At 32.3% G+C, this 57,671-nt stretch carries 46 protein-coding genes, 13 tRNA genes and 1 rRNA gene (1 of these 60 running past the window's edge); 9 read left to right on the top strand and 51 right to left on the bottom strand.

All coding sequences use genetic code 11. The features are described from left to right. From CCE28_RS16910 to whiA, 10 genes are all read right to left on the bottom strand, one after another. Nucleotides 1-657, bottom strand: the 5' portion of a protein-coding gene (locus CCE28_RS16910; RefSeq protein WP_176461889.1) for an efflux RND transporter periplasmic adaptor subunit. The gene continues 579 nt to the left of window position 1, outside the view; 657 of the gene's 1,236 nt are visible here — the first part of the coding sequence; it begins with the start codon at nucleotides 655-657; its stop codon lies beyond the left edge, outside the window. A 459-nt stretch (nucleotides 658-1,116) separates the two neighbouring features. Beyond that, nucleotides 1,117-1,503, bottom strand: a complete 387-nt coding sequence (locus CCE28_RS16905) for an FxsA family protein (protein WP_095134904.1) — start codon at nucleotides 1,501-1,503, stop codon at nucleotides 1,117-1,119. A 2-nt stretch (nucleotides 1,504-1,505) separates the two neighbouring features. Next, entirely contained in the window at nucleotides 1,506-1,931 is a 426-nt protein-coding gene (locus CCE28_RS16900; protein ID WP_095134903.1) for an acyl-CoA thioesterase, read from the bottom strand. 155 nt (nucleotides 1,932-2,086) lie between these two features. Then, nucleotides 2,087-3,835 (bottom strand): pyruvate kinase, encoded by a 1,749-nt coding sequence (pyk, locus tag CCE28_RS16895; RefSeq protein ID WP_095134902.1) that lies wholly within the window; start codon nucleotides 3,833-3,835, stop codon nucleotides 2,087-2,089. Nucleotides 3,836-3,872: 37 nt separating this feature from the next. After that, nucleotides 3,873-4,832, bottom strand: coding sequence for a 6-phosphofructokinase (gene pfkA / locus CCE28_RS16890; protein WP_095134901.1), 960 nt, complete (start codon nucleotides 4,830-4,832; stop codon nucleotides 3,873-3,875). Nucleotides 4,833-5,002: 170 nt separating this feature from the next. After that, the gene (locus CCE28_RS16885) at nucleotides 5,003-5,185 is read right to left on the bottom strand and encodes a hypothetical protein (protein ID WP_095134900.1); all 183 of its coding nucleotides are present in this window, start codon (nucleotides 5,183-5,185) and stop codon (nucleotides 5,003-5,005) included. A 163-nt stretch (nucleotides 5,186-5,348) separates the two neighbouring features. Next, nucleotides 5,349-8,801 carry a DNA polymerase III subunit alpha gene (locus CCE28_RS16880; protein WP_095134899.1) on the bottom strand — a complete coding sequence of 1,151 codons (3,453 nt, stop codon included), beginning with the start codon at nucleotides 8,799-8,801 and terminating at the stop codon, nucleotides 5,349-5,351. A gap of 312 nt (nucleotides 8,802-9,113) precedes the next feature. Then, a complete protein-coding gene (locus CCE28_RS16875) occupies nucleotides 9,114-10,166 on the bottom strand; it encodes an HD-GYP domain-containing protein (RefSeq protein WP_095134898.1) in 1,053 nt (350 codons plus the stop codon). A 237-nt stretch (nucleotides 10,167-10,403) separates the two neighbouring features. After that, on the bottom strand, nucleotides 10,404-10,667 hold the full coding sequence (locus tag CCE28_RS16870) for an HPr family phosphocarrier protein (protein ID WP_095134897.1): 264 nt from the start codon (nucleotides 10,665-10,667) through the stop codon (nucleotides 10,404-10,406). Next, nucleotides 10,664-11,626, bottom strand: coding sequence for a DNA-binding protein WhiA (gene whiA / locus CCE28_RS16865; RefSeq protein ID WP_095134896.1), 963 nt, complete (start codon nucleotides 11,624-11,626; stop codon nucleotides 10,664-10,666). The genes CCE28_RS16870 and whiA overlap by 4 nt, the downstream gene beginning before the upstream one ends. Before the next feature lie 157 nt (nucleotides 11,627-11,783). On the opposite strand from whiA, the gene CCE28_RS16860 reads away from it, so the two are divergent. Then, nucleotides 11,784-11,948, top strand: a complete 165-nt coding sequence (locus CCE28_RS16860; RefSeq protein WP_176461888.1) for a DUF1540 domain-containing protein — start codon at nucleotides 11,784-11,786, stop codon at nucleotides 11,946-11,948. 94 nt (nucleotides 11,949-12,042) lie between these two features. On the opposite strand, the gene CCE28_RS16855 is transcribed toward CCE28_RS16860, so the two are convergent. The 6 genes from CCE28_RS16855 to CCE28_RS16830 all read right to left on the bottom strand — a co-directional run bounded on the left by CCE28_RS16855 (nucleotide 12,043) and on the right by CCE28_RS16830 (nucleotide 17,786). Next, nucleotides 12,043-12,465, bottom strand: a complete 423-nt coding sequence (locus CCE28_RS16855) for an NUDIX domain-containing protein (RefSeq protein ID WP_095134894.1) — start codon at nucleotides 12,463-12,465, stop codon at nucleotides 12,043-12,045. Nucleotides 12,466-12,651: 186 nt separating this feature from the next. After that, complete coding sequence (locus CCE28_RS16850; protein ID WP_242973006.1) at nucleotides 12,652-13,779, bottom strand: gluconeogenesis factor YvcK family protein; 1,128 nt, start codon at nucleotides 13,777-13,779, stop codon at nucleotides 12,652-12,654. Between the two features lie 12 nt (nucleotides 13,780-13,791). After that, nucleotides 13,792-14,649: an RNase adapter RapZ gene (gene rapZ / locus CCE28_RS16845; RefSeq protein ID WP_095134893.1), complete on the bottom strand. Its 858-nt coding sequence runs from the start codon at nucleotides 14,647-14,649 to the stop codon at nucleotides 13,792-13,794. Nucleotides 14,650-14,668: 19 nt separating this feature from the next. Then, nucleotides 14,669-15,397 (bottom strand): PHP domain-containing protein, encoded by a 729-nt coding sequence (locus CCE28_RS16840; protein ID WP_095134892.1) that lies wholly within the window; start codon nucleotides 15,395-15,397, stop codon nucleotides 14,669-14,671. 54 nt (nucleotides 15,398-15,451) lie between these two features. Then, the gene (murB, locus tag CCE28_RS16835) at nucleotides 15,452-16,369 is read right to left on the bottom strand and encodes a UDP-N-acetylmuramate dehydrogenase (protein ID WP_095134891.1); all 918 of its coding nucleotides are present in this window, start codon (nucleotides 16,367-16,369) and stop codon (nucleotides 15,452-15,454) included. A 67-nt stretch (nucleotides 16,370-16,436) separates the two neighbouring features. Beyond that, the gene (locus CCE28_RS16830; protein WP_176461887.1) at nucleotides 16,437-17,786 is read right to left on the bottom strand and encodes an ABC transporter substrate-binding protein; all 1,350 of its coding nucleotides are present in this window, start codon (nucleotides 17,784-17,786) and stop codon (nucleotides 16,437-16,439) included. 170 nt (nucleotides 17,787-17,956) lie between these two features. Here CCE28_RS16830 and CCE28_RS16825 point away from each other — a divergent pair, with 170 nt between their 5' ends. Then, nucleotides 17,957-18,493, top strand: coding sequence for a peroxiredoxin (locus CCE28_RS16825; protein WP_330396875.1), 537 nt, complete (start codon nucleotides 17,957-17,959; stop codon nucleotides 18,491-18,493). Nucleotides 18,494-18,525: 32 nt separating this feature from the next. Here the strand turns inward: CCE28_RS16825 and hydF are convergent, their stop codons facing one another. The 6 genes from hydF to CCE28_RS16795 all read right to left on the bottom strand — a co-directional run bounded on the left by hydF (nucleotide 18,526) and on the right by CCE28_RS16795 (nucleotide 23,324). Next, entirely contained in the window at nucleotides 18,526-19,734 is a 1,209-nt protein-coding gene (hydF, locus tag CCE28_RS16820) for a [FeFe] hydrogenase H-cluster maturation GTPase HydF (protein WP_095134888.1), read from the bottom strand. A gap of 19 nt (nucleotides 19,735-19,753) precedes the next feature. Further along, the gene (locus tag CCE28_RS16815) at nucleotides 19,754-19,999 is read right to left on the bottom strand and encodes a TM1266 family iron-only hydrogenase system putative regulator (protein ID WP_095134887.1); all 246 of its coding nucleotides are present in this window, start codon (nucleotides 19,997-19,999) and stop codon (nucleotides 19,754-19,756) included. Nucleotides 20,000-20,259: 260 nt separating this feature from the next. Next, nucleotides 20,260-20,817, bottom strand: coding sequence for a signal peptidase I (gene lepB, locus CCE28_RS16810; RefSeq protein WP_095134886.1), 558 nt, complete (start codon nucleotides 20,815-20,817; stop codon nucleotides 20,260-20,262). A 102-nt stretch (nucleotides 20,818-20,919) separates the two neighbouring features. Further along, nucleotides 20,920-21,540 (bottom strand): peptide chain release factor H, encoded by a 621-nt coding sequence (prfH, locus tag CCE28_RS16805; RefSeq protein WP_095134885.1) that lies wholly within the window; start codon nucleotides 21,538-21,540, stop codon nucleotides 20,920-20,922. A gap of 4 nt (nucleotides 21,541-21,544) precedes the next feature. Next, nucleotides 21,545-22,627 carry an RNA ligase RtcB family protein gene (locus tag CCE28_RS16800; RefSeq protein WP_095134884.1) on the bottom strand — a complete coding sequence of 361 codons (1,083 nt, stop codon included), beginning with the start codon at nucleotides 22,625-22,627 and terminating at the stop codon, nucleotides 21,545-21,547. Nucleotides 22,628-22,766: 139 nt separating this feature from the next. Next, nucleotides 22,767-23,324, bottom strand: a complete 558-nt coding sequence (locus CCE28_RS16795) for a hypothetical protein (RefSeq protein ID WP_141228380.1) — start codon at nucleotides 23,322-23,324, stop codon at nucleotides 22,767-22,769. Between the two features lie 322 nt (nucleotides 23,325-23,646). On the opposite strand from CCE28_RS16795, the gene CCE28_RS16790 reads away from it, so the two are divergent. From CCE28_RS16790 to CCE28_RS16775, 4 genes are all read left to right on the top strand, one after another. After that, nucleotides 23,647-25,575, top strand: a complete 1,929-nt coding sequence (locus tag CCE28_RS16790) for an aconitate hydratase (RefSeq protein WP_095134882.1) — start codon at nucleotides 23,647-23,649, stop codon at nucleotides 25,573-25,575. Between the two features lie 13 nt (nucleotides 25,576-25,588). Further along, on the top strand, nucleotides 25,589-26,587 hold the full coding sequence (locus CCE28_RS16785; protein ID WP_095134881.1) for an isocitrate/isopropylmalate dehydrogenase family protein: 999 nt from the start codon (nucleotides 25,589-25,591) through the stop codon (nucleotides 26,585-26,587). A gap of 25 nt (nucleotides 26,588-26,612) precedes the next feature. Next, the gene (locus CCE28_RS16780) at nucleotides 26,613-27,977 is read left to right on the top strand and encodes a citrate/2-methylcitrate synthase (protein ID WP_242973005.1); all 1,365 of its coding nucleotides are present in this window, start codon (nucleotides 26,613-26,615) and stop codon (nucleotides 27,975-27,977) included. Nucleotides 27,978-28,383: 406 nt separating this feature from the next. After that, a complete protein-coding gene (locus CCE28_RS16775; protein WP_095134880.1) occupies nucleotides 28,384-31,308 on the top strand; it encodes an EAL domain-containing protein in 2,925 nt (974 codons plus the stop codon). Between the two features lie 33 nt (nucleotides 31,309-31,341). Here the strand turns inward: CCE28_RS16775 and CCE28_RS16770 are convergent, their stop codons facing one another. From CCE28_RS16770 to uvrC, 6 genes are all read right to left on the bottom strand, one after another. Then, the gene (locus CCE28_RS16770; protein ID WP_095134879.1) at nucleotides 31,342-33,105 is read right to left on the bottom strand and encodes an NADH-dependent [FeFe] hydrogenase, group A6; all 1,764 of its coding nucleotides are present in this window, start codon (nucleotides 33,103-33,105) and stop codon (nucleotides 31,342-31,344) included. Nucleotides 33,106-33,121: 16 nt separating this feature from the next. Further along, nucleotides 33,122-34,918, bottom strand: a complete 1,797-nt coding sequence (gene nuoF / locus CCE28_RS16765) for an NADH-quinone oxidoreductase subunit NuoF (protein ID WP_095134878.1) — start codon at nucleotides 34,916-34,918, stop codon at nucleotides 33,122-33,124. Nucleotides 34,919-34,941: 23 nt separating this feature from the next. Next, nucleotides 34,942-35,307, bottom strand: a complete 366-nt coding sequence (locus CCE28_RS16760) for a (2Fe-2S) ferredoxin domain-containing protein (protein ID WP_095134877.1) — start codon at nucleotides 35,305-35,307, stop codon at nucleotides 34,942-34,944. Nucleotides 35,308-35,321: 14 nt separating this feature from the next. Next, complete coding sequence (nuoE, locus tag CCE28_RS16755; RefSeq protein ID WP_095134876.1) at nucleotides 35,322-35,795, bottom strand: NADH-quinone oxidoreductase subunit NuoE; 474 nt, start codon at nucleotides 35,793-35,795, stop codon at nucleotides 35,322-35,324. 134 nt (nucleotides 35,796-35,929) lie between these two features. Further along, nucleotides 35,930-36,841: an HPr(Ser) kinase/phosphatase gene (gene hprK / locus CCE28_RS16750; RefSeq protein ID WP_095134875.1), complete on the bottom strand. Its 912-nt coding sequence runs from the start codon at nucleotides 36,839-36,841 to the stop codon at nucleotides 35,930-35,932. A gap of 8 nt (nucleotides 36,842-36,849) precedes the next feature. After that, a complete protein-coding gene (gene uvrC / locus CCE28_RS16745; RefSeq protein WP_095134874.1) occupies nucleotides 36,850-38,700 on the bottom strand; it encodes an excinuclease ABC subunit UvrC in 1,851 nt (616 codons plus the stop codon). A gap of 89 nt (nucleotides 38,701-38,789) precedes the next feature. On the opposite strand from uvrC, the gene CCE28_RS16740 reads away from it, so the two are divergent. Next, nucleotides 38,790-39,326, top strand: coding sequence for a hypothetical protein (locus CCE28_RS16740; protein ID WP_095134873.1), 537 nt, complete (start codon nucleotides 38,790-38,792; stop codon nucleotides 39,324-39,326). 196 nt (nucleotides 39,327-39,522) lie between these two features. Here the strand turns inward: CCE28_RS16740 and CCE28_RS16735 are convergent, their stop codons facing one another. Continuing rightward, nucleotides 39,523-40,710 (bottom strand): pyridoxal phosphate-dependent aminotransferase, encoded by a 1,188-nt coding sequence (locus CCE28_RS16735; RefSeq protein WP_095134872.1) that lies wholly within the window; start codon nucleotides 40,708-40,710, stop codon nucleotides 39,523-39,525. Nucleotides 40,711-40,726: 16 nt separating this feature from the next. Continuing rightward, nucleotides 40,727-42,124 carry an oxaloacetate decarboxylase subunit alpha gene (locus CCE28_RS16730; RefSeq protein WP_095134871.1) on the bottom strand — a complete coding sequence of 466 codons (1,398 nt, stop codon included), beginning with the start codon at nucleotides 42,122-42,124 and terminating at the stop codon, nucleotides 40,727-40,729. Nucleotides 42,125-42,400: 276 nt separating this feature from the next. Between CCE28_RS16730 and CCE28_RS16725 the strand changes: the two genes are divergently transcribed. Further along, nucleotides 42,401-42,829, top strand: coding sequence for an Lrp/AsnC family transcriptional regulator (locus CCE28_RS16725; RefSeq protein ID WP_095134870.1), 429 nt, complete (start codon nucleotides 42,401-42,403; stop codon nucleotides 42,827-42,829). Between the two features lie 150 nt (nucleotides 42,830-42,979). On the opposite strand, the gene CCE28_RS16720 is transcribed toward CCE28_RS16725, so the two are convergent. The 4 genes from CCE28_RS16720 to uvrB form a co-directional block, all read right to left on the bottom strand. Next, entirely contained in the window at nucleotides 42,980-44,152 is a 1,173-nt protein-coding gene (locus CCE28_RS16720; protein ID WP_095134869.1) for a hypothetical protein, read from the bottom strand. A gap of 81 nt (nucleotides 44,153-44,233) precedes the next feature. Then, nucleotides 44,234-45,469 carry a hypothetical protein gene (locus tag CCE28_RS16715; protein WP_095134868.1) on the bottom strand — a complete coding sequence of 412 codons (1,236 nt, stop codon included), beginning with the start codon at nucleotides 45,467-45,469 and terminating at the stop codon, nucleotides 44,234-44,236. A 188-nt stretch (nucleotides 45,470-45,657) separates the two neighbouring features. Further along, nucleotides 45,658-48,480, bottom strand: coding sequence for an excinuclease ABC subunit UvrA (gene uvrA, locus CCE28_RS16710; protein WP_095134867.1), 2,823 nt, complete (start codon nucleotides 48,478-48,480; stop codon nucleotides 45,658-45,660). Nucleotide 48,481: 1 nt separating this feature from the next. Continuing rightward, the gene (gene uvrB / locus CCE28_RS16705; RefSeq protein WP_095134866.1) at nucleotides 48,482-50,452 is read right to left on the bottom strand and encodes an excinuclease ABC subunit UvrB; all 1,971 of its coding nucleotides are present in this window, start codon (nucleotides 50,450-50,452) and stop codon (nucleotides 48,482-48,484) included. A 470-nt stretch (nucleotides 50,453-50,922) separates the two neighbouring features. Between uvrB and CCE28_RS16700 the strand changes: the two genes are divergently transcribed. Continuing rightward, entirely contained in the window at nucleotides 50,923-51,921 is a 999-nt protein-coding gene (locus CCE28_RS16700; protein WP_141228379.1) for a sensor domain-containing diguanylate cyclase, read from the top strand. Nucleotides 51,922-51,956: 35 nt separating this feature from the next. Here the strand turns inward: CCE28_RS16700 and CCE28_RS16695 are convergent, their stop codons facing one another. The 17 genes from CCE28_RS16695 to CCE28_RS16615 form a co-directional block, all read right to left on the bottom strand. Further along, on the bottom strand, nucleotides 51,957-53,162 hold the full coding sequence (locus CCE28_RS16695) for a PDZ domain-containing protein (protein ID WP_095134864.1): 1,206 nt from the start codon (nucleotides 53,160-53,162) through the stop codon (nucleotides 51,957-51,959). A gap of 58 nt (nucleotides 53,163-53,220) precedes the next feature. Further along, nucleotides 53,221-54,441 carry a S41 family peptidase gene (locus CCE28_RS16690; RefSeq protein WP_095134863.1) on the bottom strand — a complete coding sequence of 407 codons (1,221 nt, stop codon included), beginning with the start codon at nucleotides 54,439-54,441 and terminating at the stop codon, nucleotides 53,221-53,223. A gap of 124 nt (nucleotides 54,442-54,565) precedes the next feature. After that, the gene (locus CCE28_RS16685) at nucleotides 54,566-55,402 is read right to left on the bottom strand and encodes an aminotransferase class IV (RefSeq protein WP_242973004.1); all 837 of its coding nucleotides are present in this window, start codon (nucleotides 55,400-55,402) and stop codon (nucleotides 54,566-54,568) included. Between the two features lie 468 nt (nucleotides 55,403-55,870). Further along, nucleotides 55,871-55,946 (bottom strand) — tRNA-Phe (locus tag CCE28_RS16680). Nucleotides 55,947-55,951: 5 nt separating this feature from the next. Continuing rightward, nucleotides 55,952-56,028 (bottom strand) — tRNA-Ile (locus CCE28_RS16675). Between the two features lie 10 nt (nucleotides 56,029-56,038). After that, nucleotides 56,039-56,114, bottom strand: a tRNA-Trp gene (locus tag CCE28_RS16670). Between the two features lie 4 nt (nucleotides 56,115-56,118). Further along, nucleotides 56,119-56,194: transfer RNA gene (locus CCE28_RS16665), tRNA-Lys, on the bottom strand. A gap of 4 nt (nucleotides 56,195-56,198) precedes the next feature. Next, nucleotides 56,199-56,274: transfer RNA gene (locus CCE28_RS16660), tRNA-Gln, on the bottom strand. Between the two features lie 4 nt (nucleotides 56,275-56,278). Further along, a tRNA-Gly gene (locus CCE28_RS16655) sits at nucleotides 56,279-56,352 on the bottom strand. 13 nt (nucleotides 56,353-56,365) lie between these two features. Next, a tRNA-Asp gene (locus CCE28_RS16650) sits at nucleotides 56,366-56,442 on the bottom strand. Between the two features lie 15 nt (nucleotides 56,443-56,457). Continuing rightward, a tRNA-Val gene (locus tag CCE28_RS16645) sits at nucleotides 56,458-56,533 on the bottom strand. A gap of 63 nt (nucleotides 56,534-56,596) precedes the next feature. Continuing rightward, nucleotides 56,597-56,713: ribosomal RNA gene (rrf, locus tag CCE28_RS16640) — 5S ribosomal RNA — on the bottom strand. A 470-nt stretch (nucleotides 56,714-57,183) separates the two neighbouring features. Continuing rightward, nucleotides 57,184-57,259: transfer RNA gene (locus CCE28_RS16635), tRNA-Phe, on the bottom strand. Between the two features lie 22 nt (nucleotides 57,260-57,281). Beyond that, nucleotides 57,282-57,358 (bottom strand) — tRNA-Ile (locus CCE28_RS16630). A 14-nt stretch (nucleotides 57,359-57,372) separates the two neighbouring features. Next, nucleotides 57,373-57,449 (bottom strand) — tRNA-Pro (locus tag CCE28_RS16625). A gap of 9 nt (nucleotides 57,450-57,458) precedes the next feature. Beyond that, nucleotides 57,459-57,534: transfer RNA gene (locus CCE28_RS16620), tRNA-Trp, on the bottom strand. A gap of 4 nt (nucleotides 57,535-57,538) precedes the next feature. Further along, nucleotides 57,539-57,614 (bottom strand) — tRNA-Lys (locus CCE28_RS16615). Nucleotides 57,615-57,671: the final 57 nt, after the last annotated feature.

The following is a 57,671-nucleotide window of genomic DNA, read 5'->3' as shown; positions in this document are numbered from 1 at the left end:
AGGACTTCTTATAGTGTGTTTTTTATAATCATCTTCTAATCTTCCAATTTGTACCTTAAGCAATTCTATTTCTTTCTTTTCTTTTAATATGTCCCTTCCATCTTCTCCATTGCCATATTTTTCTTTTATCAAAGCATAGTCATTATGTGCTGTATCTAGTTCATCTTTAGATTTATCATATTCTACTTTGCTAAGACCTCTAGCTGCATATAGCTTTTCATTTCTTTCATGATTAATTTTAGCATCATTATATTTTATTTCTGTATTTTTAAGACTCACATTTAAATCTGATTTTAATTGTTCTAAAGTTTTATAAGCTATATCTAGTTTCATGTTAGCTTCTTTTATTTTGTAATTTATATGGGTTTTTTCTAACTCCATAAGGATTTGACCCTTTTCTACTATATCACCCTTTTTTACATACATCTTCTCCATTTTTTCTTCCACATCAGATACTATATCTCTCTTATCCATAGATTGTATCTTCCCAGTTGCCTGTATATGAGATTCAATATTTTGTTTTTTTATCTCTACTGTTGAAACTCCCATACCCTTTCCCTCATTATTTTTCTTTGTTGCTACTACAGTTCCCATGCCTACTAAACCAACTACTACTGCAATAACTGCAATTGTTAGTAGCTTCTTTTTCCTAAACATTCTAAAACCCCTTCCTCTAGTTCTACTACACATTGAATATTTTACCATATAGCCATGCTTTTTCTAAATATTTACATAATTTTTAATGTAGTTTTAATGTTATGTATCTATAAATTTTTGAGTTAAAAACTTAATCTACACATTTAGTTTTATGAAAAAATGTACTAAAGTTTCATAAGGTTCAGAGTTTAGGGTTTAGGGTTTTGGGTTTGTTTTTTCAAACGCTTAACCCTAAACTCTTAACTCTAAACCAGATACAACAAAGTCTTTAATTGACAAAGAAATTTTTGTATATATTTGATTTTCAAATGGCAAATCTATAATAACCTAAAAAAATAAGGACCCCCGGTGGGTCCTTATTTTCTGTGTTGAGAGTAGAATCAGTTACTCATACTTTTCAAAAGCTTATTACAATTATAATACTTTTTTTTTCATTTTATACTGTTTTTTCTATATTTCTTAATAAAAATTTATTCTTCCGTCATCTATCATATTTTCAATTCTCTTCTTTAAAGCAATTTTAATGATTTCCCTAGTCATAGGTATGACTAATATAAACCCTAGACCATCAGTAATTATACCTGGTGTAAGGAGCATGGCACCTCCTACTAATACACATAGACCATTAATAAGTTCATTGGCAGGCATTCGCCCCTGACTTATATCAAATCTAATTTTCATGATAATATCACGACCTTGAGATTTAGCAAGATAAGCTCCAACTACACCTGTTATTAAAACTATACTAATAGTTGGCATAAAACCGATTTTCGTATTTAGTTTTAATAATAGGGTCAGTTCTAATAGAGGTACTGTTGTAAATAATATTATTAACCTAAGCAACATATTTATTCCACCTTTGCAACTTTATCATTTAGTAAATTCCAAATTTCTGGGTTCGCTTTCTTAAAATTAAGTGGTTTTAAATCTCTATTTACAAAAGCATGAGTAGTAAATCCTTTAGCTAAAATTACCCTATCTGCTTTTCTAATTACATTATACTCAAATTTTAGTCTTACACCCTTTAGCATACTGATTCTAGTTTCTATTCCAAGTTCATCATCATATTTAGCTGCGTGAATATATTTACAATTAGCTTCTATTACAGGCAATATAACTCCTGATTGTTCCAAGTCCTTATAAGTATATCCTAATGATCTGAAAAATTCATTTCTACCTACTTCAAACCAAGTAAAGTAGTTTCCATTGTAACCTACTCCCATTTGATCTGTCTCTTCATATCTAACTCTTACGAAACCTTCACTTTTGTACATAAATAGGTCCCCTTTCAACTATTACATTAAATTTTACCATATATTATATATATAGAGATTTATGGACTAAATTTATTGTAACAAAAACAACCTAATAATACAAAATCAATCAGCCTAACTTTAAGTCTAGCTGATTGATTATTATTTCATACAGTCTATAATGAACTAGTTCTGTAAATCGCTCCAGTAGCTGTATCTAGATTTATCATATCTCCATCTTTTAAAGTTGTAGTAGCATTAGCAGCACCAACAATTACTGGTTTGTTAATGTTTAACCCTACAACTGCTGCGTGAGAAGTTAATCCACCTTCTTCAGCAATTACTCCAGAAGATCTTTCCATGAATGGAACCATATCCTTATCAGTAGCAACTGTTACTAGGATATCTCCATCTTGGAATTTTTCCTCTGCGTCTTTCACATTATTAGCAATGCAAACTTTTCCCTTTGCAGATTTTTGTCCAAGTCCAGTTCCTTTAACTACTACATCTCCTACAACGTGTACTTTTATAGTATTAGTGCTTCCTGAAACTCCAACTGGAACTCCTGCAGTGATTACTACTAAATCTCCACTCTTTACAAATCCAGCTTCTACAGCTTTCTTTACTGATAAATCAAATACCTCATCAGTAGAATTTCCATGGGATGCTAATACTGGATAAGTACCTCTTGTAACTGCCATTTTTCTAGCTACTCTATCAGAAGTAGTAGTAACTACAACAGGTGCCTTTGGTCTAAACTTAGATACCATTCTTGCAGTATATCCTGAAGAAGTGGCAGTGATAATAGCCTTAGCTCCTAAATCTTGAGCAGTATTACAAGATGCATGACTCACTGCGTCTGTAGTACTCTTTTCTTTTCCTACAGTCTTTTCTCTTAAAATTGCTTCGTAGTCTAATGAGTTTTCTGCGCTCTCAGCAATTCTTGCCATAGTTTGTACAGCAACAGCCGGGTATTTACCTGCAGCAGTTTCTCCAGATAACATGATTGCGTCAGTACCATCAAAGATAGCATTGGCAACATCTGTAACTTCTGCTCTTGTTGGTCTTGGGTTTCTCATCATAGAGTCAAGCATTTGAGTTGCAGTTATAACTGGCTTTCCTACTGCATTACAAGCTTTAATCATCTTCTTTTGTTCTAGTGGAATTCGCTCCGTTGGAATTTCAACTCCTAAATCTCCTCTAGCTACCATTATTCCATCAGATACTTCAATTATCTTTTGAATATTATCTACACCTTCTTGATTCTCAATCTTAGATATAATGTGAATGTCTTCTCCACCATGGGCTTCTAAGATTTCTCTAATAGCTAAAACGTCTTCTGCCTTTCTTACGAAAGATGCTGCAATAAAGTCTATTCCCTGTTCTATACCAAAGATTATATCCGCTCTATCCTTATCAGTAATAGCAGGTAATTTAATCTTAACTCCTGGTACGTTTACACCCTTGTTATTCTTAACGATTCCAGTATTTTTAATTAAACATTTAACTTCTGTACCTTCTATACTTAATACTTCAAGTCCAATTAGTCCATCATCTATTAATATAGTATCTCCAGGAACTACATCATTAGCGATTCCTTCATATGTAACACTACCAATAGTTTCATTTCCTACTAAGTCCCTAGTAGTTATTGTAAACTCGTTTCCTTCTTCTAATACAACTTCTGGCTTATCAAACTTTCTTGTACGAATTTCTGGTCCTTTAGTATCTAATAATATGGCAACATGTTTACCAGTTTCTTCTCTTAATTCCTTTATGGCATCCATACGTGCTTTATGCTCTTCATGATCTCCATGGGAGAAGTTTAATCTAGCCACGTTTAATCCGCAGTCAATTAACTCTCTTAATACTTCTTTCTTTTCACTAGCTGGTCCAATAGTACAGATAATTTTAGTTTTTCTCATACATACTTCCTCCATTATATTTGTATTTGATTATAAACTAGATTGATAATACCTTTGCAAGTTCATACAGTTCCATATTAATTTCTTTTTTCATGCTTAAAGCTTCTGAAATATCATGGTCACGTATATCAGTTCCTGTGATTCCTATTGCTCTACTCTTTTTACCTTCCATAAGGAGCTTAACAGCCCTTTCTCCCATACGACTTGCTAATATTCTGTCATAAGCCACTGGACTTCCACCTCTCTGAAGATGTCCAAGGGTAGTAAGTCTTGCTTCAAGGCCTGATTTTTCTTGGATTTCCTTTGTAATGTCATACGCATTTCCAATACCTTCTGCAAGCATAATAATACTATGACGCTTACCTCTGTTTTTACTTTGAATTAATCTTTTACAAATTTCTTCTACTGAAAATTCTACTTCTGGTACTATAATGCTTTCTGCCCCACCAGCAATACCAGAATATAGTGCTATGTCTCCACAATGTCTTCCCATAACTTCAATAATACTTACTCTGTCATGTGAAGCAGATGTATCTCTTATGTTACTAATAGCCCCAAGTACTGTATTTACAGCTGTTTTAAATCCAATAGTATAATCTGTATAAGCTAAATCATTATCAATAGTTCCTGGTAATCCCATTGTTGCTATTCCAGCCTTGCTTAATTTCTCTGCCCCACGCATAGAACCGTCTCCACCAATAACAACAATACCCTCAATGCCAAATATATCAATTACATTAAGTGCTTTTTTAAATCCTTCATCCTCTTTCATTTCTAAGCATCTAGCACTTCTTAGGATAGTACCTCCCCTATGGATAATATCAGCAACAGAAGATAGATCCATATTCTGTATTTCTCCATTTATTAGACCTGCGTATCCTCTTTTGATTCCAACGACTTCTAAACCATTATATATTCCAGCACGAACTACAGCTCTTACGGCCGCATTCATTCCTGGAGAGTCGCCACCACTTGTCAAAACTCCTATTTTCTTCATATGTAATACTCACTCCTTAAACAAAGACCTTTCATTTATTTAAAAGTCTTCTTTAATTAATATAAAGTTGACTTCATATATCATTTTTGCAATTTTATGATTGTATACTTTCATCTATTGTTAAAAAATAAAGGGAAGCTGCATTTCGGCTTCCCATTAATGTTATTTATTTAACACAAATTTACTATAACCTGATGGGCTTCTTCTACCTCAGCATTGGGAACCATAACCTCATATACCTTATTATCTTTTCCGATTGACCTGATTTTTACTAAAAAACCTTCATTATTTAAGAGTTTCTGAATTCTATCAGAATCACTCTTATTATGTGCCATGTATATTGTCATCCACACTGGTATGTCCCCCTTTTTTGACTTGTACAATTTCTACTATTTCGATTTAATCTATCAGCCTTATTATAGTATTTTCTCTCATTATTTTTTAATGTATGTTACATTTACGAATTTATATTATACCACAACTTTTCTTTTTTTCAAAAACATTGTCGAGTTTTGTCTATCTTATCTTAACAGATTCTTCTCCTAATAATTGTCTTAGTTCTATTAAGAGTTTTTCCTCCATATTTACCCATAATTTTTTATTGGCTTGAAGTCTCTTTTTTTCCTTTTCCATATATATAATTACAGGATTTTCTCCCTTATACTTTCTAAGGATAGTCTTTATTTCTTCAATTTTAGGATCATCTTTACCTGCTACTTTTAGATAAAGTTTCTTTAACACTACAGTTTCATTAGTAAGAAGTCTTATTTTATCTGCAATAAGTTTAGGATCTTCATCTTCTCTACAATTTAGTCTTCCATCGATTATAACAATATTATCTTCATATATGAGTTCTTCATACTTAGAATATACCTTTGGGAAAACTAACACTTCCATACTGGCAGTTAAATCCTCTAATGTTAAAAAGGACATTATTTGATTATTTCTTGTAATCTTATTTTGTCTTCCTTGTATTATACCAGCTAATCGAACTTTTTTACCATCTAATTTTCCATCTTGAATAGAATTATTTAAATTTAATATATTAGAAGAGGTAACTTCCTTTATTTTTTCTTCATAGGTGGACAGGGGATGTCCACTTACATAAAGGCCTACCATTTCCTTTTCCATAGATAATAATACTTTTTGTGGAAATTCACCTAGATTAGGATAATGAAAAGTTATACTATCTTTCATGGCACTATCAAAACCTTGGAACATGGAAAACTGTCCTTCCACATTTCTTTTCCTATCCTGTTGTGCAGATTCTATAGCCTTTTCATAGACTGCAAGGAGTTGTGCCCTATTAGCATCTAAATTATCAAAGGCTCCAGCCCTTATTAAACTCTCAATTGCCCTTTTATTAATTTGGGTTATGTCTATTTTATCACAAAAATCATTAAAGCTAATAATTTTTCCTTTTTCTTTTCTTGCATTTACTATTGCCTGTATCACATTAGATCCTACATTTTTTACTGCCAATAATCCAAATCTTATCTTGCCATCCTCCACAGTGAACTTCTCGTAGCTTTCATTTATGTGAGGAGGTAATATTTTTATGTTTTTCTTCCTACAGTCTTGTATATATTCTCCCACTTTATCTGAATTACCCATTACGCTAGTTATTAATGCAGCCATAAATTCTACTGGATAATAGGTCTTTAAATAAGCCGTCTCATAACCTAGTACGGCATAGGCTGCTGCATGGGATTTATTAAAGGCATACTTTGCAAATTCAACCATGTCATCAAATATTTGGTTTGCAGCCTTCTCATCTACTCCATTAGCTATGCACCCTGAAATTTCCACATTTCCATCTTCATCTAATTTTCCATGGATAAAATGCTTTCTTTCCTGCTCCATTACATCCATTTTCTTTTTACCCATGGCACGACGTACTAAATCACTTCGACCATAGGAAAAACCAGCCAAATCCCTTACTACTTGCATAACCTGCTCTTGGTAAACTAAACATCCGTAGGTAACATTTAATATGGGTTCTAGTTTTTCATGGACATACTCTATTTTACTTGGATTTTTTTTATACTCTATATACTTTGGAATAGAATCCATAGGCCCTGGTCTATACAGGGATATTCCCGCTATAATATCTTCAAAGCAATCAGGCTTTAAATCCTTCATAAATTGTCTCATACCAGAACTTTCTAACTGAAATACTCCTAAAGTATCTCCCTTACTAATTAATTCATATACTTTAGGGTCATCATATTCCATATTAGAAAAATTAATTTTCACATTATACTTCTCTTCAATTAAAGTTTTCGCGTCCCTAATTACAGTTAAGTTTCTAAGTCCTAAAAAATCCATTTTTAGTAGACCTAGTTCTTCTAGGGTAGTCATTGTAAACTGAGTTGACATGGCATCATTGTGCATGTAAAGGGGCACATACTCATCTATGGCTTCTTTAGATATAACAACACCTGCTGCATGGGTTGATGCATGACGAGGCATTCCTTCTAAAGCCAGGGCCACATCTATTAAATATTTTGCTTCCGAATCTGAATCATATATTTCTTTAAACTTAGGATTTATTTTTATGGCCTTTTCAATAGTAATTCCCAGTTGCATAGGAATTTCCTTTGCTATGGAATCTACCTTAGCATAGGGCACATTAATGGCTCGTCCCACATCTCGAAGGGCAGCTCTTGCAGCCATAGTTCCAAAGGTTATAATCTGAGCAACCTTTTCTTGTCCATATTTTCTTATAACATAATCTATAACCTCTTGCCTTCTTTCATAGCAAAAGTCAATATCTATATCGGGCATAGTTACCCTCTCTGGATTTAAAAAACGTTCAAATATAAGTCCATATTTTATAGGATCAATATCTGTAATTCCTAAAGTATATGCTACGATACTTCCAGCTGCAGAACCACGTCCTGGCCCTACCATTATATTATTATCCTTAGCATATCTTATGAAATCCCATACAATAAGGAAATATTCCACATATCCCATATTTTCTATGGTACTTATTTCATACTCTAATCTATCCTTTAATTGATCATCAATTTCTTTATATCTTTCTCTTAATCCATCTTCACAAAGTTTTCTCAAGTATTGTTTTTTAGAATATTCCTCTGGCACTTCATAATTAGGTAAATGAATAGTATTAAAATCAAATTCCACATTACACATATTAGCAATTTTTAGTGTATTTTCAATAGCTTCAGGATGATTTGGAAATAATCTTCTCATTTCATCTTCCGATTTAAAATAAAATTCATCACTAGGAAACTTCATTCTTTCTTCTTCATCTACAGTTTTTCCCGTTTGTATACATATGAGCACATCATGAACATCTGCATCACTCTTTTTTAAATAGTGCACGTCATTAGTTGCTACTAATGGTATGTTAGTTTCACCACTTAATTTAAATAAAAATTCATTAATCTTTTTTTGTTCCTCAATACCATGGTCCTGAATTTCTAGATAAAAATTACCTTTTCCAAATATCTTTTCTAATTCTAGTGCTTCTTTCTTTCCACCTTCATAATCGTCATTCAATAATTTTGTCTGTACACTTCCTGCAATACATGCACTTAAGCACACAAGGCCCTCACTATGTTTCCTTAATATATCTATATCAATTCTAGGCTTATAATAAAAGCCTTTAGTATATCCTCTCGATACTAACTTAATTAAATTTTTATATCCCTCATTATTTTTAGCCAATAAAACTAAATGACCCATTTTTTTATCCTTAACCGGGTCCTTGTCATACATAGTTCTCTTTGCCGTATATACTTCACATCCTATTATAGGATTAATTCCATGCTTTTTTGCCTCCTTATAAAAATCTATTACGCCAAACATACTTCCATGGTCTGTAATAGCCACAGCTTTCATTCCCATTTCTTTGGCTTCTTTTATAAGATCTTTTATTCTAGTTGCTCCATCAAGTAAACTGTACTCTGTATGCAAGTGCAAATGAACAAAGTTTGACACAAAATCCCCCCTTTACTTTTGTGAGCTATATATATCCCACTTCCAAATTCAATAACTTTAGCTACTTACAAGGAAATATAAATAAAAAATTTTAGAAGGTGGAACATCAGAACATCCTATGCTGCAAACAATTGTGAACCTTCTATAGTAAGTATAATATTCACTCCCTATAGTCTGATAGTGACTTACCTTATAAACGTTTTTATTTATATGACCGAAGTGAGTTCACATACATTCAGATTGGAAGTAGCTTATCTATATAAAAAAAAAATAGATATGAATAATTCATATCTATTATTATACCAAAAAATATTACAATTTCTCTAATACCCCAATTATTTCTATGGAAGGATTATAAAGTAAACTAACATCCTTTATCCCCTTCTCCTTTGAAATACATCTTACAAGGGGTCTATTTGGATACTTTTCATATATTTCAGAAACTACACCCACATCATTAGTACTTAACTTTAGTATAGTTCCTATAGGATAACAAGGTATATGTGTAATAAACTTCTTCACTAAATCATAATCAAATTGATGATGTCCCATGGATATTAAATACTCTACCACTTTATGAGGTAATTCTTTACTCTTATAGACTCTATCAGAGGTTAGGGCATCATAAACATCGCATATGGCAACTATCTTAGAATATTCCCTTATTTCCTCTCCTTTAAGTTTAAGGGGATAACCATCTCCATCAAACCTTTCATGATGGGTTAGTATTATTTGTGCACTGGATTCACTTATATTCTTGTTGTCCTTAACTATTTCATAGCCAAGTTTAGTGTGACTTTTTATATACTCATACTCATCTTCAGTTAATTTACCTGGTTTATTTAATACCTGAGGATTTATTAGCATTTTCCCTATATCATGTAGGATAGCTCCTACTCCTAATTCCTTTAGATTCTCTTTTTTATAACCTAAACTTATACCAATTATTAAAGCATATACACATACATTTACTGAATGAGAAAAGGTATAGTCATCTATAGACCTTACTAGGGACAAATTTACTATAATACTATCATTACTTAAGAGATCTTCAATAATCTTATCTACTATTTCTCCTATCTTCTTCATTCTAATATCCCCATCAGAACAAATATTTTTCATAGTTTCCCTAATTATATTATGGGCTTTTCTTCTATTTTCTTCCTTAATAACATCAGACACTACTATATCTTCCGTACTAGGAATATGTACATATACTTCACTTATACCTAACTCCAAAAGTTTGTCTATGTAAACTTGCTTTAGCTGTATACCTTCACCTAGGAGTATTTCATCATTTTTAGTATATATATTATTGGCTAAAATCATATCTTCTTGTAGGAACTTGGTCTTTAGCTTTATCATGTATACCTCCAAAACAAAAGTCTTTCCATTACTGCATATTAACTAATAATTTGTCTAATCATAGTATAAATATATTCTTCAAAACAAATAAAATTCCTCTATTTTATGAAAATTTTAGTATTTATGGATTATTTTTTTGTTTTTACAAAATATAGGTATTATGATGGATATACATATTTATGATGATATGTATATAATTTTGCCAAAAACAAAAATAAGGCTACTTTAATAGTAGCCTTATCCATTTATCTTGTTTAGTAAGAAATCTTCAATTTCAGCCATAGCTTCTTTTTCATCTACACCACTTACCTTAACAGTTATGGTTTCACCATTTGACACGCCTAGAGCCATGATACCCATTATACTCTTTCCATTAATTATCTTGTTTTCTTTGCCCACAATTATGTCTGATGAAAACTTATTTGTCAATTGAACAAATAATGCTGCTGGTCTAGCATGTAATCCAAGCTTGCTCTCTATTTGAAAGTCCTTTTGTATCATTTTGCCCCCCCTTTCCCACTTCTAATTCTATCTGCTATTTTTTCTATCTTTCGTAATCTGTGATTAACTCCCGATTTTCCCACGGGAGGGTCTAACATTTGACCAAGTTCCTTTAAGCTTGCTTCTCTGTAATTTAATCTAACTTCAGCAATTTCTCTTAAATTATCAGGCAAGATTTTAAAACCTTCGGTTTTTTGTATATATTCAATATTATTTATTTGACGAATTGAAGCATTAACTATTTTATTTAAATTAGCCGTTTCACAATTTACTATTCGATTTACATTATTTCTCATTTCTTTCACTATTCTTATATTTTCTAATTTCAGTAAGGCAGCATGAGCTCCCATTATATTTAGTAAATCTACTATGCAATCGCCTTCTTTTACATATACTATATGACTATTTTTTCTAATGACAGTTTTGGCACTTAAATCATATTGCCATAACAGTTCCTTTAAATCTTCACTATGTTTTTCGCTATTATTTACAAATTCTAAATGATAAGTTTTTTCTGGATCACTTACAGAACCTGCTCCTAAAAAGGCTCCTCTAACATAAGATCTCCTGCAACAATTCTTTTCTATTAAATTTTGAGGGATGGAATAGTCCAAGGAAAACGTATTCTCCTTGCAACGTAGTATTCCCACATCTGTCAAAATTTCATTAGCTCCTGCCTCACTACTAATAATAATAACATAATGATTATTTTTTTTCAGTAGTTTATTTTTCCTTACTCTTAGTTCGGTATGTATACCAAAACATTTTTTTATAAGGGTAAATATCTTCCTTGCTATGGCAGCGTTTTCAGTTACTATTTTAATATTTACCTTTTGAAACCCAGCTAATTGAATAGTTCCACTCATCCTTATCAAAGCAGATAATTCTGCTAATTGACAACATTTATTTTCTGGCATTTCTCTAGATAATTCATTTTTAGTTCTCATGGAAAATGACATTATTAACACCTGCTTTATTTGGGTCAGAAAAACAACTTTACACTATTATAGCATACAAGTCAACTTTTTTCTTTTGAAAATTGTTCCTCTTAATCTATTTTTTTATGGTAATATATAATTTTTTATTATGAATACTATATTTAAAGGAGGTTTTATTATGCATCCACATAACATGGTAGTAGAATGCCACGTGTCTAATTGCAAACACAATTATGATAATTATTGTCAAGCAGAAAAAATAGAAGTCATTACTGAAACTGGTAGAATGACCAATTGCAGTGACGATACCTATTGTTCATCCTTTATTCCTAAAGATTCATAAAATAAAACTAAATTTTAATTTAGAGTTAAGGGTTATATGTTAGGATTTTTTCCCTACCCCCTTAACTCTAATATGCCTAAATTACTCTTTTTTATTAAGAAAGTTTTTCTCTATTAATTTTATCTAGGACTTTTTTAATTATATATCTTTCATCATCATATTTCACCATGCCTAAAGCCCTATTCACATGAACAAATCTAGCTTCTATAAAGCCTTCTTCTTTTAATGGTGCACAATTCATAGATTTAGTTTTCATTAAATACCAATGAACTGTCTTTTCTACTACTTCATACTCATTCCAACAATTTTTAAAAGAATATTTTATTTTATCTATATAATCCATAATTTCGGCTTTTACTCTTCCTTCTTCATATACTTCTCGTATGGCCGCTTCAGATCTGCTTTCATTCTTTTTTATTTTTCCCTTAGGTAATACCCAGTCACCATTATATTTTTTTAAAAGTAATATGGCATTTCCAAATATGACTACTCCTCCAGAGCTCACTTCCTCTCTCACTATGCTACACCTCCTATTAATGTCTAGGGTGTTGAATAATTAGAGTTTTTATATGAACAGAAAGTTTTAGAACCATCCAACAACCTGCCTACTATAAGTATATGTATTCACATATATAAATCTTGAATAAATTTTATACTTTATTAAATAAATAGATAGATTGTTAAACCACCTAGTGGATAGCTTTTACCTTTTTTCATTTTGAAAAATATGAATTAACTTTTCTGAAATTCTCTGGGCATCATGCCTTATATAGTTTTTCTTTATATTTACAAAGTCTCCTTCTATTACCCTTATATGATGACCTTGTAATTTTTCTTTTTCACCCTCATTTAATAATAGAGGTTTAGCTCCATCCTTATGATATTTTTCTAAAACTTCTGTAGGTATATTTTCATTGTTCACAAAGATATAATCTATATCTATTCCCTTTAGATACTTATTTATCTCATTAACATGATCCTCCACCGTATATTCATCCGTTTCCCCTGGTTGGGTCATAACATTGCTAATATATACAATACTAGCACTAGATCTTTTTATGGCTTTTATCATATCTTTAACTAAAAGATTTGGAATTATACTGGTGTAGAGACTTCCTGGTCCTAAAACAATAATGTCAGCATCATAAATAGCCAAAACACATTCATCTGGTGCTTTTGCATTATTAGGTTTCATAAAAACTTCATCTATTTTTGACTCTAATTCTTTTACCTTAACCGGTATTTGTGACTCACCCTTTATGACACTTCCATTTTTAAGTTTTGCAAATAAAGTAACATCTTCTAAAGTAACAGGCAGTACTTGACCTGTTACTGCCAAAACCTTATTTATCTTTTTTATGGCCTCTTCAAAATTATCTGATATGCCATTCATGGCAGCTATTAATAAATTACCAAAGGACTGGCCTTTTAACATTCCTTCTGTAAATCTATATTGTAGTAGTTTTTCCATGGTGGGCTCCGTATCTGCTAAGGCTAATATACAGTTTCTTATATCTCCAGGTGGCAACATGCCCAAATCTTCTCTTAATATGCCAGACCCACCACCATCATCAGCCACGGTGACTATGGCCGTAATGTTTGAAGTAAAATTCTTAAGACCACGAAGGAGTACTGAAAGTCCCGTTCCCCCTCCAATAACTACTATTTTAGGAGCCTTTTTTAAACCATTCTTATTGTTTTTCCTTTGTCTTATAATTCTTCTAATATATCTAACATAACTTACACCTAAAAATATACCTAAGAACGTTCCCATTAAGAGAGTACTACATAAAATCATAATTAATATAAACTTATTCCCTATTCCAAACATTAATTTTCTCCCTTATAAAGGTTTTATATCTCTATGATTTATAGTAGTTCTATGGCCCTTTTCCTTTAAAGTCTCATAAAGTATATTAGCTACTGTTACAGACCTATGTTTTCCACCTGTACACCCTATGGCTATTACTAGTTGGTTTTTGCCCTCTTTTACATAATATGGAATTAAAAAATCTATCATATCATTTAATTTATTTACAAATTCAATACTTTCAGGCCATTTCATCACATATTCTCTAATGGATTTATCATTTCCTGTAAACTCCCTTAATTCATCTATATAATGGGGATTTGGTAAAAATCTCACATCAAATACTAAATCTGCATCTAACAATATGCCCTTTTTAAATCCAAAGGATTGAATAGATATGGTTATATTCTTACTTTCAATTCCCTTTACAAATATGTCTTTAATTTCGTTTTTCAGTTGTCCAGTAGTTAAATTAGATGTATCAATTATATAATTTGCCATTTTCTTCAAATAGGCTATTTTCTCCCTTTCTAACTGAATTCCTTCTATAATTGAACCTGTAGGATTTAAAGGATGAGTTCTTCTAGTTTCTTTAAACCTTTTAATTAATACTTCATTTGATGCATCTAAAAATAATATTTCACACTCATAACCTTCTTCTTTTAGATGGTCAATACTCTTTTTTAAATCATTAAAGAACATACCACCCCTAATATCTATAACCAATGCAATTTTTTCTACTTCTCCTTGAGCATGAAAGCAAAGATCTGCAAATTTTGGTATTAAAGCAGATGGAAGATTATCCACACAATAAAAACCTAAATCCTCCATACATTTCATAGCTTGACTCTTTCCAGCTCCTGACAAACCTGTAATAATAACAAATTTCATACTTATCTCCTCCTGTTCATCACTCAACATTAACAATTCGGTCTATAGGAAGTTTTGCTTCTATAGCTCTCTTTATTCCACGTTCCACTACTCCCACATGCTCTGGTCTATGGGCATCACTATTTATGACAAACATGGCTCCTTCCTTCATTGCAATCTTTATATCTTCTACTCTTAAATACGAATGGCTACTATTTATCTCAAGTAATGTATTAGTCTCAGCTGCAGCCTTTGCCACTTCCTTCATATATACACACCCCTTATCCCCTGGATGGGTAAGTATGTCTATATTATAATTATACATGGCCTTTATAACCGTGTCTGTATTTATAATCTTATTTTTCTTATCCATATAAGTTACATATCTGCCTAACAAATTCCTTCCATGAATTATACTATCGTCTATAAAATTTTTAGATAGGGCACCAAAATGATATCCTGCTAGAACTATATCTATACTATCTAGTATTTCCTTTTCCACATCTAACCTGCCATCAAAGCCTAATATGTTAGCTTCTATTCCAAACTTTACTTTTACCTTATCTTGTTTTTTATTTATATTTGCAATTTTTTCTTTCATTTCAGCTATACGACTTTTTTTAATTCCATATAGGAAATGACCATATCCATGATCTGTTATGGCAATTTCTTTAAGGCCTCTCTCTATGGCCATATTAACATTGTCTTCTATAGTACCCTTCCCATGACTATATATGGTATGTGTATGATAATCACCTATAAGTTTCATATATATTCCTCTTTTCTTAGGTATTTTGAAGGGACAGTTAAAAACTGTCCCACTTTAATCTATTTCACCAATGATTTTTACTTCTGGATTTAAACATACTCCAAACTTATCTTTTACAGTTTTTTGAACTAATCTTATTAAGTCTAATACATCCTTAGCAGTGGCATTATCCACATTGACAATAAACCCACTATGTAATTCTGACACTTGTGCTCCCCCTACTTTTACTCCCTTTAATCCTGCATCTTGAATTAACTTACCAGCAAAATGATCAGGTGGTCTCTTAAAAGTACTTCCTGCACTTGGTAGGCTTAAGGGTTGCTTTGTAGTTCTTTTTTTAGTCAAGTCTTTTATTGTATTTTGTATTTCTTCATAAATTCCCTTTTCTAACTGGATATCTACCTCTAAAACTATATACCCTTCCTTTTGCACATTACTATTTCTATATTCAAATCCTAATTCTTCATTATTTAGATAAACCACATTTCCAAACTTATCTATAACAGAAGCGCCCGTTACCACATCTTTCATTTCACCACCATAGGCCCCTGCATTCATAGTAACTGCACCACCTAGAGTTCCTGGTATACCACTGGCAAATTCAAAAGTTTTAAGAGAACTTTTAAGGGCCACATTGGCAAGTGCAGATAATAGTACTCCTGCCTGTGCAGTTATCTTTTCATCTTCCACATCTACCTTATTAAAATTATCTCCAATTTTTATAATAGCTCCTCTTATTCCCTTATCTGCTACTAATAAATTACTCCCATTACCCATAACATAATATTTTACTTCCTCTTCTTTAAAGACTTTTATGGCATGCTTTACTTCTGCCACAGTCTTTGGCAAAATCATAATATCTACAGGCCCGCCTATTTTAAAGGAAGTATGCTTTGACATAATTTCCTTTTCTCTTATATTATCTCTATCTATCACTTCTATTAATCTATCATATATTCGCTTTATATCCACTAAATCTCAACTCCTAAACCTTCATTATTCTAAATAAAGTATATCATTAAAAGGTGCTAAATGAAAATCATTCTTTTTTAATACTTCTATAAGTATCTATTTTATTTTTAGCCTGGTCTAATGCTTCTTTTACATTTTTATTTTTAAGAAGTATCTGCCTTAATTGGCTATAAAAATACTCTTGAGTAATATTCCAATTTGGATTAGATATATTTTTAGTGTATTTAAGATTTTGCTCTACAAAGTCCATTTTAGCATTTCCCGTATATATTTTTTCTATGTCTTTCTTCACAGGAAATACCCCCACTTCATTTAAGGACCTTTGGTATTCATCCTTTGATAAAAATTTTAAAAACTTCACACACATTTTTAATTTTTCCTCATCCTCCTGCTTAAAAATTCCATAGGCAGAAGTTACTTTAGCTGCTGATATGGTTTTTTCCCTATTACCTGTAGGATAGTTTGCAACTTCAAATTCAAATCCTTCTCCCGATTCGTAGGCTTTAGTTAGAGTATTTACAGCCCAGGTTCCAGCAGGATATACTCCAATTTTTTTATCTTTATAAAAACTTTTCCAAGCCTCTATTTCTGAACTTTCTCCAAAATCATCTGGTACTACCTTATATTTATTTTTTAGATCTACTATTCTTTTTACCCCACTTATGGCTTTACTATCATTAAATATATATTCTCCCTTATTATTAAATACTTCTCCTCCATCTGATAGAAGTATTCCCCAAAGACTATAATCATTTACACCTATATAGGCATTAAATCCATAATAATCCATCTTTCCATCATCATTTTCATCCACTGTAAGTTTTTTAAGAGTTTCTACAAATTCATCATAGGTCCAATTTCCTTCCTTAGGAATTTCAATTCCCCTTTCATTAAACATTTCTACATTTAATAAGAGGTTATAGGTACTCATAGTATAAGGAAACCCCCAAATTTTCCCCTTACATTTTACTGCCTTTATGGCATCTGTTTTATATTGTTTAACCTCCTCTTCCGTCATAAATTTATCTACATTTTCTAATAACCCCTTAGATATAATCCTCATGTCCGTAGCTACAGGAGCTATATCAGGATAAGTTTTCGTATCGACAGCCGTATCTAATAACATATGCCCCGTCTTCCTTGATAATGGTTTAAATTCTATATATACTCCAGGATTTTCTTTTTCAAATCTCTTTATCTTTTTCAATATCCATCCGTATCGACTTCCCGTTTGAGTGTTAGTTTTTGGGTAATCCCAAAAGCTTATTACTCCTTTAAATGAATATTCTTCCTTTTTTATAGTATTATTTTTTATTTGTTCTTTCACATATATAAAATAAAAGGGGCCAATTATTATGAATAATATAAGTATGAAAATTAAAATAGATACAAAATAGCTCCTACCTTTACCACTCAAACCTACCACCTCCTACTTATATCTATTAAAAATTCCTTATGCATATTCTATTAATTTTTATTGTAATTTTTATTGAAATAATATTTTTTTATTTTTTCCTGTTTATAATATTAACTTTTTTGGTAACTATATAACTAGATAGGTAACACATATATAAGGAGGATTTTATTTTGGAAAGATTAGTTGGAAAAAAAGCTCCTTCCTTTAAGTTAAAAACAATTGACGGAAAGGGAGAAAACTTTGGAAGTGTATCTTTAGAAGATTATAGTGGAAAGTGGTTAGTTATGTTTTTCTATCCACTAGATTTTACATTTGTTTGACCTACAGAGATAACTGCATTTAACGATAAAATTGAAGATTTTAGGAAATTAAATGCAGAGGTACTAGGCGTTAGTACTGATAGTGAATTTTCCCATAAGGCATGGATTCATACTCCTAAGGATGCTAATGGTCTTGGACAGTTAGAGTACCCTCTAGCTTCTGACATGACCCACCAAGTATCTAAAGATTTTGGAGTGTACATGGAAGAAGCAGGTATTGCCGTAAGAGGTCTATTTATAATAGATCCTGACGGAAATATTAAATATTCTGTAGTCCATGACTTAAATGTGGGAAGAAGTGTAGATGAGACTCTAAGAGTTCTACAAGCTTGCCAATCTGGAGGTTTATGCCCTATTAACTGGCAACCAGGTGACGAAACACTATAAAAAAAGGGTGGATAATTTTATCCACCCTTTTTTTATACTTGAAAGGGCTTTAGGGCCCTCTCTAATATTCCCGTTACTTCTGCTATTAATATTCCATAGTTTACTATAGGAATACCTTCACTATTAGCTTCCTTAACTCTAAATTCCATTTCCTTAGGATTTAACATACATCCACCACAGTGAACTATTAAATCATAATTATGGATTTTATCACTAGTTGGATAGTAGGTTCCACTAGTCCACTCAAAATTAAGTTTCCCTCCTACCATACCCTCTAGCCATCTAGGAATTTTATCCCTTCCTATATCTCCATCCTGTCTATGATGAGTACATCCTTCACAAATTAGTACCTTGTCTCCCACCTTTAGTTCTCTAATCTTTTTAACTCCATTTATTAGAGATTTTAAGTCAGCCTTATATCTTGCATATAAAATTGAAAAAGAAGTTAAAGGTATATCATCAGGAGTATCTTCATCAACTTTTTTAAAGGCTTGAGAATCTGTTATTACAAGTCTAGGCTTTTTTCCTAGTGCCTTTAGAGCTTCTTTTAATTCCGTCTCCCTTGCTATTACCACAATCCCTCCATGGTCTATAACATCTCTTGTAGTTTGCTGTTGTGGAAGGATTAATCTTCCCTTTGGTGCTGCTTTATCAATAGGAGTTACTAATACAACCACGTCCCCTGGATCTATTAAATCTCCTACTATTTTTCTTTCGTGAGTTTCTAAATCAGCATAAGTAATAATGGCCTCTTTTAATAGGTCAATTCCCTTGTTATTTTGAGCACTTACTTTAACAAATGGCATATTGTACTTTTTCTTTAAATCCCCTATAGTAGTATCATCTACATTATGTATGTCAACTTTATTTATAACACCTACTATAGGAATATTTTTTTCCTTAACCCTTTTAATAATATCTTGGTCAAACTCAGTTACACCCTCATTGCCATTAATAACTATTACAGCTAATTCTGTCTTATTTAAAACTTGGTAAGTCTTCTCTATACGTAACTCCCCTAGTTCACCTACGTCATCAATCCCTGCCGTATCAATTATAACCACAGGTCCTATTGGTAGTATTTCCATAGCCTTATATACAGGGTCCGTTGTAGTTCCTGCCACATTTGAAACAAGGGCTATGTCTTGTTTTGTAAGAGCATTAATAAGTGTAGACTTTCCCACATTTCTCTTTCCAAATATGGCTATATGAAGTCTATTACTTCTTGGTGTATTTTCCATCTAAGCATCTCCACCTCTATTATTTTTTAGTTAAAGCACTTTTCACAGTAACTCCTTTTAATCGCCCTAGGTTACCTGTTAAAGAGCTTATATCATCCGTAGTTCCATCTACTATTATAGAAATAACGTTTACTGATTTCTCCTTATATGGGATACCCATTCTTCCCACAATTATATCTTTAAATTTAAAAAATAAATCATTTACTTTGCTAATACTTTCGTTGCTTTCTACTAGTACTGCAACTACACCTATTCTTTTGTTCATAATCTCCACCTCGTCCAATATTATTATTATTTTACATTTTAATAAATATGTTTTCAAGTAACCTATTATATAGTAATTTTTTTACAGAAATGCATACTCCGTATGCTTCGCTATGGAACCCTATGGTTCCCTTCGACGCAACTAAAGTTGCTGAGCACCCTCCTTTAAAGAGGCAGGTGACTCCTTCCCCTACAACCCCTTCTTTTTTATCCTCATACTTTGAGATATTACAATTTTCTTAGGGATAAAAATAGACGACTTTAATTAGCCGCCTTTATTGTTCCAAACTTTGAAAAAGGATATATTCTTATAAGAGCTTTTCCTACAATTTCACTCTTATCTATTGGTCCTAATTGTCTACTGTCCATACTATTATTTCTATTGTCTCCCATAACAAATATTTGATTTTCTGATATACTATCTATCTCAATTTCTGGCCAAGTTCCAGGCTCTTTTATGTAATCCTCATCTAACTTAACATCATTCACATAAACGTCTCCATCTTTTATTACTAACTTATCTCCTTCTGTAGCAATGACCCTTTTAATTAATTTCTTAGTAGTTTCTCCCTTTAACTTTTCCATAAAACCTAACTTTTTCAATTCACTTTTGGAAAGTTCTATATCCGTATTAACTACTACTATATCTTTATATTCTACACTTTTACTATTTAATAAAATTAATTTATCCCCTTCTACTAAGGTAGGATTCATGGACACACTATACACTTGTATAGTAGTCACAAAGGAAGTTACTACAAGTGCAATGACAATTGCTAATCCTATGGATTTTATCCATTCCATTATCTCTTTTTTCATATGTTTTTTCCTCCACACTTTCATATTGCCTATTTATTAATTATAGCACAAGAAAAACTAAAAGCCACCTTTAATACACTAAGTATAAAGGTGGCTTTTTGCTTATTTAACCTCTTTAAATTCTTTTCCTTTAAATGTTCTAACTGGATTTCCCCTTTCAATTTCCTTATGGGAATTCCATCTATTTTCATCTACTTTTTTAATCTTCTTCTCTTTCATTTCTTTAAGGGCTCTTTCAAGCCTAGCCATGGCCAATTTTTTGTTTTGATATTGACTTCTTTCTTCTCTGGCTATAACACTTATATCCGTTTCAATATGTGTAATTCTTACGGCCGTTTCTGACTTATTCACACGTTGTCCCCCAGCACCACTTGAGCGCATAGTTTCTATCCTTATGTCCTTGTTATTAAACTGGGTAGTTTCATCTTCACCAATTTTTTCCACATGGATAAACCAATTTTTTCTCTTGTGATTTACTCTATAGGGACTTTTACAAATCCAAAGTATAGTTCCACTAATGGAATTAGTATATTCCTCTAGATTTTCTCCACTTAGCTTTAAGAACACAGACTTAAAAGTATCCTTCTTTTCATCCTTTATATAATCCATAAGATCTAATTTAATATTTTTTCTTCTACATTCCTTTTCTAGTACCCTTAAAAATAAATATACACCACGGGAACACTCTACAGGTCCTTGCCCTGCACTTATTTGTAACCACATGAACCTATACCTTATAAGTAATTAAAGGTTTTAAAGTTGCTACTATATCTATCATATTAGCCTCTACCATATCTTTAATTACCCTTTCTATATTCTTATAAGCCTCTGGTGCTTCCTCGTATACGGAATTTAAATCCCTATATATTAAATTAGAACTTAATCTATTTTCTCTTACATCCTTTTTGGAATATATATTTTCAAGTCTTTCCTTACAACCAGATCTTGACCACTTTCTGCCAGCTCCATGACTTATAGAATAATTAAAATCTATCAAATTTGGCCTTGGCCTTACAATATAAGAACTAGATCCACGAGTTCCAGCCACTACTACTAATCCCACATCTGATGGTGCTGCACCCTTTCTGTGAATATAGTGTATCTGTCCATCTATTTCTTTAGAACTTATACTGTTATGGACACTATCTAATAGTTTTTTATTTTCTTTACTACCTAATGCTCTATTCATTTTATAGGCTATTAGCTCACGATTAGCAGTCGCAAATTCCATGGCCCTATTATGTTCATCCATATATTCTTTAAATATGGGAGAATTTACTTCTATTCCCTTTTCACAGGAATGATTCTCTATGAAATGCCTTAAAATATGCTCTCCATAAGATCTAGAACCACTATGGATTAACAAAAATACCTTATTTTTATCTATATGATTTTCTCCTAATGAGCTTTCATCATATATATTATCTATTACTGTCAACTCTCCAAAATGATTTCCGCTCCCTATAGTTCCTAATTTTTCTTTAAAGGGTAAATCTATATTTTTTAATTCTTCTACATTTACTTCTTCTGTTTTTTCTAATTTCTTTAATAATCTATCAGTCTTAACCTTTCTTCTTTTTATTCCCGTTGAAAAAAGGCTTATACCACAACCTATGTCATTTCCTATTATGTGTGGATATATTATATCCCTAGTTAAATAACTGGCTCCCACAGGAGTTTTTCCCAAATGCAGATCTGGAAGTCCTACTGTTTTTATAATACCTTTGAGGTTAGCCATCTTTCTTAAACTTTCAATAGCATTACTTTCAATCCAAGATTTATTAGACTGTACAATTTTTATGTTGCTCATATTCTCTCCCTTTGGTCATTATCACATCTTTTACTGTGAGAGAATACATCATTGACCTATTATTATAATCTCTCACCTTTTAATATTATTCTTCTTAACATAACAATCACGTCCTTTCAATAATATAATTTATCTATAATTAAATAGTTTCCTTTTTACCTACTTCATATTCCATAAGCTTATTTACTAAGTACTTTGCTTCTGGTTCCTCAATAGAAGCACCTACTCTTATGGTCTTCATTCCATAATCAAAGCATATGGAACCATTTCCTATACCCGTAATAGCCTTTATACTTTTTTTTCTTCCACTAAATAAATTCCCATCATATATTACGGATACCCTTAAGTTTTCAATTGAATTTTTATCATATTCTTTCATAGATCCAATACCAAATATTCCTCTTTTTATGGATATATAACTTCTATCTAAATATATTTCCTCTTTTCCAAATATGCTCCATAGGACAACAAATATGGCAAAAAATCCACCCATAGTCCATCCAGTTAACCATACTAGAAGAAATGTACCTACACTTTCGCCTCCACTGAATAACATCTTCAATACAGTTATTTCACCAAAGGCCCATCCCCCAAGCCATACCATATAAAAGATTGTCAAAAACCAGTTCTTAACTGATGGTATTTCTATATGTAACTCACTTCCCAGTTCAGATACTATGGCTTTTCCATTATTCACACTCTCCATGATCCATTACATCCTTTCTCCCTTTTTGTTACTTTTTACACTTTGTATTATATCATAACTTTTCATCATTACGCACTTATTTTACATATTATTCCATACACATTATAACATATTAACATGTTCTAATTTTTCATGTAACCAATATGTAACTAAATCGAAATATTTATTCAAAGTGAAAACCTTACATTTTTATGGATAATATTTCCAATTATCAACTTTTTAATTTTTCTGTTGATTTAGAAAAAACATTTTGGTATAATTGCATACAATAATACAAATATGCAACTATATGCAAAAGGAGGCATAAATACACATGGAAAAATCACTCACATATAAAATATTAGAAAAAAATTTAATAAATGGTATTCTTCAAGGTGGAGAAGAAATTTCAGTAAAAGTAAACCAAACCTTAACCCAAGACTCTACAGGGACTATGGTTTACCTTCAATTAGAAGCCATGGAAGTAAATAAAATTGAAACAGATTTATCTGTAGCATATATTGACCACAACACTCTACAATCAGGTTTTGAAAATGCTGATGACCATGAGTTTATAAAAAGTGTAGCTTCCAAATATGGAATAATATTTTCTAAGGCAGGAAATGGTATTTGTCATCAACTACATTTAGAACGATTTGGTAAACCTGGTGCTATTCTTATTGGTTCAGATAGTCATACTCCAACTTGTGGTGCTCTTGGAATGATTAGTATAGGCGCTGGAGGATTAGATGTGGCAATTGGAATGGCTAAAGGATACTACTATCTAAAGGTTCCAAAGGTTTTAAATATAGAACTTAAGGGTTCCTTAAATAAATGGGTATCTGCTAAAGATGTTATTTTATATATACTAAAAGAATTATCTGTAAAAGGTGGAGTAGGATATATAATTGAATACTCTGGAGATGGGATAAAAGAACTTTCCCTAACAGATAGGGCTACTATTACTAATATGGGAGCCGAATTAGGTGCAACTACTTCAATATTCCCTAGTGACGAAATTACAAAGGATTTTTTAATTCGTCAAAATCGTAGTGAAGACTTTATTTTAATGGAAGCTGATGAAGATGCCTTTTATGATAAAAAAATTATTATAGATTTAAGTCTTATTACACCAATGGTGGCAAAGCCCCATAGTCCAGATAATGTAGATAGAATATGTAATATGGAAAAAATCAAAATAGATCAAGTGGCCATAGGTAGTTGTACTAACTCTTCCTATACGGATTTAATGAAAGTGGCTAAAATTTTAAAAGGTAAAAAGGTACATCCAAATGTGAGTTTAGTCATCTCTCCTGGCTCAAGTAATATATTAAAAATGTTATCAGATAACGGTGCATTAGGTGATTTAATAGGAGCAGGTGCTAGAGTACTTGAGGCTACCTGTGGTCCCTGTATAGGCATGGGCCAGGCGCCTAAAACGGGTGCCATATCCTTAAGAACTTTTAACAGAAACTTTAAGGGACGATGTGGTACATCTAATTCCCAAGTATACTTAGTAAGTCCTGAGACTGCTGCAGCCAGTGCCCTAGCTGGCTTCTTAGTTGATCCATCAACTTTAGGTAATTCTCCTATAATAGATTTACCTGAGAAGTTTCAAGTACACAATAACTATTTTATTTTTCCTAATCATAATGAGGGTGAAGCTAAAGTTATTATGGGTCCTAATATTAAACCGTTCCCTATAAATAAGGCCTTATGTGACAAATTAGAAGGGAAGGTCCTATTGAAAACAGGAGACAACATTACTACAGATGATATAATGCCTTCTAATGGAAAGCTACTTCCATTTCGTTCAAATATCCCAAAGTTATCCAATTATGCCTTTGGCACAATCTGTGATAATTTTAAGGACATATGTGTTAAATATGGTGGTGGGATTATAATAGGAGGTCATAACTATGGGCAGGGTTCTAGTCGTGAGCATGCGGCTTTAGTCCCTTTATATTTAGGAGTAAAGGCTGTTATTGCCAAGTCCTTTGCAAGAATCCATAAGGCAAATTTAATTAATGCAGGTATAATTCCATTAGAATTCAAAAGTCCTCTTTCATATGATGATTTCAGTTTTACTGATAATTTAATTATAGATAATATAATCTATCAACTTGAAAATAGTTCTGAAATTTTAATTATAAATGAAACTAAGAGTAAGGAAATTCCATTAATATTTAATGGCTCAAAGAGAGATGTGGAAATTATAAAAGCAGGAGGATATATGAATTACGCTAAAGGCAATTTAAAGTAAAGGAGGTAATTTTATGTATGAAGTCACACTAATTCCTGGAGATGGCATAGGTCCTGAAATAACAGAGTCTACTCGCCAAGTAATTGAAGCTACAGGTATAAATATAAAATGGCACATGGTAAATGCAGGTTTAAACGTATATGAAAATACAGGAGTATTAGTTCCAAATGACCTTTATGAGAGCCTGTCTAAAAATAAGGTGGCTTTAAAGGGCCCCATTACAACTCCCATAGGAAGCGGTTTTAGAAGTATTAATGTAATGCTTAGAAAAAAATATGATCTTTATGCCAATATAAGGCCAGTTAAATATATTAGCGGTATCCACAGCCCTTATAAAAATGTGGATCTAGTCATATTTAGGGAAAATACAGAGGGCTTATATGCAGGAATTGAAGAAAAAATTAATGATGAACAATATAAGAGTATAAAAATCATTACTAAGAAAGCTTCAACACGCATTATCCATTCTGCCTTTAAATATGCCTCTGACCATAATAAAGAAAAAGTCACTGTAGTTCATAAGGCTAATATTTTGAAATTATCTGATGGTCTATTTTTAAATACGGCCCGCGAAATCAGTAAAGAATATCCTAATATCAAACTAGAAGAAGTAATAGTTGATAATATGTGTATGCAATTAGTCATAAATCCTTCTAGATTTGAAGTTATAGTTACTATGAATCTCTATGGAGATATTTTGTCAGATCTTTGTGCTGGTCTAGTGGGAGGGCTGGGAGTAGTTCCTGGAGCCAATATGGGTGATCATATGGCCATATTTGAAGCAGTTCATGGTAGTGCCCCTGACATTGCTGGCAAAAATATTGCAAACCCTACGGCTTTAATTCTTTCGGGAAGTATGATGCTAGATTATTTAGGTGAAAAGGAAAAAGCTAAGTCTATTGTAAATGCCGTCAACACAGTTATTGGAAATGGACAATGGATTACTGCCGATTTAGGTGGTACAGCCACTACAAAGGAATACACTAATGCAATTATTGATCTTATTAAATAATCTATTCTAGGGGAGGTGGATTCAATTGGTTTTATTGAATGAAAATGAGGCTATAAAGGAGTTTTCTAAACTAGCTCTAAAAAATAATCATATACCTCAAAAATATTACGATAAATATGCCGTAAAACAAGGCCTTAGAAACTCCAATGGAACAGGAGTACTTGTTGGTCTTACAGATATTGGCTCTGTTCAAGGATATAGTATGAATAAAGGAAAAAAAATTCCTAAGGAAGGAAAACTCTATTATAGGGGTATAGATATAGAAAAGATAGTAGAAGGTTTTCAGGTAGAAAATCGTGGTGGTTACGAAGAAACAGCCTTTTTATTACTCTTTGGTAGACTTCCTAACAAAAGGGAACTAGAAGAATTTAATGAACTACTAGACCAATGTAGATATTTACCAGATGGTTTTACAGAAAATATGATTTTAAAAATTCCCAGTAAGGATATAATGAATAAATTACAAAGGAGTGTTTTAGTATTATACTCCCATGATTACAATCCAGATAGTATTACTATTGATAATGTATTACGTCAAAGTATACAATTAATGGCTAGATTCCCTACCATAATATCCTATGGTTACCAGGCTAAAGCCCATTATTTTAATAAGGATAGCCTATTTATTCATTCTCCAAAATCTAGGATTGGTACTGCACAAAATATACTACACATGATACGTTCAGACAATAAATATACTAAAACAGAGGCTGAAGCCTTAGATTTATGTCTAGTAATTCATGCAGAACATGGTGGTGGTAATAATTCTACTTTTGCAACCCATGTGGTATCCTCAAGCGGTACAGATACTTATTCTACAATGGCTGCTGCCATAGGATCCCTAAAGGGACCCAAGCATGGAGGTGCCAATTTAAAAGTTCTTCGCATGATTGAAAATATAAAGGAAAATGTACCTAATCTAAAGGATAGGGGGCAATTAAAGGATTATCTTCTAAAGATATTAAAAGGAGAAGTCTTTAATAAGGAAGGCCTAATTTACGGAATGGGCCATGCCGTATACACAATTTCAGACCCTAGAGCCAAATTATTAAAGAAAAAAGCTCATAAGTTAGCCCTAGAAAAAAATAAAATGGAAGAATATAACTTGTACTCTTCCATAGAATCTTTATCTAAAGAATTGTTTAAAGAACTAAAAGGCCATGACTTTGAGATTTGTGCTAATGTGGATCTTTATTCTGGATTTATTTATGAAATGTTAAATATTCCAGCAGACTTATATACTCCCCTATTTGCCTGTGCTAGAATAGCTGGATGGTGTGCCCATAGAATAGAACAAATAGTAAGCGACCAAAAAATCATGCGACCTGCTTATATGAGTGTAAAAGAAAATAGTTCTTATGTTTCCTTATATGATAGATCCACTATATAGAAATCCTACTTTAAAATTTAACTTATATGATTCATTCTAACGGTTAAGAGTTGATAGTTTTTATCCCTCAACTCTTAACTCTAATCTCTTAACCTCATCGAAGAAAAAATCTCCCATAAATTTAATTTTCAGATTGGACATATATAATGGTGTTACATGCCCTTTGTAGCCTTTTCTTTATTCTTTTCATAATTTTGTCATTTTCCCTCATATCCTTTTTATATTTTGATTTACGCAACAATGAGAACTTGCTATAATTAATATAACACTTGCAAAAAATGACAAAAAATAAGAATTTTCACAGTTAAAGAAAATATTTGATTCTCATATTATTGGAATTAAAGTATTTTTAGAAAAAAATATACATGTAGTGTTTAGAATAGAGATAGACGAAGGGAGCAAATTTATGGAAAACCCTAAAGACGAAATAAAAAAAAATGTAGTAAATAAATACAAATTAATACATATACCTGTATTTATAGTTTTCTTGGTTGTTTTTACTGTAAGCATTGCAAGCTTTTATATAAGTAAAAATCTATTATTAGAGCAAATGAAACAAGATGGACTCAATCTTGTAAAGCAAATAACTAGACAAATAGAAGGCAACGGAGCTGCTTTAGATGTAATGGATCAAATGTTTGAAGATAAAATTAGAACAGCAGGACAAATTGTAATAAAAAACAAAGAAAATTTAGATGATGAATTTTTAATGGAATTAATAGAAGAGTTGAATGTAGATGAATTGCACTGGATGAATGAAAATGGAGAAACTTTATATTCAACAATAGAAGCATATGTAGGTTGGGTTCCCCATAAAGGCCATCCACTATATGATTTTATGCTGAGTAAAGATAAAGAATTGATGGAGGATATAAGACCAGATGCAGAGTTTGGTATTCCTATCAAATATGGAACTATAAAGAATACACATGGAAATTTTGTTCAGGTAGGGATTTTAGCTGAGAACGTACAAAGATTAACAGAAAGATTCAGCTATCAAACTTTGGTTGAAGAATTGGGTAAAGAAGAAAATATTACTTATATAACTATTGTAGATAAAAATCTGAAAGCCACTGCAGATTCACATAAAGAAGATATAGGTATTGTATATGATTCTCATGAAGAACAAGAGGTAAAAGAAGCCTTACAAGGGAAGGTAAGTATGAAAGAATGGTACTATGAGAAGATGGATACTAAAGTCCTAGAATTATCAGCTCCCTTATTTAGTAATGGAGAAATTGTAGGTGCTCTTGTAATGGGACTTTCCATGGAACGAGTTTATTCTTCCATTTATACCATTTTTATAACTTCATCCTTCATATCCCTTATCATGTTTATAATATTTTTATGGGTTCAAAATAAAAATATTATAAAACCTGCAAATCAATTAGATTATAAGATTAATCAAATAGATCTGGATAATAATATTTCATATAGAATGCCTGTAGTAGAGAATGATCCTTTTTTGGGCCTAACCATTTCCACTAATAATCTGCTCGATAAAATTCATGGCTATTTTTACGAATTAAAAGAGTATCAAGAAGAATTAGAAGCATCAAATGAAGAAATAGTAGCAGCATATCAGCAGTTAACAGCATCCGATGAAGAACTAAGAGCCCAATATGATGAAATACAAAACTATACAGGTAAATTAGAAAGTTTAAAGCAAAAATATGAAATTGCCATTGAAAGTACCAATAGTGCTGTATGGGAAATTGACCTAAAGGATAGAACCATTTATTTATCTCAAGAATCTAAAAACATTATAGGAATATCCTTTAGGGAAAAAGAAAAAGTTAATAAAGTTTTTAATAAAATTTTGACAATAGAAGCTAAACAAAAGTTAATTGAAGCTTTTACAGAATATAAAAATGGAGAAAAGGAAGAAATATATACACAAATACAGATGAAGGATAAAAATGGCCATCTCAAATGGATGTTAATCCGTGGTAAGGGTGTCTATTGTGAGAACAAAAATTTAAAGATTATTAACGGTATTTTACTAGATATAACAAAACTAAAGGAGCAAGAAGCATATATAGAGCACCTTGCCTATAATGACCCTTTAACAAACTTACCAAATCGAAGAAGCTTTTTTGAAAAACTTGAAGAATCAATAAATAAAAGACAATCAGGCGCTGTCATATTACTAGACCTGGATAATTTCAAAGAAATTAATGATACTTTAGGTCATGTATATGGTGATAAAGTTCTAAAAAAGGTGGCACAAGAGCTGATTCATATAAAAGACGAAAAGATATTTATATCAAGGTTTGGAGGAGATGAATTTCTTCTTTTAATAGAAGGAGAAGATAATCTTATTCAAATTGAAAATTATGTGAAAAAGATAATAAATATATTTAAAGATAAACAAATTATAGAAGGAGATAAAATCTATATAAGCTGTAGCATGGGCATTACTCTGTATCCTTTGGATAGCAGCAAAATTAGTCAATTACTTATGAATGCGGATATGGCCATGTATAAAGTAAAGTATGCAGGAAAAAACAACTATATGTTCTTTAACAAAGAAATGACAGAAAAATTAAAGGAACAGATTCAAATAGAAAGGATTTTAAGGGATGCTATAAAAGAAGAAGGATTTAATCTCCTATACCAGCCTCAAGTATGCACTTATACAGGTAAAATTGTAGGTTTCGAGGCCCTTTTAAGGATAAAAAATAAACGGATCTCACCAGGACTTTTCATCCCAATAGCAGAAGACAATGGCATGATTATTGAAATTGGACGCTGGGTAACAAAGGAAGCCATCAATCAAATAAGAACTTGGAAAAAAATAGGTGTTCCTATAAAACCAATCGCCATTAATTTTTCAGCAAAACAATTAAATGATTCAAATTATATTGCATTTTTAAAAGATCAATTAAAGGAAAACAATGTAGAAGCTAAGCATATCGAAATAGAGATTACAGAAAGTATATTTTTAGATAAAAAGGAAGAAACTATCGTATTTCTGAATCAATTAAAAAACTTAGGAATAAAAATTGCCCTAGATGATTTTGGCACAGGCTATTCTTCTCTTAGCTATTTAACCTTTTTACCAGTAGATAAAATAAAACTAGATAAATCCTTATGTGATAAATTCTTAGAACTAGAGCATATTTCAGTTATGGATAATATTATTTCCCTTGCCCATAGTTTAAAGTTAGAAGTATTAGCCGAAGGGATAGAAAATATAGAACAATTTAAGCGTCTAAAACTAGGTGGATGTAATTATGTTCAAGGATATTTATTTAGTAAACCAGTAGAAGTTATGGAAGTAGCAAAAATATATAATGATAACTTTTTAGAGAAGATCATAAAAGATTAGTAAAGATAGTGGCTAAAAGCCACTATCTTATTTTTATTTCATAACCTTATCCTTTGGATACTTTTCTCTCTTGTGATAATGAGTATGTAATAACTCATGGGCTTTGTGACTGTTTGGATGTCCTAAGAAATCTTTATACAATTTCTTAATCATAGTATTTTCATGGGACTTTCTTACTGGTAGGATTTCATCCTCTTCATATAATGCCTTGGCCCTCTCTACCCTCACATCCACATCCATTAATTTCTTAGCAGGTACATGGGGTTGACCGCCTCCGGTTACACAGCCACCACTGCATCCCATTATTTCTATGAAATGATACTCACGCTCTCCATTTTTCACCATTTGTAACAGCTTATCTGCCATCTTAGTTCCATGGGCAACGGCTACTTTCACATCTATTCCGCCTAAATTAACTTGAGCTTCTTTTATATCTTCTATACCACGTACAGCTGTAAAGTTTATGTCCTCAAGGGGCTTTTCTTCTAGCACTTCTGCCACAGTCCTTAGGGCTGCTTCCATAACTCCACCAGTAGCTCCAAATATAACTCCAGCACCAGTATATTCGCCAAGTAAGTCTTGGTCAAACATTTCATCCCCTAAATTTCTAAAATCTATTCTTCCCTGTTTGATCATTCGGCCTAATTCCCTAGTAGTAAGTACTGCATCCACATCTCTTAATCCATTCACATTCATTTCAGCTCTCATAGCCTCAGTCTTTTTAGATGTACACGGCATTATGGACACTACAAATATCTTTTTAGGGTTAAGACCTTTCTTATTAGCAAAATAACTTTTAATAATTGCTCCCATCATTTGATGTGGTGATTTACAAGTTGAAAGATTCTCTAGTATATCTGGATGATTAAACTCACAATATCTTATCCATCCAGGAGAACAAGAAGTAATCATAGGAAGTACTCCATTATTTTTAATCCTGTCTAATAATTCATGGCCTTCTTCCATAATAGTTAAATCTGCTCCAAAGTTAGTATCAAATACTCTGTCAAAACCTAATCTTCTTAAAGAAGCTACCATCTTACCTGTAACTCTAGTTCCTATTTCATAACCAAACTCTTCTCCTAGGGCTGCCCTTACAGCAGGAGCCGTTTGAGCTACTACAAATGTATCTTCATCTGATATGGCATCCCATACTTTTTCTATATCATCCTTTTCCCTTAGGGCTGCCACAGGACAGGCAACTATACATTGACCACAATAAATACAAGGAGCATCCATCATACTCACATCAAAAGCCGGTGCCACTTGAGTGTCAAATCCTCTATTTACAAAATCAAGAACTCCTATTTCTTGGACCTTTTTACATGTGTTTACACACCTTCCACATAAAATACATTTACTAGAATCCCTAACTATAGAATGGGATATACTATCTATAGTACCTTCCACCTTAGCTCCACCATATGGAATATCCCTTATACCTAATTCCTCAGATAGGGATTGTAATTCACAACTTTTGTTTCTAACACAAGTTAAACATTCCCTATTATGATTAGATAATATTAATTCTAACGTGGATCTTCTAGCGTCCCTAACCTTCTTAGTATTAGTTTTTATTTCCATACCATCACTTACAGGATGGACACAAGCAGCTTGCAGTGCTCTTGCTCCTTTAACTTCCACAATGCACATTCTACATGCTCCAACTTCGTTTACTTCCTTTAGATAACAAAGTGTAGGTATATCTATATTAGCTTCCTTAGCAGCTTCTAGGACTGTATAATCCTTAGGAACAGAAACTTTTATATTATCAATAGTCAAAGTGACCTTTTCCATTTACTCTTCGCCCCCTTTATTTCTTACTTATAGCATTAAACGGACAAGCCTCCATACAGGCTCCACATTTAACACACTTATCTCTATCTATCTTAAATACTTCCTTACCTTTAACTCCATCTATACAATCTGCTGGACACTTCTTAGCACATATACCGCACTTTTTACATAGATTTTCATCTATATGGTACGCCAATAATTCTTTACATACTCCCGCTGGACAAGTTTTATCTACTACGTGGGCAATATATTCATTCTTAAAATGTCTTAAGGTAGACAATACAGGATTTGGAGCTGTTTGACCTAATCCACAAAGGGCTGATTCCTTAATATTTTTAGCCAATTCTTCTAGTCTATTTATATCCTCTAGTTCTCCTTTGCCTGAAGTTATCTTGTCTAATATTTGAAGCATTCTCTTAGTTCCTATTCTACAAGGAGGACATTTACCACAGGATTCGTCCACCGTAAAGTCTAGGAAGAATCTTGCTATATCAACCATACAATTGTCTTCATCCATAACAATCATACCTCCTGACCCCATCATAGAGCCAAGTGCTATTAAGTTATCATAGTCAATAGGGGTATCTAAGTTCTTAGCAGGAATACATCCACCTGATGGACCTCCTGTCTGAACGGCTTTAAATGCCTTTTCATTAGGAATTCCGCCTCCTATTTCATAAATGATTTCTTTTAATGTAGTTCCCATAGGAATTTCCACAAGTCCCGTATTATTTATCTTTCCACCTAATGCAAAGACTTTAGTCCCCTTAGATTTTTCCGTACCAATAGATGAGAACCAATCAGATCCATTTAATATTATAGGAACTATGTTTGCATAAGTTTCCACATTATTAAGAAGTGTAGGCTTTCCCCATAATCCTTCATTAGCAGGAAATGGTGGTCTTGGTCTTGGCATACCACGCTTACCTTCTATGGAATTTAGTAGGGCAGTTTCTTCTCCACATACGAATGCTCCTGCTCCTAATCTTATTTCTACGTCAAAGGAGAATCCTGTACCAAAGATGTCATCTCCTAATAATTCATACTTTCTAGCTTGTTCTATGGCTATTTCAAGTCTCTTAACAGCTATAGGATATTCCGCTCTTACATATATGTATCCTTGTCTAGCTCCAATAGCATAACCAGCTATGGCCATAGCCTCTAGTACACTATGGGGATCTCCTTCTAGAACAGATCTATCCATAAATGCACCTGGGTCTCCTTCATCAGCATTACAAACTACATATTTTTCATCTCCCGTAGCCTTATAGGCAAATCCCCATTTAATACCCGTTGGGAATCCTCCACCACCACGTCCACGAAGACCTGATTTTTTAATTTCATCAATAACGTCCTCTCTACTCATGGTGGTGAGGACTTTACCTAAAGCCTTATATCCATCATAACCTATGTACTCCACAATATTTTCAGGATCTATAACACCGCAATTTCTAAGGGCCACCCTTTTTTGCTTTTTATAAAAATCCACTTCATCTAAAGAGCGTACCCTATCGTCATCCTTAGCATCTTCATATAAGAGATTGTCTACGATTCTACCCTTTAGTAAATGTTCTTCTACTATGGTTGCCACATTCTCTTTTTTAATGTGAGCATAGAAAGCTCCCTCTGGATATACGATTACAATTGGACCTACCTCGCAAAGTCCAAAACATCCAGTTTTTACAATCTTTACTTCATGTTCTAATTCATGCTTTTTTATTTCCTCATTAAAAGTATCTATTAAAGTCTCAGATCCTGAAGATGTACAACCTGTACCTCCACATACTAATACGTGAGATCTATAAAAATCCATTTAAATCCCCCCTTGATTTAAATCTACTGTACTGCTCCTATAGTGTATTCATCTATCACATTACCATTTACTATATGTTCTAAGATTATCTTCTTAGCTTTCTCAGGAGTCATTTCCACATAGGTAACCTTATTTTCTCCGCTTTTATACACTTCCACAATTGGCTCTAATCTGCATACGCCAATACATCCCGTTTGACTTACTACCACATCCTTAAGTCCCCTTTTATTCACTTCATTTATAAGGGTTAAAAGAACGGGTCTAGCCCCTGCTGAAATACCACATGTAGCCATACCTACTACTATTCTTACTTTACCTTTAGAATCTCTTATATCTATTTTATTTTTAGCTTCTTTTCTTATTTTTGCTAACTCATCTAATGATTTCACCAAACCACCCCTTTTTAATATTTTTTCAAGATATCTGAAATATCATCCTCTACTAATCTTCCATACACATCATCATTAATCATGATTACAGGAGCAAGTCCACAAGCTCCTATACATCTAGTGGCTTCTAGTGTAAATTTACCGTCTTTTGAAGTTTCTCCCACATCAATATTTAACTCTCTTTTAATTTTATCTAAAATATCCTGTGACCCCTTTACGTAACAGGCAGTTCCTAGACAAACACCAATAGTGTATTCTCCCCTAGGCTCTAAAGTGAATTGAGAGTAAAAAGTAACAACTCCATAAACTTCAGCAAGTGGCATCTTTAATTCTTCTGCTATTTTCTTTTGAACTTCAAGTGGTAAACAACCAAATATTCTTTGTGCTTCGTTTAAAATAGGTATAAGTGCACCTTTCTTTTCTCTGTTTTCTTCAATTACTTCATCTAATTTTCTTAGATTTTCATCGCATAACAGTGTCTTGGCCATAAAACCTCCCCCTCCTGTAAATATTTACTATCTTAATTATAACAAATTTTCTGAAAATTTTCTCAATGATTGCAATATATCTAAAACTTTTTTGCAATTAAAAAAAGACTAAGAAAAATTCTTAGTCTTAATATTTATTGCATTGTATGTCCTAATATCCTGTTACTTAAAGCTTCAGCCGCATTAAAGCCCATCTTCTTTTGCTTATAATTTCTAGCAGCCACCTCTATGATCATGGCTAAATTTCTACCAGGTTTTATAGGTAAACTTATTTTGCTTACCTCCACATCTAATATATTTGTGTATTCCTCATCTAAACCTAATCTATCATATTGTTGGCCATGTTTCCAATTCTTTAATTCCACTACTAATTCTATATTCTTTTTATCCCTAACAGAACCTACACCATATAGATGTTTTATATCTAATATGCCTATTCCTCTAATCTCCATAAAATGTCTTATAAGTTCTGGTGCACTACCTTCCACATGCATGTCCCTTTTCTTTATTTCTACTGCATCATCTGCCACTAATCTATGGCCTCTTTTAATAAGCTCTAGGGCTGTCTCACTCTTACCTATTCCACTTTCTCCCACCATAAGGATACCAATACCATATACATCTACTAATACTCCATGTCTAGTTATTACGGGAGCTAGTTGATCCTCTAAATAATTAATTACTTTACTTACAAATTTAGTAGTTCCCATATCTGTCCTAAACAGTGGTTTATTATGTTTCTCAGCTGCTTCTAATAGCTCCTTTGGTATTTCTAAATTCCTCGTAACTATGGCGCAGGGAATATTGTATTTAAAAAATTCATTTGCCCTTTTTTTCTTCTTCTCATCTTTCATGTCATTAAAATATGTCCATTCTACCTTACCTATAAGTTGAACCCTCTCAAATGCGAAATACTTATAAAATCCTGACAATTGAAGTCCTGGTCTATTTATTTCCGATACACTTATAAACTTATCTTCCTCTGGCATGTGAATTATTTCTAAATTTAAATCTTCTGCCATCTTTTTTACTGATACATTTATCATTTAATCACCTACTTTTTCTTTTTAAAAAAGTCATAGACTTCCTTTGCAGCTTTTGTATTCATTCCATCTACTTTAGCCAATTCTTCAATAGAAGCTTCTTTTATTTTTTCTATAGTCTTAAATTCCTTAAGTAAACTCTTTCTTCTATTTGGTCCTATACCCTTTATTTCATCTAGTATGGACTCCACCATAGTTTTACCCCTTAAACTCTTATGATAAGTTATGGCAAACCTATGGGCCTCTTCTTGTATTTTACCAATTAATTGATAGACTTTCACCTGCTTTTGTATATTTATTTCCTCTCCCTCATATATTAAACCTCTAGTTCTATGCCTATCATCCTTAACCATACCTGCTATTGGTATATTTAAATTTAAGGCATTTAAAATTTCTGTGGCAGCATTTACATGGCCTAATCCTCCATCAACTAATATTAAATCGGGAAAATCGTTAAACTTTCCTATAAGAGCCTTTTCCTTTGTGAGTTTTTCTTTTTCTTCAAGACCTCGTCTAAGTCTCCTAAATATTACTTCCTGCATACTAGCATAATCATTAATATTTTCTGTAGTTTTAATTTTGAATCTTCTATAATCACTTCTCTTGCTTTTTCCATCTTCAAATACTACCATGGATGCTACAGAAAAAATTCCTTGAGTATTGGATATATCAAAGGCCTCTAATCTTTTTAAACCTTCTATTCCTAATAATTTAGAAAGTTCATCTAAAGCTCCCTGTGATTTTTCCTTTTCTCTCATTATACTTAAATTTTCTTCATTTAGCATCTCCACTGCATTTTTGTGGACTAAATCTACTAATTCCTTTTTCTCTCCACGCTTTGGAGCTTTTATACTAACCTTAGAATCCTTTTTAGTACTAAGCCATTTTTCTATTATTTCATTATCTTCTAAATCTGTCTCTACTAATATTTCCTTGGGAATAAATGGAGTTCCAGAATAAAATTGTTTTACAAAGGAACTTATAATTTCTCCTTTAGAATCTCCATCTATGTTTGAAAGGGTATATTTTTCCCTTCCTATTAGTTTTCCGCTTCTTATGAAGAATATCATAACACAAGCATATTCAGTTCCCTTAGCCACGGCTATTATATCTTGATCTATATCTGAAGTACTTATTATCTTTTGTCTCTCCGTAATAGCCTTAATAGCCATTATTTGATCTCGATAGTTTGCCGCCAATTCAAATTCCATATTCATGGCAGCACTTTTCATCTTTTCTTCAATCTTTTCAATGAGTATTTTATCTTTTCCATTTAAGAACAGTATTATCTCATCTATCATTTTCATATATTCTTCGTTGCTCACATTACCAGTGCATGGGCCTATACATTTTTTTATATGATAGTTAAGACAAGGCCTTTCATTATTCTTCTCTAAATTTTTTCTACAGGTCCTTAATGGATAAAACTTCTTTATTAGATCTATAGTTTGATTAACTGCACTTACTTGGGTATAGGGACCAAAATATTTAGCCTTATCCTTATAAACTTTTCTCGTCTTAATTATCCTTGGATATTTTTCACCTATAGTTATTTTAATATAGGGATATTGTTTATCATCCCTAAGAAGTACATTATACTTAGGATAATGCTTTTTTATTAAGTTACTTTCTAGTACAAGGGCTTCCATTTCTGAATCTGTAATTATATATTCAAAGTCAACTATATGACCCACCATGGCTCGTACCTTTGAAGTATGGTTAGAAGAATTTCTAAAGTACTGACTTACCCTATTTTTTAATACTTTAGCCTTTCCCACGTAGATAACTTGTCCCTTTTCATTTTTCATTAAATATACGCCTGGTTCCTTTGGCAGATCCTTTAATTTATCTTTTATAGTCAATTTGTCACCTCAGTTTCATTTTAAAAATGTATACATATTTTTTATGTTGTCCATAATCTAAATACAATAATATTTTAAGGAGGTCATGTATGATAGTAAAAAAACTTATAATAGCACTTTTACTAATTATCCTTTTAACTTTTCCAACTTTTGGAATTCAATATCATAATGTAAATGCCACATTAGAGAATATACCCTTTATGGTAGAAAATATTAACCTTGGAAATATAAATATTTTAAAGCATGATGATAGCATATATATTCCTATTAATATTTTACCTGAAAAATTAAATTATAAAATAAGTATAAAGGATTTTATAAAAGTATCCTACCCTAAAACCTATTTAGATTTTAATGAGGCTAGTCCTCTAAATGGCGAAGAATTTGCTTATGGAGAGATTATTAGTATTGATAAAAAAAATAATACCTTCCGCTTAGAACAGCATCTAGATGATTCATCTCCTATAATAGATTATACTATAGGAACTAGTGAAGATTGTATTTTAGTTCTTAAAAGAAATAATAGGGGTATGAATATAGGCTTTGATGATTTAAAGGTTGGAGATTGTGTTGGTGTCGTATTAACTAAAGAAAAGTTAGCTCGTGGTATAATACTAAATAAATAGGATGGTTAGTTTAACTAACCATCCTATTTTTTACTTACTAAGAAATTATAATTTTTTTAAACCCCGTATAAGTAAAAAATCAAGGGGTTGTAGGGGAAAACTTCCCCTACCTCTTTTAAGGAGGGTGTTCAGCAACTTTAGTTGCGTCGAAGGGAACCATAGGGTTCCATAGCGAAGCATACGAAGTATGCCTTTTTTATTTAATAGCTCCCTCTATTCTATTTAATCCTTCTTTAATATTATCTAATGATGTAGCATAAGATAATCTAATATAATTATCAGCACCAAAGGCAACACCTGGAATTACAGCTACTTTAGCTTTATCTAACAAGTAGTTAGCAAAGTCCATAGAACCTTCTATCTTATATCCATCAAAAGTCTTTCCTCTTAGTTTTGAAATATTAATCATTACATAGAAAGCTCCCTTTGGAGTACCACAAGATAAATTTTCTATAGAGTTTATTCTATCTACCATGAACTTTCTTCTCTCATCAAAGGCACAAACCATATCCCTAATAGGACCTTCATCACCTCTTAATGCAGCAATACTTCCATATTGAGCCATAGTATTTGGATTAGAAGTGGCATGACTTTGTACGTTATTAATAATGCTTATAATTTCCTTTTTCGCCGCCATGTAACCAATTCTCCAACCTGTCATAGCATAAGCTTTAGACATACCATTTATAACTATAGTTAAATCCTTTATTTCTTCATTTAAAGAAGCAATGCTCACATGTTCTCCATCATACATTAGCTTTTCATATATTTCATCAGATATTACATATATATCATTATCTATGGCAATCTTAGCTATTTCTTCTAATTCTTCTTTAGTATAAACACTACCTGTTGGATTGTTAGGGCTATTTAATATGATAGCCTTAGTATTTTCATTTATGCTATCTAATAATTCTTCCCTTGTGTATTTAAAAGAATTTTCTTCCGTAGTTTGAACTAATACAGGAGTAGCATCTGCAAGTTTTACTAACTCTGGATAACTTACCCAAAATGGTACAGGTACTATAATTTCGTCTCCTGGATTGCAAATAGCTTGTAATGCATTAAACAAAGAATGCTTTGCACCACTAGATACTACAATATTTTCTGCCTTATAATCTAAGTTGTTATCCCTTTTAAACTTTTCACAAATAGCATTTTTAAGATCTAATAGCCCAGATGCAGGTGTATATCCTGTAAGCCCCTTTTCCATAGCATCTATAGCAGCTTCACGTATAAACTTAGGTGTGTTAAAATCAGGCTCCCCTGCTCCAAAACTAACTATATCTATACCATCAGCCTTCATTTTTTTAGCCTTTGCCGTAATGGCTAAAGTGATAGATGGAGATATTTTTCCATTCTTAGTAGATAAAATCTTTCCCATAATACTTTCTCCCTTCTTATGCTGGATGAGTTTTTTCTTCCATATTAACATAATCACTATCTATTTTGTACTTTTTTGTTTGTCTAAATTTAAAAAATGCTTCTGCCACCTGTGGGAATAAACCATGAGATAGTACATCTTCCTCTTGTTCTAAGTACTCTTTCATCTCATTTCTAATAACCTCTAATTGTGGCTTTATTAAATCTGCTGGTCTTGTAGTAATTACTTCTTCTTCCCCTATGATCTTTTTAACTATATCTTCTTTCATTGGTACAGTAGACTTTCCATACATACCCTTAACATAAGCTTTAACTTCCTTAGGTACCATTTTGTATCTTTCTCCTGTCAATACATTTAACACAGACTGAGTTCCAACTATTTGACTTGTAGGAGTAACTAGCGGCGGATATCCTAAGTCTTCTCTAACTCTTGGCACTTCCTTTAAAACTTCATCAAATTTATCTAGGGCATTTTGAGCCTTTAATTGAGACACAAGGTTTGATAACATTCCTCCTGGTACTTGATAAGTTAATGTCTTAATATTAACCCCTAATACCTTTGGATTTAGCAGTCCACTTTCAATAGCCTTTTCTCTTAAAGGTGCAAAGTGTTCTGCAACCTCATTAAGGATTCCTATATCTAATCCCGTATCATATGGTGTTCCTTGAAGAGTTGCTACCATCGATTCTGTAGGAGGTTGACTAGTTCCTAATGAAAATGGTGATATGGCCGTATCTATAATATCTGCTCCTGCTTCTATTCCCTTTAAATACATCATACTAGCCAAACCACTAGTGCAATGTGAGTGTAATTCAATAGGCACCTTAACTGCCTTTTTTAATTCACTTACTAATTCGTAAGCTACATAAGGAGTAAGTAATCCTGACATATCTTTTATACATATGGAGTTTGCTCCTATTGACTCCATATTTTTAGCTAAGTCCACATAAGTACCCACATTGTGTACTGGACTTGTAGTATAAGATATGGCTGCTTGAGCATGAGCTCCTTCTTTTACTGTAGTTTCAATAGCCGTTTTTATATTTCTAACATCATTAAGTGCATCAAATATTCTTATTATATCTATACCATTACCTATAGATCTCTTTACAAATTCTTGTACCACGTCATCTGCATAATGTTTATATCCTAATATATTTTGTCCTCTTAATAGCATTTGTAATTTAGTATTCTTAACACGCTTTCTTATAATTCTAAGCCTTTCCCATGGATCCTCATTTAAGAATCTAAGACATGAATCAAAAGTTGCTCCTCCCCACATTTCAAGTGCATTATATCCAACTGCATCTAATTTCTCTAGTATAGGAAGCATATCTTCAGTTTTCATTCTAGTTGCTATTAATGATTGATGTGCATCTCTCAATATGGTTTCTGTTATCTTTACTTTAGACACAAAAATCCCCTCCATTTATCTAATTTAACTAATTCGCTATTTAAAATAAGGTGAAGACGGTAACCAAATCTAGTGGTTTTGTTGATAGAAACATTGAAATTTAAATGCTTCTAACCGTCTTCAAACCTCTTCCCTACATTGAAAACGTTTATATTAATATTTTAACAATCATTACATACATGTGTACAGTTATGAACTTAAGTGTTATACTAGTATTAGTTTAAAATAATAGTTAATATTATAAATTCGCTTTATTTTTTTAAGTGGAGGATTGAGATGGATAAAACGGATTTGAGAATTGTGGAAATATTACAAAAGAATGGTCGAATTTCCCTAAAGGATTTAGGTAAAGAAGTAGGTCTTACTTCTCCTGCCGTATCAGAAAGGGTCAAGAGACTAGAAGAAAATGGAGTCATATTAGGTTATAAAGCCATAATAAACCCTCAGAAAGTGAACAAGCATATCCAAGCATTTATACACATTTCTATGGAACGGGATAAGTACAAAAAGTTCTTAGAGTATGCTGATAGCATAAGTTCCATAATTGAATGCTATCACGTAACTGGGGGAAATGCCATGATATTAAAAGTCATGGTAGAAACAATGGAACAATTAGAAGCGTTAATTGATGATATTAAAAAAATAGGAAATACACAAACATCTATAATTTTATCTAGTCCTATAGAAGATAAAATAATAATTTAAGTAATTAAAGACAAGCTCCCATAAATATATATTTATGGGAGCTTCTTTACATTATAATAATAATTTTCTGTTTTTTTTAGTACTTAGCCCCCTTCCCTTATATACATTTATTTTCTACATCGTATATACACTTTATTTTATCTTAGGACTTTAAATAGTAAAACTTTCACCTATATGAGAGTAATAAATATCATAAAAGACCGAACAAGTATAATCATTAAAACTAAATACAACGCTTTCTCCTACGAGTTTATCCTCTGAATTAAAATATAAAAATAAATCACATTGAGCACCCTTCGTATTTTGAAAGTTATTAACACGATCATTTATAGGATTTAAAAACATGGAAGCTCCCTTTGTATAAAATTTGATATGATACTTAGTTCCTTTGCTTCCATTAGAATATACTTTTTCTATCTTGAAACTTTCCAAACTGCTAACATCCTCGTTAGAAGCTCTAATTAATTTATCTAAAGAAAATACCCTATATCCTTTAAATGAATTGTAGTCATATATATGTGATTTATCTATATTATCATTTGTTAATGAGGTAGAAGTCCAGGGCTTGTCTTTACCTTCTCTTTTGAGAATCCGTTGGTCATTTACATATACTTCTTTATAGGGAACATCTTCATAAAGATTATGTGCAACTCTCTTTTGCCAGTTTCCCCCCAACTTCCAAAAGCGCCTAAAATATCCTTTTGAAATATTATCATAGGAAGATATGACTCTTAACGATTCTCCATCAAGTACACCTTGGGCCTTAATATTGTATGCATAATAATGCCTATCTTTTCCATAGCTCCCCTTAAAGGATTGAGTAAAATCAAGGGTAAATTCGCCTTTGAATTTATCATTTTTTTTAATCGCTTCATAAAGTTCAGGATAATTTTCATAAACATAGCTAGAATCAGACTCATCCATTAAATTCTCACCCCAATAAAGTCCTCCAAAAATAATAAACATACACGAGGTAGACACTAATATAGGAATTAAAGTAGAAGCTTTTTTGCCACTTTGTTTAATATGATTTTCAAATAACTTTTTTTGATCATTTTGATAAATAACTGTAGTTGCTACATTTATTCCCATAAGAGTTGAGTTGTTATTAACAACCATTGACAAAATAAAAATCCCAACAATAACTAAAACAAGAAAAGACAATCGCTTCTTTGCCTTATGTACATATCCAAGTCTTTTGTAACTAATTATATTCATTATTCCACCAGTAATAAAAGAAAAAATAATACCCATCAAAAAAATATCTTTTGAACTCCAAATGGGAGGTTTATTATACTTTTCATAGGATTCATTTCCAGACATAAGTAGCCTCCTTACCTAAATGGTGTTCCATATAATCTAATTCAAACTAATTTTTTATATACTACTGACATAGCTATGAATTTATATGTCTTCTCCAACATTTACTTTAGGATTTTCAATGGGAAAATATTCATCTATATTAGAGTAATTAATTTCATAAGATACACCAGTAACATATCTACCAAAGACACATCTAGTTTTTTCTTTTACAATTTCATTCTTTGAATTAACGTATAGATATAAAATACATGTAACATTATTAATAGGCTCAGGAACAGAAATACGATCATTTATAGGATTAAAAAACTTTGAAACTTCCTTTCCATAAAGTACTATTTTATATTCGGTTACCTTAGTTCCATTTAAATTACTATTCTCTTTTTTTAGTATCTTAAATTTATCTAAGCCATTAAAGTCATCTTTAGAAGCTCTAATTATTTCGTTTAAAGAAAACATCCTATGTCCTTTAAAAGAACTGTAAGCATATACATATGATTTATTTATATTCTCACCTATTATTGAGGTAGTAGTCCAAGGATTATCTTTTCCTGTCCTAACCATAATCCATTGATCATCTATATATACTTCTTCATAAGGAGCATCTTCATAAAGTCTATTTCCAGATTTGTAATACTTCCCACTTCGTCCCCTATACCCTTTAAAATATTCTTCTGTAATATCATAGAATGAAAATATTATTCGCAAATCTTTACCGTTAAGTGAGCCTTGAACTTTAGTATTATATGCAAAATTTTTAGACTCTTCTCCATAGCTCGTATCAAAGAATTGCGTAAAATCAAGGGTGAATTTCCCCTTAAACTTGTCATTTTTTCTAATTGCTTCATAGAGGTCAGGATGGGTTTTATAAACATAGCTAAAGTAAGGTATATTAAATCCTAGTTCGAAATCTTCATTCATTGAACTATCAGCCCAATAAAGCCCTCCAACAAAAATAGCTATACATAAGATAGACACTAATAGGGGAATTAGAACAGAAGCTTTTTTGCCTCCTAACTTAATATGGTTCTCAAATAAGTTTTTTTGATCGTTGTAGTAAAAAAACACAAGTGCCATATTTATGCCGTAAATAATTGATTGCATATTAATAAAAATTGACAGAACAAAAATTCCAATAGTAGCTAAAATTAGAAAAAGCAATCGCTTCTTTGCCTTTTGTACATATCCAAGTCTTTTGTAACTAATTATATTCATTATGCCACCAATAATAAAAGAAAAAATAATACTCACCAAAAGAATACTATTTGGACTCCAAATGGGAGGTTTATTATACTTTTCATTAAATTCATTTGCAGACATAAGTAGCCTCCTTAGTTAAATAATAATTGTTTCTATTTATTTTATCTTTACAAAATTAGTATTCCTAGAACATAGATGGTTTATTTTATTATCTATGTCTTTATGGTAAATTAAAAATTATTAATAGTCTTATTTTCACAAGCATAGCCTATATATAATTTAGACAATAGAAAAAGCTTAGGATAATCCTAAGCTTCTAATACTTTCTTTAAATATTTACCTGTAAATGAACCTTCTACTTCTGCCACCTCTTCTGGAGTTCCTTTGGCTATAATTTCTCCACCACCGTCTCCTCCATCTGGACCTAAATCTATAATATAATCACTAGTCTTTATTACATCTAAGTTGTGCTCTATAACTAATACCGTATTTCCACCTTCAACTAACTTATTTAACACGCCTATTAGCTTGTGAATATCCGCTATATGAAGTCCTGTTGTAGGCTCATCTAGTATATATAATGTCTTTCCTGTACTTCTCTTGCTTAGTTCTGATGCAAGTTTTATTCTTTGGGCTTCTCCACCAGATAATTGGGTAGATGGTTGACCTAATTTAACATATCCAAGACCAACTTCTTTCAGTGTTACTAGTTTTCTTTTAATAGAAGGTATATTCTCAAAGAATTCTAGACCTTCATTAACAGTCATTTCTAATACATCAGATATGGTCTTTCCCTTATACTTTACTTCTAGAGTTTCTCTATTGTATCTCTTACCTTTACATACGTCACAAGGCACGTAAACATCAGGTAAGAAGTGCATCTCTATTTTTATTATTCCATCACCTTTACAAGCTTCACAACGTCCACCCTTAACGTTGAAACTAAATCTTCCCTTCTGATATCCTCTCATTTGAGCATCAGGAAGTTTGGCGAATAAATCCCTTATATGATCAAATACTCCAGTATATGTGGCTGGATTCGATCTTGGAGTTCTTCCTATAGGAGATTGATCTATATCTATTACCTTATCTATATGTTCAAGACCCTTTACTTCTTTGTGCTTACCGGGCTTACTCTTTGCCCTATGAAGTTCTTGAGCTAACTTTTTATAAAATATCTCATTTACTAGGGTACTCTTACCAGAACCTGATACTCCAGTAACACAAGAAAATACACCTAGTGGAAATTTGGCATTAATATTTTTCAAGTTATTTTCCTTAGCACCTACTACTTCTATCCACTTACCATTGGTTTTTCTTCTTTCCTCTGGTATTTCAATTTTCTTTTTACCACTTAAATATTGACCCGTTATGGAATTAGGATTGTTTTTGATTTCTTCCACAGTACCTTCTGCTACTATGGTTCCTCCATGGGCTCCAGCTCCTGGGCCTATATCTATAATGTGGTCTGCTGCGTACATGGTATCTTCATCATGCTCTACCACTATTAGGGTATTTCCTAGTTCTGTTAAGTTTCTTAGGGTTTTTAATAATCTATCATTATCCCTTTGATGAAGACCTATACTTGGCTCATCTAATATATATAATACTCCAACTAGGGATGAACCTATTTGAGTAGCAAGTCTTATCCTTTGAGATTCTCCTCCAGATAAAGTACCTGCCGTTCTAGATAGAGTTAAATACCCAAGGCCAACATCTACCAGGAATCCCAATCTTTCTTTTATCTCTTTTAATATTTGTTCCGCTATTATAATTTCCTTATTATTCAGTTCTAAATTATCAAAGAAAACTTTAGCTTCTTTTATAGAGAAGTTTGTAACATGGAAAATATTTTTGTCTCCTACAGTTACAGATAATACTTCGTCCTTAAGTCTACTTCCACTACATTTTGGACAAGCATCTAATCCCATATACTCTTCTATTCTCGCCCTCATACTATCTGAATTAGTTTCTTTATATCTTCTCTCTAGATTTCTTATGATTCCTTCATAGTATGCTCTATATTTTCTCATACCGCCATATTTACTTTCATATTCAAACTCTATTAAATCATCACTTCCATATAATAGATTTCTTATGAAGTCTTCTGGCAATTCATTAACGGGAGTTTCTAAGTCAACATTGTGAACTTTAGCCAAACTTCTAACCATTTCATAATAATAAGTTCCCTCTTGAGATGAAGCTATGGGGGCTAAGCCACCTTCTTTTATGGATAGATTCTTATTTGGTATTATTAAATCTTCATCTATCTTTCTTAAATATCCAATACCATTACAATGGGCACATGCCCCAAAAGGACTGTTAAATGAAAACATTCTTGGTTCAAGTTCCGTAAGTCCCACTCCATGTTCCGGGCAGGAAAACTTAGTACTAAACAATAAATCCTCTTTATCAAGCACATTGACTATAACTAATCCATCTCCTAAACTTATGGCTGTCTCTACAGAATCTGCCAATCTATTTTCTATTCCTTCTTTAACTACGATTCTATCCACTACTATTTCTATGGTATGTTTTTTATTTTTCTCAAGACGCATATTCTCTTCAAGTTCTACTATTTCACCATCTATTCTAGCCCTTACATATCCATCTTTTCTTATTTTCTCTAGTAGCTTTACATGTTCTCCCTTTTTTCCCCTAATAACAGGGCCTAATATTTGAATTTTAGTTCTTTCTTCTAACTCTAATACCTTATCTACAATTTGATCTATAGTTTGTTGAGTAATTTCCCTGCCACATATGTGACAATGGGGAGTTCCAACTCTGGCAAACAATAATCTTAAATAATCGTATATTTCAGTAACAGTTCCCACTGTAGAACGGGGATTTCTACTAGTAGTCTTTTGATCTATGGATATGGCTGGAGATAGACCCTCTATATAGTCCACATTAGGCTTCTCCATTTGTCCTAAGAATTGTCTTGCATAGGCTGATAAACTCTCCACATATCTTCTCTGACCTTCAGCATATATGGTATCAAAGGCTAGGGATGATTTCCCTGAACCACTTAGTCCTGTCATAACTACAAATTTATCTCTAGGGATAGATATATCTATATCCTTTAAGTTATGCTCTTTAGCTCCCTTAACTGTAATATATTTCTTCGACAACTTACTTTCCCTCCAACTCTTCTTTAAGTTTTGTTATGGTATCTCTTAATTCTGCTGCTCTCTCAAACTGTAAGTTTGTGGCTGCTTCCATCATTTCTGCCTCTAATTGACTAATTTTTTCTTCTAATGCATCTGCACTTACATTCACATCATAAGCAGCTTCATCCTCTGCCACCTTAGTTGCTTCTATTAAGTCCCTTACTTTCTTTTTAATTCCCGTTGGAACAATATTATTTTCTTCATTATATTTTTCCTGGATTTCACGTCTTCTATTAGTTTCATCCATGGCATATTTCATAGCCTTAGTTATTTTATCTGCATACATGATTACTTTTCCATTTACGTTTCTAGCAGCCCTTCCTATAGTCTGAACTAAGGAAGTCTCAGATCTTAAGAATCCTTGCTTATCTGCATCTAATATACATACTAATGAAACTTCTGGTATATCTAGACCTTCCCTTAGGAGGTTTATTCCCACAAGTACGTCAAATACGCCTAAACGCAAATCTCTTATTATTTCCATTCTCTCTATAGTGTCTATGTCAGAGTGAAGATATCTTACTTTAATTCCAACTTCTTTTAAATAATTAGTTAAATCCTCTGCCATTTTCTTTGTAAGGGTAGTGACTAATACCCTTTCTCCCCTATCTAAAACTGTGTTTACCTCTCCTATTAAATCATCTATTTGTCCATCTATTGGTCTTACATCTATTGGTGGATCTATTAGACCTGTTGGTCTGATTATTTGCTGTACCGTATTGTCACTATGTTCCTTTTCATAAGGCCCAGGTGTGGCACTAACAAATACTATTTGATTTATCATAGATTCAAATTCTTCAAAGTTCATAGGTCTGTTATCATAGGCTGATGGCATTCTAAATCCATGGTCAATTAAGCTTCCCTTTCTTGACCTATCCCCTGCATACATACCCCTTATTTGTGGTATTGTAACATGGGATTCATCAACTATTATTAAAAAATCATCTGGGAAGTAATCTATTAGGGTATGAGGTTTACTTCCTGGCTCCCTTTGAGATATATGCCTTGAGTAGTTTTCTATTCCTTGACAAAATCCCACTTCCTTTAACATTTCAACATCATACATGGTTCTTTGTTTAATTCTTTGAGCTTCTAAATGTTGCTCATTCTTTTTAAACTTTTCTACAGTCTCTTCTAGTTCTTCTTCTATATCTTCAATTGCTTTTTCTAACTTATCCTTAGTAGTTACATAGTGTGACGCTGGAAATATGGATATATGATTTCTAGTCCCTACAACCTGTCCCGTTATGGTGTTTACTTCTGTTATCCTATCTATCTCATCTCCGAAGAGTTCCACCCTTATGGCATTTTCACTTTCTGCTGCTGGAAATATTTCTATAGTATCTCCCCTTACCCTAAAGGTACCTCTTACGAAATTTATATCATTTCTGCTGTATTGAATATCTACTAATTTTCTTAATATATCATCCCTGGATTTAATCATTCCTGGCCTTAGGGATAAAACTAGTTTTTCATAATCGATTGGATCTCCAAGTCCATAAATACAAGATACACTAGCTACTATTATAACGTCTTTTCTTTCAAATAGAGATGCCGTAGCTGAGTGTCTTAATTTATCTATTTCATCATTTATTTGGGCATCCTTTTCTATATAAGTGTCAGTATGTGCCACATAGGCTTCTGGCTGGTAATAGTCATAGTAACTCACAAAATATTCCACTGCATTTTCTGGAAAAAACTCTTTAAACTCACTACAAAGTTGAGCTGCTAATGTTTTGTTGTGAGCTATTACTAAAGTAGGCTTTTTCACTTGTTGTATTACATTGGCCATAGTAAAGGTTTTACCAGAGCCTGTAACTCCAAGTAAGGTCTGTTCTTTAATTCCTTTATTTATTCCATCAACTAAACTGTCTATGGCCTGTGGCTGGTCTCCTGTTGGTTTATAATCTGATGTTAATTTAAACTCTCCCATATGAAACTCTCCCGTTCTCAAACATTTGTTCGATTATAATTATATCTTTTAGTACTTTTTTAGTCAAACAAAAAACTCCTATTAAATAATTTTATTTATGGTTATTATTTACAAGGTCCCCTTAAAAAATATATAATTATATTATGTAGAAATAAGGTTGTCTACACAATATTTAAAATCTTATAATTTATAACAACCTAAAAATCCAACCTATTTTAGGAGTGTGTATATATTTGTTTTCTTATAGATTAATTTTTATACATATAACAATAGTCTGTATACCCATTTTAGGCATAATATTCACAAAAGAAAATATTAATTTTCACTATTTCCTTTTATTAACTTTAAGTATACTAGCTTTATATAATCTAAAACTTATATATAAAAGTGATAAAAACAATAAAAATAAGCTAAATGAATTAGCCTGTACTATTGAGGAAAAAGAGCGTTACAATAATATAAAAGATGTTATGCTCCAAATTAGTAACTCTATTGTTAATATTAACGATAAGGATACTTTATTTCAAATCGTTGTGGATAGTGCTGTAGAAATAATAGACAAAGCAGATGTGGCAAGTATTTTAATAAAAACTAAGAATGGTGATTTCCAATTTAGGGCTCTTCACAGATGTCCTCTAAATTTCATATCTGACATAAGATTAGGTATGGATGAAACCTTCCTAAGAAACTATAATAGAGAAAATCTTTATCAATCTGTTATTGTAAATCACTCCGATGAATTTAACGAAAGGTACATGGACAAGGGTACTTTTCAACGATTGAATGGATTAAACCTATTAAATATAAAATCTACCATATGTACACCCATAATTGTAGATGGAGAATTGTATGGTTTCTTTAATGTGGATAGCAAAAAATCCCATGGCATTTTTACAGAAGAAGACCAAGTCATAATGGAATATCTATCTGGGCAACTTAGTATAGCCATTAGAAATCAATCCCTTTTTGAAAAAACTCTATTTCTATCTCAATATGACGGATTAACCAAGGTCTATCACAGACATTACTTTGAAGAAATCTATTCTAATACTTATAAAAGGGCCCTAAGGTATGGAGAAAAATTTTCATTAGGTATTGTAGATTTAAATGATTTAAAAATAATAAATGATATTTATGGACATATAGCAGGGGATCAGGCCATAAGCCTCTTTTCAAAGGTGTTAAAGGAAAATTTCAGAGAATCTGATATTATTGGTAGGTATGGTGGAGACGAATTTATAATAGTAGCTCTAAACTCTCAGATAGATCAAATTAAAGACAAATTTCATACTATCCAAAAGACTTTAATTGAAAAACCAATTTTATATAACAATAAGAAAATAACTATCACCTTTAGTTATGGAATATCCTCATTTCCAGAGGATATTGTTGATAGTGATGAGTTAATAAGGATAGCCGATTTTCGCATGTATGAAAATAAGAAAAAACAAAAGCAAAAGGCCCTATAAGCCCTTTGCTTTTTTTACTTTTCATAAAATAAGTTTTAAACTGCATGTTTCCTTTTCTTAAATTTATTTATTATTTTTTTCAATATACTAAAGTTATTAGATAATTGTAATACTACTCTAGAATCCTTAGATATTACAAAGGCCCCTAGCCTATATACTCTTTTTTTATAATTTCTTATTAAAAGCCTACCATCCTTTAAAATATGTATATTACATTCATTCTCGTTCATGTTTAAACTATATCTAATATCTGACTCATTATTTACCCTATAACCATTTACAGCAACTATTTTATCCCCCCTCTTAAGTCCCATATAATGGGCTGGGCTTTTTTCCATTACTTCTAATACTAAGACCCCTTCATCCCCCGGTATATATAAAGGAGTTTTTTCCTTTTCTTCTTTCAAACTCATCCTTATTAAAAGTTCATGGCATGTTATACAGAATACTGGTGCTATTAATTTAAATATGGTTATCTTCATGCTTATTACACTTAATATAATGGTACTAATGCTATATAAAAATAATCTCTTAGCAATTATTTTACTTTTGACTTTAGGATCATATATGCATGTCATATCTCCATATCCTAGGGCTGCAATGGCCCCTGCCAATTCATATGCATAATCTTTAGAAGCCAAAAGGGGCCACCAGCTAGACATACTGTTATTATATCTTGTACTCACGCCTATTAATATTATAAATGGTATGGGCCAAAACCGTTGCATGGAAAATGCTCCTACTAACTCATATTTCTCATTCTCCATTACCATGGGCATATAATCATTGCTCCCATCTAAGTATATGAGAATGCTCTCTAATAGATGAAGAAGCCCTATTAAAGCTATTACACTTGAAATATTAATCTTTGGAAATCCTGTAAAAAAGCTTATTATACAAATAATACTGCCACCATAAGAAAAACATAGATATCTCACATTTATTAGTAATAAAATCAATGCTAGGGGCAATATAAAATAAAAATCCTTAATATTTACGCCTATTCCCAATAGTATAACAACTATGGTTCCAATTAATGATACACCAATTCCGTATATACTAGATTTTATCATCTTATTTCTTATAGAATTTGTATTATATCCTAAAGTTTTCATTTCCATTTTCCTTAATCTTCTATATTGTATATAAAGAAGTATAAGGACTACTAAGAACAAGGGAGAACATATGACCCAAAACAAATTCTTAAGAGCAATGCCCATCAATCCCATTATATATACCAAAATTTATCCTCCTGTACTATTAAGGGACGGTTATAAATCACCGTCCCAAAATTTCAGTCTATTTATTAGATATCTTTTCATTCACAACTTCTAATGCCTTTATAAGTTGTACGTCTTCTTTTTCTGATAAGCCTACCTTCTCCTTTAGTTCCTGTGGAAGTTCTACTACAATATTAGGCTCTATACCCTTTCCATGAATATATGTTCCATTAGGAGTGAAATATTGTGCCGTAGTAAGCTTAAATCCAGTTCCATCCTTAAGAGGTTTTACTTGTTGAACAAGACCCTTTCCAAAGGTAGTTGTTCCTATTAATACACCAGAGTTAGTATCCTTTACAGCTCCTGCTAATATCTCTGATGCACTGGCACTTCCCTTATTTACTAATAATACATATGGGAAATCCACCTTTGATGCATCTGATTTTTCATAAGTTTTTTTACCTGTTCTATCTTGAGTATAGACAATAGTTCCCTTTCCTAAAAGTAAATCTGCAATTTCTGTACATTGACCTAATAATCCACCTGGATTATTTCTTAAATCTATTACTAAACCATTAATATTTTCCTTTTCTAATCTAGTTAAATGAGTTTTAAAGTCTTTAGCCGTTTGCTCATCAAACATGGAAATTCTTACATATCCAATATTATTATCCATAATTTTAGATTTTACAGTCTTTAGTCTAATGTTCTGTCTTGTTATGTCAACACCAAAGGTTTTATCCGTATCTGGTCTTAAAACAGTAAGATTTACTTTAGTCCCTGCTTCTCCCTTTATCATGGCCACTGCTTCTTCCAATTTATCTGCTGTTACATCTTTTCCATTTACCTTTAATATTTTATCTCCAGCTTTCATTCCAGCCTTTTCTCCAGGAGTGTCTTCTATAGGAGAAACTACTGTAATAAAGCCATCTTTTCCTGGTGTCATTATTACTCCGATCCCACCATAAGTTCCAGATGTATGGGTCATAAAGTCATCAAATTCCTTCTTTCCCATGTATACAGAATAGGGATCCTCTAAGGCACTGAACATTCCCTTAATCATACCATCTTCAAAGTTTTTATCTTCTGTAGGTATATAATACTCTGATTCTATGTAATTTTTTAAACTAATCATTTTTCCATAGGTTTTATCTAGATCTTCATAATACTCATAATTTTGTCTACTTATTACTACCTTATCCCCAACCTTTAATGAAATACCATTTGTAATACCAAAAGTAATAATTGCAGTTATAAGTATTACTGCCACGTAACTAAAAATGGACCTCTTTTTATTCATTTATACTCACCTCAACATATATTAAGTTCCTAATTACAAACCTTTATAAATAGTTTATTCTGTGTTACCAGTTAATATAACAATTAGGTTATGAATAATATGGGTTTAACTATTAATAACTAATCTAATTGCTCTTTTTTCTATTTCTAATGTATTCTTCTACCATTTTATTATATGAGTCAGATATGTTTTTAATTATTTCATTTTGTACAGAATTTAAATTAATATTTTCCACAGTCCTTATGGGCAGCACATTTACTGATGTGCCCGTCATAAAGGCTCCCTTTAAAGTCTTTATTTCTTTTACTGAAATATTTCTTTCTTCTATTTTAAAATTTAATTTTTCACATATTTTAAATATTTGAGTCCTAGTAATTCCCATTAATACATTATCATTAGAAGCTGTATATACACAATTATCATCTACAAAAAATATATTTGATCTACTTCCTTCTGTTACACACCCTTCTTCATTAACAAGTAAGGCTTCAAACCCGTGTTCTTCCTTTAATTTTTCGTTAATCTTACTTCTTAAATCCGAATCAACTACTTTTGCGTTTGGATTGTGTCTTTCTGTATTATAGATTATAGTGTGTATTCCATCATTATACACTTCCCTTTTAGGGTAATTACTTTTTATAAAATATGCTATGAAGTTTTGACTATTATGTATATCCCCACACACAAGTTTTACATTCATATTTTTTTCTCTATTAATTTCAATTAATTTATATATTTCTCTTTCAATTTCTTCATTATCCTTTTTCAATTTAGCTTTTAGTAAATCCATAGATTTTCTCATTCTATCTATGTGCTCTTCCAGAAAAAGAGGTTGTCCATCTATTATTCTAATTACTTCATACACTACAGGCTCTTTAATATGTTGAAATTTATCTTCTCCCTGTGTACTAAATTTTTTACCATTATATATGTAATAATCTAAAAACGCTTCTAATTTCATAATAACCTCCAATGAACTATGTCTGACTCTATAATTTAGCATTTGGTAGAAATCATATTTTTAAGCACAACTTATACTTCCAAAAATAGTCATATATATATGATACCCTTATCTTACTTTATATGCAACTTTAAGCCTTATTAATTTTTCATTAAGAATATATAAATATACTACTTCTAAATTTTACTTATGAGGACCTATTTCACTTCAATAGCTTATAGCTACTTACAAGGGAATATGGATGAAAAATTTTTATAAGGTGGAACATCAGTATGCACTTTGCTGTAAACATTTATGAACTTTCTATAGTAGTTATAAGATAAAAACTATATAGTCTTATAGTGACTTACCTTATAAAATATTTTTTATCCATATGACCGAAGTAAGTTCACATACATTTAGTTTGGACGTAGTTTATCTATATATATTTAAAAACAAAAAAAAGATGGATTTATAATCCATCTTCATTGGTGCCCAGAGGCGGAATCGAACCACCGACACGGGGATTTTCAGTCCCCTGCTCTACCGACTGAGCTATCTGGGCGTATATGGTGGGCCTTCAGGGATTCGAACCCCGGACCTACCGGTTATGAGCCGGGCGCTCTAACCAACTGAGCTAAAGGCCCATATACATAATGGCAGGGGTAGAAGGACTTGAACCCTCGGCACGTGGTTTTGGAGACCACTGCTCTACCAACTGAGCTATACCCCTATATTGGTGACCCATCCGCGGCTCGAACGCGGGACACCTTGATTAAAAGTCAAGTGCTCTACCAACTGAGCTAATGGGTCAATATGGCTGGGGTAACAGGACTCGAACCTATGCATGCCAGAATCAAAATCTGGTGCCTTACCGACTTGGCGATACCCCAATAATGGAGCGGATGATGAGAATCGAACTCACATAACCAGCTTGGAAGGCTGGAGTTTTACCACTAAACTACATCCGCATAATTTTTAAATTGGCGACCTGGAAGGGACTCGAACCCTCGACCTCCAGCGTGACAGGCTGGCATTCTAACCAACTGAACTACCAGGCCGCATTATTTTGTAAATGGTGGGCGTAGCAGGGCTCGAACCTACGACCCCCTGCTTGTAAGGCAGGTGCTCTCCCAGCTGAGCTATACGCCCTCATTTGTGGTAGCGGCGAGTGGACTCGAACCACCGACCTTTCGGGTATGAACCGAACGCTCNAACTAGCAACGTCCTACTCTCCCAGGCAGTTGCCCACCAAGTACCATCGGCGCTAAGAGACTTAACTTCTGTGTTCGGTATGGGAACAGGTGTAGCCCTCTTGCTATTATTACTGGATTACTTGTCTCTCACGAGACGACTATTAAATCTTAACATTTTTGTCTCATATTGTCAAGTACTTTCTTTAAGTGCTTGTTTCTTTCGACAACATGATATATCTTATCACATTCCTACTGTACTTGTCAACACTTTTTATTTTTTCATCTGTAGGATTTTGCAAATATCTACAAATTACTGCACCTATGAAGTGNTCAGTATGCACTTTGCTGTAAACATTTATGAACTTTCTATAGTAGTTATAAGATAAAAACTATATAGTCTTATAGTGACTTACCTTATAAAATATTTTTTATCCATATGACCGAAGTAAGTTCACATACATTTAGTTTGGACGTAGTTTATCTATATATATTTAAAAACAAAAAAAAGATGGATTTATNTATTGAGCTGAAATAGGTTCACATACCTCTTAGTTTAGAACTAATTTATATACAATAAAAAAAGATGGATAATAAATCCATCTTCATTGGTGCCCAGAGGCGGAATCGAACCACCGACACGGGGATTTTCAGTCCCCTGCTCTACCGACTGAGCTATCTGGGCATCTTATTTAGTTAAAAATAAATGGTGGGCCTTCAGGGATTCGAACCCCGGACCTACCGGTTATGAGCCGGGCGCTCTAACCAACTGAGCTAAAGGCCCATTTATTTTTTTAATGGTCGGGGTGGCAGGATTTGAACCCGCGGCCCCCTGGTCCCAAACCAGATGCGCTACCAAACTGCGCTACACCCCGATTGAATATTGGCAGGGGTAGAAGGACTTGAACCCTCGGCACGTGGTTTTGGAGACCACTGCTCTACCAACTGAGCTATACCCCTATATTGGTGACCCATCCGCGGCTCGAACGCGGGACACCTTGATTAAAAGTCAAGTGCTCTACCAACTGAGCTAATGGGTCAATATGGCTGGGGTAACAGGACTCGAACCTATGCATGCCAGAATCAAAATCTGGTGC

It is taken from the genome of Anaeromicrobium sediminis, from assembly GCF_002270055.1.
GTDB lineage: Bacteria > Bacillota > Clostridia > Peptostreptococcales > Thermotaleaceae > Anaeromicrobium > Anaeromicrobium sediminis.
Note: the sequence above shows the minus strand (reverse complement) of the source record. Positions and strands in the feature narration are given on the sequence as shown.

What these genes read in the sequence shown, in the direction of transcription:
- CCE28_RS16815 (WP_095134887.1), bottom strand. Translation starts at nt 19,999, where the DNA reads ATGAACAAAAGAATAGGTGTAGTTGCAGTACTAGTAGAAAGCAACGAA.
- CCE28_RS16875 (WP_095134898.1), bottom strand. Translation starts at nt 10,166, where the DNA reads ATGATAAAGCTAAAGACCAAGTTCCTACAAGAAGATATGATTTTAGCC.
- CCE28_RS16700 (WP_141228379.1), top strand. Translation starts at nt 50,923, where the DNA reads ATGCTCCAAATTAGTAACTCTATTGTTAATATTAACGATAAGGATACT.
- prfH (WP_095134885.1), bottom strand. Translation starts at nt 21,540, where the DNA reads ATGTGGTTACAAATAAGTGCAGGGCAAGGACCTGTAGAGTGTTCCCGT.
- CCE28_RS16790 (WP_095134882.1), top strand. Translation starts at nt 23,647, where the DNA reads ATGGAAAAATCACTCACATATAAAATATTAGAAAAAAATTTAATAAAT.
- CCE28_RS16715 (WP_095134868.1), bottom strand. Translation starts at nt 45,469, where the DNA reads ATGTCTGCAAATGAATTTAATGAAAAGTATAATAAACCTCCCATTTGG.
- pyk (WP_095134902.1), bottom strand. Translation starts at nt 3,835, where the DNA reads ATGAGAAAAACTAAAATTATCTGTACTATTGGACCAGCTAGTGAAAAG.
- CCE28_RS16840 (WP_095134892.1), bottom strand. Translation starts at nt 15,397, where the DNA reads ATGAAACTTATAGGTGATTATCATACACATACCATATATAGTCATGGG.
- whiA (WP_095134896.1), bottom strand. Translation starts at nt 11,626, where the DNA reads ATGTCATTTTCCATGAGAACTAAAAATGAATTATCTAGAGAAATGCCA.
- lepB (WP_095134886.1), bottom strand. Translation starts at nt 20,817, where the DNA reads ATGAAAAAAGAGATAATGGAATGGATAAAATCCATAGGATTAGCAATT.
- CCE28_RS16785 (WP_095134881.1), top strand. Translation starts at nt 25,589, where the DNA reads ATGTATGAAGTCACACTAATTCCTGGAGATGGCATAGGTCCTGAAATA.
- CCE28_RS16720 (WP_095134869.1), bottom strand. Translation starts at nt 44,152, where the DNA reads ATGTCTGGAAATGAATCCTATGAAAAGTATAATAAACCTCCCATTTGG.
- CCE28_RS16735 (WP_095134872.1), bottom strand. Translation starts at nt 40,710, where the DNA reads ATGGGAAAGATTTTATCTACTAAGAATGGAAAAATATCTCCATCTATC.
- CCE28_RS16690 (WP_095134863.1), bottom strand. Translation starts at nt 54,441, where the DNA reads ATGAATAAAAAGAGGTCCATTTTTAGTTACGTGGCAGTAATACTTATA.
- nuoF (WP_095134878.1), bottom strand. Translation starts at nt 34,918, where the DNA reads ATGGATTTTTATAGATCTCACGTATTAGTATGTGGAGGTACAGGTTGT.
- CCE28_RS16860 (WP_176461888.1), top strand. Translation starts at nt 11,784, where the DNA reads ATGCATCCACATAACATGGTAGTAGAATGCCACGTGTCTAATTGCAAA.
- CCE28_RS16905 (WP_095134904.1), bottom strand. Translation starts at nt 1,503, where the DNA reads ATGTTGCTTAGGTTAATAATATTATTTACAACAGTACCTCTATTAGAA.
- uvrB (WP_095134866.1), bottom strand. Translation starts at nt 50,452, where the DNA reads ATGGGAGAGTTTAAATTAACATCAGATTATAAACCAACAGGAGACCAG.
- nuoE (WP_095134876.1), bottom strand. Translation starts at nt 35,795, where the DNA reads ATGGCCAAGACACTGTTATGCGATGAAAATCTAAGAAAATTAGATGAA.
- CCE28_RS16725 (WP_095134870.1), top strand. Translation starts at nt 42,401, where the DNA reads ATGGATAAAACGGATTTGAGAATTGTGGAAATATTACAAAAGAATGGT.
- CCE28_RS16850 (WP_242973006.1), bottom strand. Translation starts at nt 13,779, where the DNA reads ATGTTTGGAATAGGGAATAAGTTTATATTAATTATGATTTTATGTAGT.
- CCE28_RS16685 (WP_242973004.1), bottom strand. Translation starts at nt 55,402, where the DNA reads ATGAAATTAGAAGCGTTTTTAGATTATTACATATATAATGGTAAAAAA.
- hydF (WP_095134888.1), bottom strand. Translation starts at nt 19,734, where the DNA reads ATGGAAAATACACCAAGAAGTAATAGACTTCATATAGCCATATTTGGA.
- CCE28_RS16775 (WP_095134880.1), top strand. Translation starts at nt 28,384, where the DNA reads ATGGAAAACCCTAAAGACGAAATAAAAAAAAATGTAGTAAATAAATAC.
- pfkA (WP_095134901.1), bottom strand. Translation starts at nt 4,832, where the DNA reads ATGAAGAAAATAGGAGTTTTGACAAGTGGTGGCGACTCTCCAGGAATG.
- CCE28_RS16800 (WP_095134884.1), bottom strand. Translation starts at nt 22,627, where the DNA reads ATGAGCAACATAAAAATTGTACAGTCTAATAAATCTTGGATTGAAAGT.
- CCE28_RS16740 (WP_095134873.1), top strand. Translation starts at nt 38,790, where the DNA reads ATGATAGTAAAAAAACTTATAATAGCACTTTTACTAATTATCCTTTTA.
- rapZ (WP_095134893.1), bottom strand. Translation starts at nt 14,649, where the DNA reads ATGAAATTTGTTATTATTACAGGTTTGTCAGGAGCTGGAAAGAGTCAA.
- hprK (WP_095134875.1), bottom strand. Translation starts at nt 36,841, where the DNA reads ATGATAAATGTATCAGTAAAAAAGATGGCAGAAGATTTAAATTTAGAA.
- CCE28_RS16770 (WP_095134879.1), bottom strand. Translation starts at nt 33,105, where the DNA reads ATGGAAAAGGTCACTTTGACTATTGATAATATAAAAGTTTCTGTTCCT.
- CCE28_RS16900 (WP_095134903.1), bottom strand. Translation starts at nt 1,931, where the DNA reads ATGTACAAAAGTGAAGGTTTCGTAAGAGTTAGATATGAAGAGACAGAT.
- CCE28_RS16870 (WP_095134897.1), bottom strand. Translation starts at nt 10,667, where the DNA reads ATGATACAAAAGGACTTTCAAATAGAGAGCAAGCTTGGATTACATGCT.